Annotated in this window: 53 protein-coding genes and 1 riboswitch (1 of these 54 running past the window's edge); of the genes, 6 read left to right on the top strand and 47 right to left on the bottom strand. The window is 55.4% G+C overall.

The genetic code is table 11. The features are described 5' to 3' along the window. The 11 genes from rsgA to citC all read right to left on the bottom strand — a co-directional run. Positions 1 to 433, bottom strand: the 5' end (the start) of a protein-coding gene (gene rsgA / locus ACR0QW_RS01825; RefSeq protein ID WP_432642021.1) for a ribosome small subunit-dependent GTPase A. Its footprint begins 455 nt before the window's first position; only the first 433 of its 888 coding nucleotides appear in the window; the start codon lies at positions 431 to 433; its stop codon lies off the left edge, out of view. After that, on the bottom strand, positions 430 to 2,373 hold the full coding sequence (gene pknB, locus ACR0QW_RS01820; protein ID WP_432642020.1) for a Stk1 family PASTA domain-containing Ser/Thr kinase: 1,944 nt from the start codon (positions 2,371 to 2,373) through the stop codon (positions 430 to 432). Before pknB ends, rsgA begins: the two co-directional genes overlap by 4 nt. Beyond that, positions 2,358 to 3,089 carry a Stp1/IreP family PP2C-type Ser/Thr phosphatase gene (locus ACR0QW_RS01815; RefSeq protein WP_432642019.1) on the bottom strand — a complete coding sequence of 244 codons (732 nt, stop codon included), beginning with the start codon at positions 3,087 to 3,089 and terminating at the stop codon, positions 2,358 to 2,360. The genes pknB and ACR0QW_RS01815 overlap by 16 nt, the downstream gene beginning before the upstream one ends. Next, complete coding sequence (gene rlmN / locus ACR0QW_RS01810) at positions 3,086 to 4,144, bottom strand: 23S rRNA (adenine(2503)-C(2))-methyltransferase RlmN (protein WP_432642018.1); 1,059 nt, start codon at positions 4,142 to 4,144, stop codon at positions 3,086 to 3,088. The genes ACR0QW_RS01815 and rlmN overlap by 4 nt, the downstream gene beginning before the upstream one ends. Beyond that, positions 4,141 to 5,493: a 16S rRNA (cytosine(967)-C(5))-methyltransferase RsmB gene (gene rsmB, locus ACR0QW_RS01805; protein ID WP_432642017.1), complete on the bottom strand. Its 1,353-nt coding sequence runs from the start codon at positions 5,491 to 5,493 to the stop codon at positions 4,141 to 4,143. Before rsmB ends, rlmN begins: the two co-directional genes overlap by 4 nt. A 9-nt stretch (positions 5,494 to 5,502) precedes the next feature. Next, positions 5,503 to 6,264: a DUF116 domain-containing protein gene (locus ACR0QW_RS01800; RefSeq protein WP_432642032.1), complete on the bottom strand. Its 762-nt coding sequence runs from the start codon at positions 6,262 to 6,264 to the stop codon at positions 5,503 to 5,505. A gap of 3 nt (positions 6,265 to 6,267) precedes the next feature. Then, positions 6,268 to 7,206: a methionyl-tRNA formyltransferase gene (fmt, locus tag ACR0QW_RS01795; protein WP_432642016.1), complete on the bottom strand. Its 939-nt coding sequence runs from the start codon at positions 7,204 to 7,206 to the stop codon at positions 6,268 to 6,270. After that, positions 7,203 to 7,679, bottom strand: coding sequence for a peptide deformylase (def, locus tag ACR0QW_RS01790; RefSeq protein WP_432642015.1), 477 nt, complete (start codon positions 7,677 to 7,679; stop codon positions 7,203 to 7,205). The genes fmt and def overlap by 4 nt, the downstream gene beginning before the upstream one ends. 242 nt (positions 7,680 to 7,921) lie before the next feature. Beyond that, complete coding sequence (gene priA, locus ACR0QW_RS01785; protein WP_432642014.1) at positions 7,922 to 10,318, bottom strand: primosomal protein N'; 2,397 nt, start codon at positions 10,316 to 10,318, stop codon at positions 7,922 to 7,924. A gap of 1 nt (position 10,319) precedes the next feature. Beyond that, complete coding sequence (metK, locus tag ACR0QW_RS01780; protein ID WP_432642013.1) at positions 10,320 to 11,498, bottom strand: methionine adenosyltransferase; 1,179 nt, start codon at positions 11,496 to 11,498, stop codon at positions 10,320 to 10,322. 51 nt (positions 11,499 to 11,549) lie between these two features. Continuing rightward, positions 11,550 to 11,659, bottom strand: a riboswitch (SAM riboswitch). A 61-nt stretch (positions 11,660 to 11,720) separates the two neighbouring features. After that, positions 11,721 to 12,767: a [citrate (pro-3S)-lyase] ligase gene (gene citC, locus ACR0QW_RS01775; protein ID WP_432642012.1), complete on the bottom strand. Its 1,047-nt coding sequence runs from the start codon at positions 12,765 to 12,767 to the stop codon at positions 11,721 to 11,723. A 241-nt stretch (positions 12,768 to 13,008) separates the two neighbouring features. Between citC and ACR0QW_RS01770 the strand changes: the two genes are divergently transcribed. After that, positions 13,009 to 15,408, top strand: a complete 2,400-nt coding sequence (locus tag ACR0QW_RS01770; RefSeq protein ID WP_432642011.1) for an autotransporter outer membrane beta-barrel domain-containing protein — start codon at positions 13,009 to 13,011, stop codon at positions 15,406 to 15,408. 110 nt (positions 15,409 to 15,518) lie between these two features. On the opposite strand, the gene ACR0QW_RS01765 is transcribed toward ACR0QW_RS01770, so the two are convergent. The 3 genes from ACR0QW_RS01765 to ACR0QW_RS01755 form a co-directional block, all read right to left on the bottom strand. Beyond that, positions 15,519 to 16,292, bottom strand: coding sequence for a NifB/NifX family molybdenum-iron cluster-binding protein (locus ACR0QW_RS01765; protein WP_432642031.1), 774 nt, complete (start codon positions 16,290 to 16,292; stop codon positions 15,519 to 15,521). Positions 16,293 to 16,419: 127 nt separating this feature from the next. After that, positions 16,420 to 17,742 carry a sodium:glutamate symporter gene (locus tag ACR0QW_RS01760; protein ID WP_432642010.1) on the bottom strand — a complete coding sequence of 441 codons (1,323 nt, stop codon included), beginning with the start codon at positions 17,740 to 17,742 and terminating at the stop codon, positions 16,420 to 16,422. A gap of 148 nt (positions 17,743 to 17,890) precedes the next feature. Then, positions 17,891 to 18,592: an RraA family protein gene (locus ACR0QW_RS01755; RefSeq protein WP_432642009.1), complete on the bottom strand. Its 702-nt coding sequence runs from the start codon at positions 18,590 to 18,592 to the stop codon at positions 17,891 to 17,893. 184 nt (positions 18,593 to 18,776) lie between these two features. Between ACR0QW_RS01755 and ACR0QW_RS01750 the strand changes: the two genes are divergently transcribed. Next, positions 18,777 to 19,754 carry a LysR family transcriptional regulator gene (locus ACR0QW_RS01750; RefSeq protein WP_432642008.1) on the top strand — a complete coding sequence of 326 codons (978 nt, stop codon included), beginning with the start codon at positions 18,777 to 18,779 and terminating at the stop codon, positions 19,752 to 19,754. 54 nt (positions 19,755 to 19,808) lie between these two features. Here the strand turns inward: ACR0QW_RS01750 and ACR0QW_RS01745 are convergent, their stop codons facing one another. The 8 genes from ACR0QW_RS01745 to ACR0QW_RS01710 form a co-directional block, all read right to left on the bottom strand. Further along, a complete protein-coding gene (locus ACR0QW_RS01745) occupies positions 19,809 to 20,696 on the bottom strand; it encodes a DUF1932 domain-containing protein (RefSeq protein WP_432642007.1) in 888 nt (295 codons plus the stop codon). A gap of 178 nt (positions 20,697 to 20,874) precedes the next feature. Further along, entirely contained in the window at positions 20,875 to 21,912 is a 1,038-nt protein-coding gene (locus tag ACR0QW_RS01740) for a threonine aldolase family protein (protein ID WP_432642006.1), read from the bottom strand. Between the two features lie 22 nt (positions 21,913 to 21,934). Next, a complete protein-coding gene (locus ACR0QW_RS01735; protein WP_432642005.1) occupies positions 21,935 to 22,564 on the bottom strand; it encodes a lactate utilization protein in 630 nt (209 codons plus the stop codon). A gap of 100 nt (positions 22,565 to 22,664) precedes the next feature. Then, the gene (locus tag ACR0QW_RS01730) at positions 22,665 to 23,213 is read right to left on the bottom strand and encodes a ferritin family protein (RefSeq protein ID WP_432642004.1); all 549 of its coding nucleotides are present in this window, start codon (positions 23,211 to 23,213) and stop codon (positions 22,665 to 22,667) included. Between the two features lie 187 nt (positions 23,214 to 23,400). Continuing rightward, complete coding sequence (locus ACR0QW_RS01725; RefSeq protein ID WP_432642003.1) at positions 23,401 to 23,979, bottom strand: precorrin-2 dehydrogenase/sirohydrochlorin ferrochelatase family protein; 579 nt, start codon at positions 23,977 to 23,979, stop codon at positions 23,401 to 23,403. Further along, on the bottom strand, positions 23,976 to 25,427 hold the full coding sequence (gene cobA, locus ACR0QW_RS01720) for a uroporphyrinogen-III C-methyltransferase (protein WP_432642002.1): 1,452 nt from the start codon (positions 25,425 to 25,427) through the stop codon (positions 23,976 to 23,978). The genes ACR0QW_RS01725 and cobA overlap by 4 nt, the downstream gene beginning before the upstream one ends. Further along, positions 25,417 to 26,283 carry a hydroxymethylbilane synthase gene (hemC, locus tag ACR0QW_RS01715; RefSeq protein ID WP_432642001.1) on the bottom strand — a complete coding sequence of 289 codons (867 nt, stop codon included), beginning with the start codon at positions 26,281 to 26,283 and terminating at the stop codon, positions 25,417 to 25,419. The genes cobA and hemC overlap by 11 nt, the downstream gene beginning before the upstream one ends. A 1-nt stretch (position 26,284) precedes the next feature. Beyond that, on the bottom strand, positions 26,285 to 26,845 hold the full coding sequence (locus tag ACR0QW_RS01710) for a biotin transporter BioY (RefSeq protein ID WP_432642000.1): 561 nt from the start codon (positions 26,843 to 26,845) through the stop codon (positions 26,285 to 26,287). Between the two features lie 249 nt (positions 26,846 to 27,094). Between ACR0QW_RS01710 and ACR0QW_RS01705 the strand changes: the two genes are divergently transcribed. Next, positions 27,095 to 27,970, top strand: a complete 876-nt coding sequence (locus ACR0QW_RS01705; RefSeq protein ID WP_432641999.1) for a LysR family transcriptional regulator — start codon at positions 27,095 to 27,097, stop codon at positions 27,968 to 27,970. Positions 27,971 to 28,146: 176 nt separating this feature from the next. Here the strand turns inward: ACR0QW_RS01705 and ACR0QW_RS01700 are convergent, their stop codons facing one another. Beyond that, positions 28,147 to 28,638, bottom strand: coding sequence for a hypothetical protein (locus ACR0QW_RS01700; RefSeq protein WP_432641998.1), 492 nt, complete (start codon positions 28,636 to 28,638; stop codon positions 28,147 to 28,149). A gap of 1 nt (position 28,639) precedes the next feature. Beyond that, positions 28,640 to 30,280, bottom strand: coding sequence for an ArnT family glycosyltransferase (locus ACR0QW_RS01695; protein WP_432641997.1), 1,641 nt, complete (start codon positions 30,278 to 30,280; stop codon positions 28,640 to 28,642). 179 nt (positions 30,281 to 30,459) lie between these two features. On the opposite strand from ACR0QW_RS01695, the gene aroD reads away from it, so the two are divergent. Further along, a complete protein-coding gene (aroD, locus tag ACR0QW_RS01690; RefSeq protein ID WP_432641996.1) occupies positions 30,460 to 31,200 on the top strand; it encodes a type I 3-dehydroquinate dehydratase in 741 nt (246 codons plus the stop codon). A 105-nt stretch (positions 31,201 to 31,305) separates the two neighbouring features. Here aroD and ACR0QW_RS01685 read toward each other — a convergent pair whose 3' ends face one another. The 18 genes from ACR0QW_RS01685 to ACR0QW_RS01600 all read right to left on the bottom strand — a co-directional run bounded on the left by ACR0QW_RS01685 (position 31,306) and on the right by ACR0QW_RS01600 (position 51,800). Continuing rightward, positions 31,306 to 32,376, bottom strand: coding sequence for a TRAP transporter substrate-binding protein (locus ACR0QW_RS01685; protein WP_432641995.1), 1,071 nt, complete (start codon positions 32,374 to 32,376; stop codon positions 31,306 to 31,308). Between the two features lie 27 nt (positions 32,377 to 32,403). Then, positions 32,404 to 33,699 (bottom strand): TRAP transporter large permease, encoded by a 1,296-nt coding sequence (locus ACR0QW_RS01680; RefSeq protein ID WP_432641994.1) that lies wholly within the window; start codon positions 33,697 to 33,699, stop codon positions 32,404 to 32,406. Beyond that, the gene (locus tag ACR0QW_RS01675; protein ID WP_432641993.1) at positions 33,699 to 34,301 is read right to left on the bottom strand and encodes a TRAP transporter small permease; all 603 of its coding nucleotides are present in this window, start codon (positions 34,299 to 34,301) and stop codon (positions 33,699 to 33,701) included. The genes ACR0QW_RS01680 and ACR0QW_RS01675 overlap by 1 nt, the downstream gene beginning before the upstream one ends. Before the next feature lie 15 nt (positions 34,302 to 34,316). Further along, positions 34,317 to 35,180, bottom strand: a complete 864-nt coding sequence (locus tag ACR0QW_RS01670) for a shikimate dehydrogenase family protein (protein ID WP_432641992.1) — start codon at positions 35,178 to 35,180, stop codon at positions 34,317 to 34,319. A gap of 501 nt (positions 35,181 to 35,681) precedes the next feature. Beyond that, on the bottom strand, positions 35,682 to 37,061 hold the full coding sequence (locus ACR0QW_RS01665) for an LCP family protein (RefSeq protein WP_432641991.1): 1,380 nt from the start codon (positions 37,059 to 37,061) through the stop codon (positions 35,682 to 35,684). A gap of 108 nt (positions 37,062 to 37,169) precedes the next feature. Continuing rightward, positions 37,170 to 37,955, bottom strand: a complete 786-nt coding sequence (gene trpA, locus ACR0QW_RS01660) for a tryptophan synthase subunit alpha (protein WP_432641990.1) — start codon at positions 37,953 to 37,955, stop codon at positions 37,170 to 37,172. Continuing rightward, on the bottom strand, positions 37,948 to 39,132 hold the full coding sequence (gene trpB, locus ACR0QW_RS01655; protein ID WP_432641989.1) for a tryptophan synthase subunit beta: 1,185 nt from the start codon (positions 39,130 to 39,132) through the stop codon (positions 37,948 to 37,950). Before trpB ends, trpA begins: the two co-directional genes overlap by 8 nt. Beyond that, positions 39,129 to 39,755: a phosphoribosylanthranilate isomerase gene (locus tag ACR0QW_RS01650; RefSeq protein WP_432641988.1), complete on the bottom strand. Its 627-nt coding sequence runs from the start codon at positions 39,753 to 39,755 to the stop codon at positions 39,129 to 39,131. Before ACR0QW_RS01650 ends, trpB begins: the two co-directional genes overlap by 4 nt. Beyond that, the gene (gene trpC, locus ACR0QW_RS01645; RefSeq protein WP_432641987.1) at positions 39,752 to 40,537 is read right to left on the bottom strand and encodes an indole-3-glycerol phosphate synthase TrpC; all 786 of its coding nucleotides are present in this window, start codon (positions 40,535 to 40,537) and stop codon (positions 39,752 to 39,754) included. Before trpC ends, ACR0QW_RS01650 begins: the two co-directional genes overlap by 4 nt. A gap of 14 nt (positions 40,538 to 40,551) precedes the next feature. Continuing rightward, positions 40,552 to 41,574, bottom strand: a complete 1,023-nt coding sequence (gene trpD, locus ACR0QW_RS01640) for an anthranilate phosphoribosyltransferase (protein ID WP_432641986.1) — start codon at positions 41,572 to 41,574, stop codon at positions 40,552 to 40,554. A gap of 33 nt (positions 41,575 to 41,607) precedes the next feature. Continuing rightward, positions 41,608 to 42,174, bottom strand: a complete 567-nt coding sequence (locus ACR0QW_RS01635) for an anthranilate synthase component II (RefSeq protein ID WP_432641985.1) — start codon at positions 42,172 to 42,174, stop codon at positions 41,608 to 41,610. A gap of 1 nt (position 42,175) precedes the next feature. Further along, positions 42,176 to 43,639 (bottom strand): anthranilate synthase component I, encoded by a 1,464-nt coding sequence (gene trpE, locus ACR0QW_RS01630; RefSeq protein ID WP_432641984.1) that lies wholly within the window; start codon positions 43,637 to 43,639, stop codon positions 42,176 to 42,178. A 434-nt stretch (positions 43,640 to 44,073) separates the two neighbouring features. Beyond that, on the bottom strand, positions 44,074 to 45,189 hold the full coding sequence (locus tag ACR0QW_RS01625) for a M20/M25/M40 family metallo-hydrolase (protein ID WP_432641983.1): 1,116 nt from the start codon (positions 45,187 to 45,189) through the stop codon (positions 44,074 to 44,076). 79 nt (positions 45,190 to 45,268) lie between these two features. After that, positions 45,269 to 46,384, bottom strand: a complete 1,116-nt coding sequence (locus ACR0QW_RS01620; protein WP_432641982.1) for an ABC transporter permease — start codon at positions 46,382 to 46,384, stop codon at positions 45,269 to 45,271. After that, entirely contained in the window at positions 46,385 to 47,494 is a 1,110-nt protein-coding gene (locus ACR0QW_RS01615) for an ABC transporter permease (RefSeq protein WP_432641981.1), read from the bottom strand. Then, positions 47,491 to 49,236: an ATP-binding cassette domain-containing protein gene (locus tag ACR0QW_RS01610; RefSeq protein ID WP_432641980.1), complete on the bottom strand. Its 1,746-nt coding sequence runs from the start codon at positions 49,234 to 49,236 to the stop codon at positions 47,491 to 47,493. Before ACR0QW_RS01610 ends, ACR0QW_RS01615 begins: the two co-directional genes overlap by 4 nt. After that, entirely contained in the window at positions 49,229 to 50,269 is a 1,041-nt protein-coding gene (locus tag ACR0QW_RS01605; protein ID WP_432641979.1) for an HlyD family efflux transporter periplasmic adaptor subunit, read from the bottom strand. Before ACR0QW_RS01605 ends, ACR0QW_RS01610 begins: the two co-directional genes overlap by 8 nt. Before the next feature lies 1 nt (position 50,270). After that, positions 50,271 to 51,800: an efflux transporter outer membrane subunit gene (locus ACR0QW_RS01600; protein ID WP_432641978.1), complete on the bottom strand. Its 1,530-nt coding sequence runs from the start codon at positions 51,798 to 51,800 to the stop codon at positions 50,271 to 50,273. Positions 51,801 to 52,045: 245 nt separating this feature from the next. Here ACR0QW_RS01600 and ACR0QW_RS01595 point away from each other — a divergent pair, with 245 nt between their 5' ends. Both ACR0QW_RS01595 and ACR0QW_RS01590 read left to right on the top strand, forming a co-directional pair. Then, positions 52,046 to 52,609, top strand: coding sequence for a DUF3793 family protein (locus ACR0QW_RS01595; protein WP_432641977.1), 564 nt, complete (start codon positions 52,046 to 52,048; stop codon positions 52,607 to 52,609). 49 nt (positions 52,610 to 52,658) lie between these two features. Next, entirely contained in the window at positions 52,659 to 53,081 is a 423-nt protein-coding gene (locus ACR0QW_RS01590) for a flavodoxin (protein ID WP_432641976.1), read from the top strand. Between the two features lie 64 nt (positions 53,082 to 53,145). On the opposite strand, the gene ACR0QW_RS01585 is transcribed toward ACR0QW_RS01590, so the two are convergent. The 5 genes from ACR0QW_RS01585 to ACR0QW_RS01565 all read right to left on the bottom strand — a co-directional run bounded on the left by ACR0QW_RS01585 (position 53,146) and on the right by ACR0QW_RS01565 (position 57,509). Further along, a complete protein-coding gene (locus ACR0QW_RS01585; RefSeq protein ID WP_432641975.1) occupies positions 53,146 to 53,601 on the bottom strand; it encodes a DUF441 domain-containing protein in 456 nt (151 codons plus the stop codon). 105 nt (positions 53,602 to 53,706) lie between these two features. Beyond that, on the bottom strand, positions 53,707 to 54,882 hold the full coding sequence (locus tag ACR0QW_RS01580) for a M20 metallopeptidase family protein (protein ID WP_432641974.1): 1,176 nt from the start codon (positions 54,880 to 54,882) through the stop codon (positions 53,707 to 53,709). Positions 54,883 to 54,954: 72 nt separating this feature from the next. Continuing rightward, a complete protein-coding gene (locus tag ACR0QW_RS01575) occupies positions 54,955 to 55,806 on the bottom strand; it encodes a MetQ/NlpA family ABC transporter substrate-binding protein (RefSeq protein ID WP_432641973.1) in 852 nt (283 codons plus the stop codon). A gap of 18 nt (positions 55,807 to 55,824) precedes the next feature. Then, a complete protein-coding gene (locus ACR0QW_RS01570; RefSeq protein WP_432641972.1) occupies positions 55,825 to 56,487 on the bottom strand; it encodes a methionine ABC transporter permease in 663 nt (220 codons plus the stop codon). Then, entirely contained in the window at positions 56,484 to 57,509 is a 1,026-nt protein-coding gene (locus tag ACR0QW_RS01565) for a methionine ABC transporter ATP-binding protein (RefSeq protein ID WP_432641971.1), read from the bottom strand. Before ACR0QW_RS01565 ends, ACR0QW_RS01570 begins: the two co-directional genes overlap by 4 nt. Positions 57,510 to 57,671: the final 162 nt, after the last annotated feature.

The following is a 57,671-nucleotide window of genomic DNA, read 5'->3' as shown; positions in this document are numbered from 1 at the left end:
CCCGGGCCTCGATGGGGATGACCGGATAACCCAGGGGCTCATAGATGCTGCGAAATCGGTCGATAAGCCCCTGGGCGGCCAGGTCCCGCTTGTTCAGCACCAGCACTGCCGGGATACCCCCTGCTTCCGCCAGAGCCAGCAGTTTGTCCACCAGCAGGAAGCTGGGATCCGGGTCAGCACAGGCAAACACCGCCATTAGACAGTCCAGGTTGGCCACTAGGGGACGCTGGAGCAGGTTCTGCCGGGGCAGGACCTGACGAATCATGCCTTCCCTGCCCTGTGCTTCCAATTCTACCCGGTCGCCGGCAGCCATGACGAACCGGCGCTGTTTCATCCGGCCCTTCACCTTGCAGGTGTACACCTGCCCGTCTTCCGCTGCCACATAGTAATAACCGTTGTATGTCTTCAAGATACGGCCTGTTACAGTACTCACAGTGTCTTATCCTCCGCCAGTTCTCCATTCAGATAAATCTGGACCCTGGCTCCGGACCCGGCACTCACCGACCGGCTGATCCGGGTACCAGGGGACACCGAATCGGAGAACACAGTCCGGCTGCCGCTGTCATCGGTTACAATGATCCGCACATCCTTGGCACTGCCGCTGCCCGGTACCGTATAGCTGATGGTCCGGTAGCTGCCGCCGGAAGAGCTGCTGCTCTTCTTTTCCTCTTTCTTGCCGGCAGAGACTACCAGGGTCACAGCAGAACCCTTATCCAGCACGGACCCGGAGCCCGGATCACTGGACAGGACCGTATTCTTGGCCTTGTCACTGCTGGTGGCCGAAACGCTGCCCACCGACAGTCCGGCACTGTTCAGGGCGGACTGGGCTTCTGACAGGCTCATACCTTCCAGGCTGGGCACCACGGTCTGGTTGTCGCTGATGTTCACCACCAGATCCACACTGGTGCCTTCGCTGACCTTGCTGTTGGGTGCGATGCTCTGAGAAATCACCGTGCCCTTGGGCGCCCCGGCCTCATACTTCACGGTGACCGTGCCTACTTTCAGTTTGGCCTTCTCCAGCATCACGGTGGCATCATTGAGTTTCTTCTTCTTCAAATCCGGCACCACACCCGGTTCCGGTCCCTTGCTGACCACCAGGGTGATCTTCCTTCCCGCCTTCACCCGGGTATGGGCGCCGGGGGTCTGTTTGACGACCACGCCAGGGGTCACCTTGGCGTCATAGGCTTCCGTGAGGGTATAGCCCAGTTTCTCCTTGGTCAGGATGGCTTCGGCTTCCACAATGGTCTTGCCTTTCACATCGGGCACAGTCACATCCCCGCTGGTATAGCCCAAAATGGCATAGATGATGCCGCTGAGCACCACCAGAGCCGCCAGGAAGAAGGCCAGCAGTTTTTTCTTGCCGTATTTTTCCACCAGGCTGTCCCCTTTGCCCGGCTCCTTCTTGCCCGGAGCCTTGGGTGCCGGTTTCGGCTCCTGAGGTTTCTGCAGGCCGTCCAGCATATCGCTCTTGCTGATGACCATGGTTTCATCGCTGACCGGACTCTTCCGGGGGTTGTCCCATTCATCGTCCGCCATCCCGGCATCTCCCAGCAGATGGGTCTGGGCATGCTTCAGATCCGTCAGGAAATCATCGGCGGTAGCATAGCGCAGCCGGGGATTCTTGGCCAGAGCCTTGGTGATGATGTTATCCAGGTAATAGGGAATGTCCGGATCGTACCGCCTGGCCGAAGGAGTGGAAGATTCCAGATGCATCCGGGCCACCTCCAGAGGCGTATCTCCGTCGTACGGCAGCTTGCCGGTGAGCATTTCGAACAGCACCACGCCCAGGGAATACAGATCCGACTGGGGCGTTACCGGCTGGCCCGCCGCCTGTTCCGGCGACAGATAATACACCGAACCGATCACATTCTTGTCCGGCCCGTTGCTGGGCTGACCAAAGGCCCTGGCAATGCCGAAATCCGTGATCTTGGGCACCCCTTTGGTGTCGATCAGGATGTTCTGGCTCTTTACGTCACAGTGGACAATGGAGTGATCATGGGCCTGTTTCAGTGCCGAAGCAATACCAATGGCATAACGCACCGCTGTCTTGTAGTCCAGGGCCCCGTTCTCCTCGATGACTTCCTTCAGGGAACGGCCCACCACATATTCCATGACGATGTAGTAGATATCATGTTCGTTGCCGCTGTCGTAGATATTGACGATGTTCGGGTGGCTCAGGCAGGCCGCATTGCAGGCTTCCTGCCGGAAACGGGCCACGAACTGCTTGTCCTGGATGAACTGGTCACGCAGGATCTTGATGCCCACATCCCGGTGCAGCACCGTGTCATAGCCGTGGAACACCTCAGCCATTCCGCCGCCGCCGATCTTGTCAATGATTTCGTAGCGGCCATTGAGCGTTATTCTTCCTTCCATTCTTTAGCCTCCAGATCAATGACGATGAAGGAGATGTTGTCGTCTCCCCCGGCGGTCATGGCCCCATTCATCAGGCCATCGGCCAGCCGTTCCAGGTTTTTGTCTCCCATGATGCGTTCGATTTCTGCCTCCGTGATCATATTGGTAAGCCCGTCCGAACATACCAGCAGTTTCTGGGCCCCGTCCAGCAGCACCTCGAAGGTATCCACCTGAACCTGGGGTTCCACCCCGATGGCCCGGGTGATCATATGCTTCTGGTCAGAGGTTTCTGCCTCTTCCTGGGTCATCTGCTTCTGCCGCACCATTTCAGCTACATAGCTGTGGTCACTGGTCACCTGCCGCAGCACCCCGTCCTGCCAGACGTAGATCCGGCTGTCGCCCACATGGGCTACGAAAGCGCTGTGGGGATTGGGCAGATAGACTGTTGTAAGGGTGGTTCCCATCCCTGTAAAATTCTCTTTTTCCTGGGACAGCTCCCATATTTTCTTGTTGATATTTTGGATACTCCGCTTTAAAAACGGTAATATCTCTTTGTGGGAGAGTCCGCTCAAATCCAGCCGGCTCAGCTGCTGCACTGCTTCGTAGCTGGCCACTTCGCCGGCATCGGCACCTCCCATCCCATCGGCGATGGCATACAGATCCGGTTCCCGCACCAGGATGCTGTCCTCATTGTTGGGACGCACCATCCCGCGATTGGTCCGACTCACTGCGATCATCTCTGCGCCTCCTTTAATGCGCTGGCCCGCAGCTGCCCGCAGGCCGCATTGATGTCCTTGCCCATCTCTTTCCGGACAGTCACATTCAGATGGCGTTTCTTCAGCATCTGGAAGAAGCGGTCCACCGCCTGGTCACTGGGGCGGGCAAATCCCTTTTCCGGCACCGGGTTGGCCGGGATCAGATTGATCACGCATTCTTTATGTTCCAGGGCATCAGCCAGGTTCCGGGCATCTTCCGGCCGGTCGTTGATACCGGCCAGCAGGATGTACTCGTACATGACCTGGCGCCCGTTGCTCTTTTCATAGGCATCCGCTGCCCGGATCACATCCGCAAAAGGGTACCGATGGTTGATGGGCATCAGCCTATCCCGCAGAGCCATGGAAGCCGCATGGAGGGAAATGGCCAGGTTGATGTTCCGGCCCAGGACCGTCATTTTCTCGATACCCGGAACCACCCCGCAGGTGGACACAGTCATGTTCCGGTAGCCGATGCACTGGCCCCGGTCGCTGTGGAGAATATCCAGTGCCTTCAGCACATTATCCAGGTTCAGCATGGGCTCTCCACTGCCCATGACCACGATCCGGCTCACCCGCTGCCCTCTGGGTCCCAGCTGGCTCTGGAAAAAATACAGCTGGGCCAGGATTTCGGCCGGGGTCAGGTTCCGCACGAACCCGTGGAGACCGCTGGCGCAGAAAGCGCAGTTCATGGCACATCCCACCTGTGAGGACAGGCACACACTGTAGCCGTAATCGTGGTGCATGAGCACCGTCTCCACAGTGGCGCCGTCCGTCAGTTCCAGCAGCACCTTATGGGTCAGGCCGTCCTGGGACTTGTACTCCTTCAGCACCTTCACCTGACTGGTGGCAATGGTGTAATGCTCCGCCAGGAGCTGACGGGTCTCCTTGCCCAGATTGCTCATCTGTTCAAAATCCACGGCGGCTTTTTCATACAGCCAGCGGAACACCTGCTCCGCCCGGAATTTCTTCAGGCCCAGTCCCATGAGTTCCGTCTGGAGTTCTTCCAAGGTCAGGCCCATGATCTCTTTTTTCGTCATTCCTTACTCTCTTTCGTCTTTTCAAACAGGCACAGATAGAATCCGTTGATGCCATCCCGCTGAGGCAGCAGCTGGAGTTCGTCCAGGCTTTCTCCCGTCAATGGATGGGCAAAAGGGACGGATCGGAATTCCGGATGCTGCTCCAGGAACCATTTCCGTACCCGGGGATTTTCGTCCTGTTCCAGGGTGCAGGTGCTGTACAACAGCCGACCCCCCAGCTTCACATACCGGGCCCCGTTGGCCAGGATTTTCTTCTGCAGGGGCGGGAACTGGCTCAGGCCCCGTTCCTCCTTGGTCCAGCGAGCCTCAGTCCGGCGGTTCAGTACCCCCAGGCCGCTGCAGGGTGCATCCACCAGCACTTTGTCCGCGGTATTCTCCCATTCAGGCACAAACATGGTACCGTCCTGTTTCCGGGTCTCGATGCAGTGGATACCCATCCGTTCGGCATTCTGCCGCACCAGGGCCAGTTTGTGGTCATACAGGTCCAGGGCCAGGATGCTCCCCTTATCCTGCATCTTCTGAGCCAGATGGGTGGTCTTGCCGCCCGGGGCGCTGCACAGGTCAATGACCCTGTCCCCGGGGGCAGGAGCCAGTACCGCCGCATCCAGCATGGAGCTTTCATCCTGGATGTAGATGTCCCGGCCGAAATCCTGCACCAGTTCCTCCAGAGAAGGTAAGGTGTCACACAAAAGTCCGTCCGGGGACCACTTCGAAGCATGGGTCTCGATGCCCTTTTCCGCCAGCTGCTGCCGGAGTTCTTCCCGGCTGAGGGCCAGGGTATTCACCCGCAGGGAAAAGGCCGGCCGGGCATTGTCGAATTCGCACAGCCTGATGGCCTCGTCCAGCCCATAGCGGTATTTCCAGCGGCGCACCAGCCATTCCGGATGGCAGTATTCCAGGGCAATCCGTTCCAGTTCGTGGTCCGGCCCCTGGGGGAATTTCCACTGGTCCCTGGTCCTGGCCAGCTGCCGCAGGGCACCGTTCACCAGTTTCCCGGCCCCTTCATGGACGTATTTCTTCGTCAGTTTTACGCTTTCGTTACAGGCCGCCGAATCCGGAATCCGATCCAGATACAGGATCTGATAGGCCCCCAGACGCAGGATCACCAGGACCAGCGGATCCAGTTTCCGCAGGGCCCGTTTCACCACCCGGCTCAAGTACCAGTCCAAAGTACCCATGGCCTTCACCGTACCGTATACCAGCCCTGTAGCCAGTTTCCGGTCCAGCGCAGACAAAGGAGCCCCACGCAGCCCCTGGGCCAGTGCCAGGTTTGCGTAAGCCCCCTTGAGAAAGATTTGTTGTAAAATCAAAAGTGCCGCTTCCCGCGGATTTTTCGTGCTAACGTTCATTGATTTTCCTCATTCCAGAATCAGCGACCGCACCGCCGCCTCGATTTGCCCCATATTGGCACAGGTGTTGAAACAGGGTCCGTTGGGCCGCTCATTCAGCACTCCGATCACCGGCAGCGGGAACACGTCCTGGATGCCGCTGGTCAAGTCCCGTTCGCAGGCCACCGCCAGGATGGCTTTGGGACGGGCTTTCTTCACAGCCTGTCGGGCCAGAGTACCTCCGGTAACAATGGCTACATGGACGTGGTATTTCTGCGAAATGGCCAGCAGCTGCCCTACCCCGCACCGGCCGCATTGCCGACAGTTATGGATATCCCTCGTCACCTTGAAAGGACAGGTATCCAGCTGGATGCAGTGAGGCGTCAGGATCAGCAGCCGGTCCGCCGGCACCTTGATGTGCTGACGCCGTACCAGATGATTGCTCACTTCAATAAAAGACTGTTCCACCCGCCGCTTGGACACACCCATGAGCTTACCCAGGGACACGGCGATGGGATACAGCAGGTTAATCACATGCCAGGCCCAGAAATAAAAGAAACGCATGGTAGGAAATCCCAGGATAGCCAGAACGATGCCCACTACTCCGGTCACCAGGGCCAGACTTGCCAGGAGAGCGGCCCACCCCACCACATGGGGCAGCCAAGGATGGATCTGGCTGAGACCCGGCACCATGATCTCCCACAGCCCGTAAGCCGTTCCGGCAGCTACCAAGGCCGCCAGGGAGACCAGGGCGATAAAAAGCCGCTTTCTCGGCTGAAATCCCCTGTTCATCATTTACGCCAGTCTGTCCCCCGCTTTCACGTGCTTGCCGTTCACAAAAGGTGCCGCCAGCATCCGTTTCTTGCCTTCGGGCTGACATTCCACCACTTCCAGGCTGCCCGTTCCGCAAGCAATGACAAACCCGCGGGAATCGGCCTGGAGTACTTCGCCCGGCGCTCCCTGGGTGCCGTCCGCTTTCTGCACCCGGCTCTTCCACAGCTTCAGCCGCTTGCCGTCGGGCAGCAGGGTAAAGGAACCCGGCCAGGGATCGAAGGCCCGGATCTGGTTGTGGAGTTCCGTAACCGGTTTGGTCCAATCCAGTTTCTCCATATCCCGGGTGATCAGAGAGGCATAGGTTGCCTCCGTTTCCGGCTGGGGCACCGCTTTGAGGGAACCGTCCACGAGTTTGGGGATGGTTTCCAGCAGCAGCCGGGCACCCTTTTCCTTTAAAATATCGTGAAGATCGCCCTGACACATTTCCGGCCCGATGGGAACGGATACCCTGCTGAGCATGGCACCGGTGTCCATACCCACATCCATCTGCATGATGGTGACACCCGCTTCTTTTTCACCCTTTAAAATGGCATAGTGGATGGGCGCTGCTCCCCGGTATTTGGGCAGCAGGGAAGCATGGACGTTGATGCAGCCATATTGCGGCAGATCCAGCAGGCACTTTGGCAGGAACTGGCCGAATGCGGCCACTACAATCAGTTCAGGCTGTATTTTTTCCATTTCCGCCTGGAATTCCGGTTCTTTCACCCGCTGCGGCTGCAGTACGGGAAGATCCTGGCTCAGGGCATATTCTTTCACAGCGCTCATCTGTACCTTGTGGCCCCGGCCTTTGGGACGGTCCGGCTGGGTCACCACCGCAGCGATTTCATACTGACCGGATTCCTCCAGGGCCTTTAGGCTGGCCGCGGCGAATTCCGGAGTTCCCATGAATACGATTTTCATTTTTCATCATCCTTCGGTTTGGCAGTGAGGCTGATGGCCTTGTCGATGAACAGGACCCCCTCCAGGTGATCACATTCATGCTGCAGAGCCCGGGCCAGCAGGCCATCGGCAGTCAGCTTGTAGTGGTCGCCTTTCTTGTCCTGGAAATGGACGGTAATCTGGGCGGCCCGCTTCACTTCCCCTTCATAATCAGGAACGCTGAGACAGCCTTCCGAATCCACGGATTCACCCACCGGATCGGTGAGCACCGGGTTCACGAATTCCCGGATCCCGGCACCATCCCCGGCATCGATGACCACCAGCCGCTGGCTCAGACCGATCTGGGGCGCAGCCAGACCACAGCCATTGGCAGCATACATGGTTTCTGCCATATCTTTCAGTAATTTACTCAGTTTTTTATCGAAACGTTTGATCGGAGCAGCCTTTTCCCGCAGGATGGGGGCCCCCACTTTTACAATGTCATAGATTGCCATGATATATCGACTCCTATCGCAATTTTACCCTTTATTATAAAGCCAATAACCGCCTGTTGTCCACTATTGCCCTCTTTCTCTTTTTTCCTGTCATGAAAAAACGGGGGTGTGAAAAAATGCTTTTCACACCCTCGTCACTAATCACCAGTCACTGGTCACTCACTGATGGAAATCGGCTAATGCTGGCAAAATAATGGAGCTGTGGAGATGATTTCATAGCCCCCGCGGAGTTTTACAGCTTTTTATACTACACTCATCGGATCCACATCGAACAAGACATTGGGCAGAGCCCGGAAATCGGACTGGCGCAGCCAGTCTTTCACCGGCTTCAGATGAGGACTCTTCAGGAGCACATTGATCCGGTAAATCTGGTTCACACGGGCTACAATGGCCGGAAAGGGACCCATGATCTCCAACGGATACCGTTTCTCCATCTGCCAGGCCTCCAGGGCATTCACCAGCTTCTGGGCCGTAGCCAGGGCTTCTTCCTGGTTCTTGTGCAGCACTGTCACCTTCAGCATCCGGGTAAAGGGCGGATATCCCAGTTCCTTTCGCTGGGCCAGTTCCAGTTTGGCGAACCCTTCATAATCCTGTTTCGCTGCCAGCTGCAGAATCGGGTTTTCCGCATCGTAGACTTGAAAGATCACATGGCCCGGCTTATCCCCCCGTCCAGCCCGTCCGGCTGCCTGGGTCAGCAGAGCGAAGCACCGCTCGCCGCTGCGAAAATCCGGCAGGTTCAGCTGGGAGTCGGCGCTCAGCACCCCCACCAAAGTCACATTGGGGATGTCGTGGCCCTTGGCTACCATCTGGGTCCCCAGCAATACATTATAGGCTCCGCTGCGGAATTCCGACAGAATCCGCTCATGGGCGAACTTCCGGCTGGTGGAATCCTGGTCCATGCGCAGGGGATTCACCCCGGGACACAGGCCCTGGATCTCTGTCTCCGCTTTTTCCGTTCCTGTGCCGAAGAACTTGATCCGCCTGCTGCCGCAGTGAGGACAGACTTTGGGCACCGGTTCCGTATGGCCACAGTAATGGCATTCCAGCAGCTGCTCCCTGGCGTGGTATACCAGGGATACGGCACAGTTGGGACAGCTGATGGATTCCCCGCAGTCCCGGCACATGACAAAAGTGGAATAGCCCCGCCGGTTCAGCAGGATGATGGCCTGTTCCCCGTGCTGCACCGTTTCTTCCAGCCGGCTGCGCAGGGCATCGGACAACACGGTCCGGTTCCCCTTCTGCAGCTCTTCCCGCATGTCCACAATGGATACCTGGGGCAGATGGGCGCCCTCCCGGGCCCGATGCTTCAGGTACAGATGGGTATAGACCCCTGTTTCCGCCAGGTAGTAAGATTCCAGGTCCGGAGTAGCTGACCCCAGCACCACCGGCAGCTTCCGGTAATAGGCCCGGTACTGGGCCACCAGCCGGGCATGGTAACTGGGCCGCTCCTCCTGCTTATAACTGCCCTCATGTTCCTCGTCCAGGATGATCAGGGACAGATTGGAAAAAGGGCAGAACACCGCTGACCGGACTCCGATCAATACCCTGGCCTGGCCGGAACGCATCTTCTGCCACACATCCGCCCGTTCGCTGGCGGAAAGCCGACTGTGGGCCACGGCTACAGCACTTCCGAACCAGGCCTTGAACCGTTTGACCGTCTGCCCCGTCAGGGCGATTTCCGGTACCAGCACCAATACCTGGCCCCCATCGGCCAGGGCCCGGTCCGTAAGCCGCAGGTACACCTCCGTCTTGCCGCTGCCGGTGATGCCCTGCAGCAAAAAAGTACGGGATTCATGGGCCTTCCGGGCCGCATCCACTGCCTGGATGGCAGCCTGCTGCTCTGCGGTCAGCTCCAGCGTCTCCTTCCGGGCCTCCAGATTCTCATAACTGTCCCGCAGGACCCTGCGCCGTCCTTCCAGCAGCCAGCCCCGCAGCACCATGGTCCGCAGCACTTCTGTGGAAATGCCGTGTGACTTCATTTCGGAGCCGCCCAGTACGTTTCCGGACGACAAAAGGCCCAGGGCAGCCTGCTGGCTCTTGCCCCGGACCTTTCCATCCTTATATGCCGCCAATCCTTCCGGTGTGGCCTGGAACGTCCGTTCCGACTTCTGCCGCAGCCTGTATTTCACATCGTAAGAAAGTACCACCGCCTGCCGGGTAATGAGCCCCTTCAGGGCATTTTCCCCTCCGGGCAGCTTCCGGATGGCCTTCCGGGGCAGCGGCCCCTTCCGGCACAGGAAGTCGTACAGCTCCTGTTCCCGGGGCGGCAGCGGCTTCGTCCAGTCCGGCACCGGTACATAGGTTCCGGTGGCAGCCAGGCTCTTCCTGCCGGGGATGAACAGCCGCAGGGCCTCGGCCAGGCTGCAGAGATAGTACTGGCTCAGCCAGTAGGCCGTAGCCAGCATTTCGCTGTCGAACCAGGGTTCCGTGCCCACCACGTCCACAATATCCTTCAGTTCCCGGCTCAGGTCCGGCGCCGTATCTTCCTCGACGATGAAACCTTCCACCAGCTGCGTTCCGAAAGGCACCACCACCCGCCAGCCCTGGGCCAGGAAATCCAGGCTCTCAGGCACATGGTAGGTGAACTGCCGGAACAGGTTCTTGACCGGCAGGTTGATGGCAACCTTGGCGTATTCCATATTATTGCAGTGCCTTTTTCAGCACATCCACTTTATCCAGCCGTTCCCAAGGCAGATCCACATCCGTCCGGCCGAAATGGCCATAGGCTGCCGTCTGCTTGTAGATGGGGCGCCGCAGATCCAGGCTCTTGATGATGCCGGCCGGGGTCAGGGAGAAGTTCTTTTCGATCAGTTTGACGATTTCCTCTTCGGGAATGGCATTGGTCCCATAGGTATTCACACTGATGGAAACCGGCCGTGCCACGCCGATGGCATAGGCCAGCTGGATTTCACATTTCTTGGCCAGACCGGCAGCCACCACGTTCTTGGCTACATACCGGGCTGCATAGGCTGCGCTCCGGTCCACCTTGGTGGGATCCTTGCCGGAGAAAGCGCCGCCCCCATGACGGGCCATACCGCCATAGGTATCCACGATGATTTTCCGCCCGGTCAGGCCGGAATCCCCCTGCGGACCGCCAATGACGAACCGGCCGGTGGGGTTGATGTGGTAGATGGTGTTTTCGTCCAGCAGTCCAGCCGGGACCACCGGTTTGATCACGTATTCCAGGATATCCTTGCGCAGCTGTTCCATGGAAACTTCCGGAGCATGCTGGGTAGAAACCACAATGGTGTTGACCCGCACCGGTTTGTCGTCTTCATATTCCACAGAAACCTGGGTCTTGCCATCGGGACGCAGGTACGGCAGGGTACCGTCCTTGCGGACCTGGGCCAGCCGGCGGGCCAGCTTGTGAGCCAGGGAAATGGGCAGAGGCATGTATTCCGGGGTTTCGTCAGTGGCGTATCCAAACATCATGCCCTGGTCACCGGCACCGATCTTTTCATCGTCATCATGGTCGCCGGCCTTGGCTTCATCGGATTCATCCACACCCTGGGCAATGTCCGGAGACTGTTCGTCAAGGGAAATCAGCACCCCGCAGGTAGCGCCGTCGAAACCGTATTTGGCACGGTCGTAGCCGATATCGATGACCGTCTGCCGGGCGATCTTGGCGATGTCCACATAGCAGCTGGTGGAAATTTCCCCTACAATATGGATTTGGCCCGTAGCTACCAGGGTTTCGCAGGCCACCCGGGCATCCGGGTCTTTTGCCAGGATGGCATCCAGCACCGCATCAGAAATCTGATCAGCGATTTTATCAGGATGCCCTTCCGTCACAGATTCAGACGTAAAGACTTTTCTCATTTTCTCCTCCTTACAAAAAAATACTCTCAAAATATGAGAGTACGTATAGGACTCTCATCTCACAATCGAATAACACATTGCAGGACTTAGCACCGTTTGGCCCAAAGGCCATGGTTGCTGTGGTTTCACAGGGCCATTCCCTCCACCACTCTTGATGAGCTATATGTAATTGCGCTAGCGTAATTATATCAGATACAGTATTATTGTCAAGGGTGGCCCTCTTCAGTAATGGACCACATTCTTTTCTCCCTTGATCCTGGCAATGATGGGCTTTGCCGTATCGCTGTGCAGGAATTCCCAGGTAGTGGAAGGCACCTGCTGCCGCACCAGTTCCCAGTGATCCTCCTGGATGGCCTTGCGCACCGTGGAAGCGCTGACTACCTGGCCGTCTTCCTCCCGCCGGGGCACTACGATGCACTGGATACCGGCCTCAGGCAGTTTCTGCCGCATTACCCGGTTGTACAGGCCGGTGACCACACTGGTAGGTTCCTCCCCCACATACCGGGCTGTAATGCCCAGCCGATGGGCGATTTTGGTGAAGATGGCCAGGTCCAGGTTGGCGTGGCTGGCAATGACCGCTTCTGCATCCTTCTGGAAATAGCTGGGGAACGTGGCCTGGCTGATGATGTACGGACCACTGTCATGGTACCGCAGATTCTTCAGGTGGGCAGTACCGGCCTGAATCAGCTGTTTGCGCACAACATAGGGGAACAGGCTGGCATCCTCACTGACCATGAACAGATGCACCACATCGTTTTCTGCTGCCGCTTTTTCCACCAGGTACTGATGCCCCAAGGTGAAGGGATTGGCGTTCATGACGACGGCACCCACTTTGGGAGCGTCCACCCTGGTTTGGGCCAGCCGATCCAGATAGCTGGAAAATCCGTCCTTCCGGTTCTCCATGAACACGATCTGGTCCTCGATCCGGGCGATTTCGTAGAAACCCAGATCACCGAAAAACTTGGCAGAACTGCATTTGGTGTACAGGAACAGATGCAGGTTCCCCCGTTCGTACTGGTACTGCACCAGATGGGAAACGATCTCGTTCATCAGCCCCTCGCCCTGGTGGCGGTGATCCACGGCCATGCAGCGCAGGGTGTTGCCGAAGCAGCTGCCTGTAGCAATGGCATGGTAGTCGTCGTCGAACATCACGCAGGTATAATCCAGGTTGGCATCCCGCCGGATGCCCTCCTGCTGCAGCAGGGCATCCACCTGGGCATTGGTCCGGGCGTCCGAAGGGTAAACCTGGGAAATGAAATAATCAGACATGGTTGTCTCCTTATGTTCTTGAAAATTGCTTCCATTATATCATAAAAGGAATGTATGGTGTTTATGACAAGTGCCATACATTTTTATATAAGAAAAATAAATGTTATTTATTGACGAAAATTATATATAGTACTACAATCTAGGCGGTGTTCCTCTTTTATAAAGATCATCTGGAAGAACACCTGGCATTTACGCATCAAATCCTGCTGCTTGAATGCCAAGATTGAGGGGGCTGTGTGTGATGATGGATTGGAAAAAGAAAAGTCTGATCATGCTGGCGATTGCCAGCATGGGGATTCATGGGCAGACGGTTTTTGCCGCTGACCATACAGATCATCTATTAGAATTGTCTCATGAGGAATATCTTAACCAGGCAATGACTCAAACCGGTGAAGGTGAAAAAGAATTCAAGATTGACAGTTATGACCATATCAAATGGAATGATCATGGAACCAGTTCGAATTGTGTAGGTATCATTAACGCAACGGGTGCGAATACATACACTGTACTGACGAAAACACTGGAAATGGATTCAGATGCACTGTACGGCAACGCAATCCGCATGTGTGATCCACATCCTGAAGGCGATACTGTAATCAACCTGGGACAGAAGAACAATGAAATCGGGGATTTGGATATCACATGTGCAAGCAGGGAGACTTTTATCGGAAAAGTACAATTGGATGGGACAGACCAAAAATTAAATGTCTATGCAGGAAATTTTTCCTTTAAAATGCGCCCTACCAAGGATGAATTTTGGAACTACACGGCCCTGATTGCTCACGGCGTGGGAAATACTGTCAATATAAATGCCAGTTCTAAGATGGATTTGGAAGGGGATATTGGCTGTGCCTATGTCTATAGCCGTTATTGTACACGCTCTTTTGAAAATGCCCAAAAAAATTCCATACAGATCAACCAAGATCTCCCTGCAGATGCCACGCCTGCACTGACAATTCAGGGGAATATCTATAGCTTCAATAAAATGGCCGGATTGTCTGATAAATCTCCGGATAGCAACAATATCATCAAAATTAATTTTGATGGGCAAAATTCTTCTTTTACAGGGAAAGTAACCGACTACTATGGTAATCAAAACGGCAATCCGGTCAATGGAGCCATTGTCCCATTATGTGCTGACGCCAGTTCAACAATTGATCCTCTGAAGAATGCAGAAACAATCGCACAATATTTGAATTTGAAAAATCATGCTGAGCAGCAGGGCACTCACTTGACTTTTACCAAGGGAGCCTCCTGGAGGATGACCGATGATTCCAAGCTGGTCGATTTGAATGCCCACAGCGGAGCCCTGATCGATTTGAGATATAGCAACATTTCTGCTCCCCAAGCAGGGAAAACCGATCCCCATTTTCAAAAGTTGGAAGTATACCACGATTTTCATGGAGATGGCGCTGTCGTTCAAATGAATATCCAAGGCAATGTAGAGCCGGATGAAAATAAAAGCAATCACAATAACAGCGATCGGCTGGTCGTCTATGGAACCCATGATGGAACAACCCTGGTCGATGTAAGTCCCTTGGGAGAAGATATTTCTAAAGCAAAGGGCACGGTATTGGCACAAGTTGCCAGGGAAAAGGGTTCTTTTCAGGCAGATGAAACGGAAGATGCACTTTTCTGGTCAAAGTATGATTTGGATAAGGTGGTTACCCAAAACTTCACAAACTGGCAGATTGGCGATCGGAAAATTATTCCAAAGCCAACAAATACGGTCTCTGTGAACACCCTTCTTTCTACCGTATCTGCCAGTTATGATACCTGGCGCAATGATGCAGATACACTGATGAAGCGTATGGGAGAACTCCGTTTAAACGGCAAAGAAGAAAACGGTATCTGGGCCCGTACGAAAGGTACCGAATTTGGCCGTCACGGCGGCAATGGAGTGTATACGAATCGCCAGCATACCTATCAGATCGGCTATGACCACGTAACAAAGCAAAATGAAAAAGAAACGGTCTATACCGGCATGGCCGCTCAGTATGGAAAGGGTTCTTTGGATTTTGAGCACGGAACCGGTACCATAAAGAGCAGCGGTGTAAGCGCCTATCAGACCCATGAAGGAAAGAGCGGCCATTACCTGGACCTGGTGTATCAGTACAATCGGTACACCAATGATTTCCATGTCAAAGACAACGCCGGCAAAGCCATCAACGGAAAATATGGAAACAATGCGATGGCGCTCAGTGCGGAGTATGGCAAAAAGAACCAGCTGAAACATGGCTGGTATGTAGAACCGCAGAGCGAACTGACCCTGGGATACATGTGGGGCCACGATTTCACAACATCGAACCGGGTCCAGGTAAAGCAGAAGAATATGACCGCCCTGATCGGCCGCCTGGGATTCCATATCGGTCGGGAAATCCATAACAAAGCTACTTTTTACCTGAAAGCCAGCATCAATCACGATTTCTTAGGCAATTACGATATCCATATGACCGATCTGGTCAATAAAGATACGTTCCATGCCCATGATGATTTCAGCAGCAGCTGGTTTGAGTATGGTGCCGGCTGCAATGTGAAGTTCAGTAAAAACAGCTACCTGTATTTCGACATGGAAAGAGCAGTTGGCGGAGAATATAAAAAGAACTGGGATTGGAACGCCGGCATCCGCTGGAACTTCTGATTTTCTGTGACAGTGGCTCATGCCCCAAAATAAGATAATCATCCTGACAAAATCCCCCTGGAACCAAAATGCAGATTCCAGAGGGATTTTGTTGTCGATTCCAGCCGTTCTCAGTGGTGACAGCCGTGGTGCCCGCAGCCGCCTTCACCGGGATTGCGATGCTCATGGTGGGCACACTGGATATCTTCCTGATAGGCCAATTTACCAGCCAGGAAGTCCGCCACTGCCTGGTCAGCCTGACCGCTGCAGCCGCCGTAGAAGCGGATGCCCTGAACCTTGAGAGCCTGCTGGGCACCGCCGCCGATGCCGCCGCAGATCAGGGCTTCCACGCCCAGATTTTTCAATACAACGGCCAGTGCACCGTGTCCCTGCCCGTTGGTGCTTTCCACATGGGCTTCCTTCACCTGTCCGTCTTCCACCTCATAGACCTTGAAATTTTCAGTCCGGCCAAAATGCTGGAAGATTTCACCCGTCTGTGCGTCATAGGTCACTGCAATTTTCATATCCTGTTCCTCCTTCGGAAAATCCGGAAGACCGCCTGTCCGGGGAACTGACTGCAGGATGAACTGGCAGCAGCCCCATTCCGGATCCCGGGCGAACTCCACGCTGCCTTCCTCGATCCGCAGATCTTTTCCATAGATCAGGACCTCTGCCAGCTTTTTCCGGGCCTGGTTCAGGATGTTCTGAAAGGTAGAACGGGCTACTTCCAGCCGTTTCGCGGCTTCGCCCTGTTCCAGCCCCACATAGTCGCAGAGCCGCACCGCCTCGAATTCATCCAAAGTCAGCACCACTTCGCCGTGGGAGGGCTGATTCCCTGTGAAACAGAAACTTCCCGGCTGCTGGTAGACCCTGCGTTTCCGTACCGGTCTGGGCAATCTTCTCACCTCATTTATTATTGGCATATGCCATTTATTATCATTATAAGGTTGAGGTGAAAGGAAATCAAGGAACTTATCAAATTATTAGTGGTAGGTATCCCACAAAAAAAGTAAAATCATCCTTGAAAAATATTTAGTTTAAAGTTCTCTTCGTGTTGAAGAAAATGAATCCAATGGCCATAAAGACTACGAAGATTGCAGCGCCCACACCCGCTGTCAGACCAACACCTGTACTCAGCCAGATGGGTGTCAATCCAACAAAGATATCCTTCCAGGACATCAGGGTCGAATAAATCCCGTGACTGTCACCAGCATGAGATTCGGAATTCGGATCAATGGAACGGACCAGAGCCAATCCTGTAGAAGTATTACCAGTAGCAGCGCCGAAACACATGCAGGCTTTTTCGAACCATTCTTCCTTGGCGAACTTCCGGGCACAGAACAATACCAGAGGTACGGTCAATGCCGTCATTACCAAACAGTAGATAGCCAGAGGTGCCGCATAAGTAGATACGAATTTCAGGTTCAGGGTTGCCATGGCCGTAAATACTACCAGTTCCAGGAAGAACCCGGACAGCAGTTTTACCGTTTTCAGATCCACGAATTTTTCCAGATGGAACAATTCAATGAGCCGCCACATCACAGCACCGCCGACCACGCCATGGAGTACACTGGGCAGATGGAGTGCCTTGAAAGCCGGAAATGTATTCAGGCCGGCAAAAATCTGCTGTCCAATGAACAGGGCACCCATCAGCCAGGCAAACTGCAGAGCCAGATGGTTGATGCTGATGGAAGTGGTCACCGTAGTCCCCACGGATTTTCTCTGGTCTGCAGGCAGGGCACCGCCATAGAAATAATCCGGCTGTTTGGTGGGTTCTTTCACGTACGTCCCCCAGCCTTTCCGGACTCCATAGTTGACCAGAGCCATCCCGACAGTCATGGCCATAATCAGTCCCACCGTGGAAAGTACCATGGCAATGGCCATATGTCCTTCATAGCCCAGCTTTTCAAAGGAAGCAGCAGCCGCAGCAGCTGTTCCATGCCCACCATGGAAAGAAAATACACCCAGAATGCCCCAGCCGACAGGCAGGCCGGGCCAGGCTCCCCGCAGAAAAGCTCCCAGCAGAGTCCCGACACACATCTGCATACCATAGGCCGGCATGGGAAGGCAGACATAATCCAGATAAGAATGCAGCTGTTTTCTGTTGAAGCTGACCCCAAAGACCAGTGAAACCATTACGATATCAATCAGGACACCAGGGACACTGCCCAGCACTTTGGGAACAGTGATCAGACCTACACCCTGCTGTCCCAGGGCAAGCATCACCAACCCACCTATCAGGGAAGCCGGCAGGAATAATTTCTGCAGGGGTTTGACGAAATCTCTCACAAAGAAGCCTAAAAGGATGAACATGCTTACAGCTGTCATCATATTCATTAATGCACGGATAGTCATGATTCACCTCGGAATAATATAAAGATTCTTAATTTTCTGTTGAAGAGCTGGGACAGAATACCGGATTGTCCGGCTTCTGTCCTGCTTCTGGAGGGGTAAAGCATTAGGGGTAAAACATTATGGTAATAAAAGATGTTTGTAAAGGGATTTATTCGTTCCAGGCCTTGTCCAGGATTTCCACTTCTTTTTTCTCAATCAAGGCATCGACCCATTCCCGTTTGGCTCTGCCTTCCTGAGCTGCCAGCAGTTTGGCTTCATCCTTTTCCTGGAAAGCACGGGCGTTTTTCAGTACGGTTTCGGCTTCCTGCAGAGGAATCACGATGACACCGTCTTCATCCATGACGATGATATCGCCAGGGTTCACGCTGATGCCGCCGCAGGAGATGGGCACGTTGATCTCGCCCGGGCCTTCTTTATAAGGGCCGGCCGGGTTCGTCCCCGTTGCATAAATGGGCATTTCCATCTTCCGTACTGCATCGATATCCCGAATGGGTCCATCGATGATGATACCGGCAGCTCCTCTGGAGGCCAGATAGGTGAACATGATTTCCCCAATCAGGGACCGATAGCTTTCGCCGCCGTCGTTGGAAAGCAGGATCACATCGCCCGGTTTGGCCATATTCAGGGCCTTGTGCAGCATCAGGTTATCACCGCTGCGGGTCTTGATGGTCAGGGCACGGCCTACATTGATGGGATTCTTGGGCGCACTCTGCAGTTTGATGCGGGGATGCATTCCCACCAGACGGCCCATGGTATCAGAGATGTTGGCAGCCGGGATGGTGCTGAAGGCTTTCAGCAATTCTTCCGGTGCTTCCGGTTTTTTCAAAAAGATTCGGTTTCCAATAGACATGTTTCATTCCTCCTCAGAGATAAGTGTTATAAAGTTCTGAATAACAGCAACTTTTTGTCTTTTCTGTTATTCCATGTTTGCAAGTACATGATAAGGCCTTGAAGTGACAAAGTAAAACAGTTATAATTTGAGTATATAACAAATTATTTTTGTCGCTTGTTTGCTAGAACAAGGAGGTATTTTTATGGATTTGGACAGTCTCAATTATTTTACGGAGCTTACCAAGGATTTGAACATGACCAAGACGGCCAAGCGTCTTTTTCTATCCCAGCAGACCCTTTCCAATCATATTGCACGGCTGGAACGGTATTGCGGGACCCCTCTGTTCTACCGAAAGCCCCATCTTATCCTGACTCCTGCCGGTCAAGCCCTGCTTCAATTTTCCCAAGGGCTTCTTTCGGAGGAACGGGAATTCAAAAAAATGCTTTCTGATATTATCGATGAATCTCGAGGCACCATCCGTTTTGGTGCCAGTTTCGTCCGTTACAACTACATGCTGCCCAGTATCCTGCCCACTTTTTCTGCCAAATATCCGCAGGTTTCCGTGCAGCTTACCGATGATACCTCCGGCCATCTGATGGCAAAATTGAATCAGGGAGAACTGGATGTCGTCCTCTCTGTACGAAATGAAAATCTGCCAGGACTTTCCAGCACCCTAGTCTTGTCCAATCAGTTATATCTGCTGGTTTCTGACCGTTTGCTCCAGCAATTTTACGGAGAGGCGGCTGCTTCCATCAAAGAACATGCCCATCATGGGGCCCAGTTGGAAGATTTCGCCAGACTTCCTTTTTTTCTGATTACCTCACCCAATCAGCTGGGCACCATAATTGCCAATTGCTTTAAAGAAGCCAGGATCACTCCGAAAGTCTATCTTTCCTCCAGTTCCATGCGGATGAGCGATTCTTTAGCTTCTTCAGATCTCTGTGCTACTTTTTCCACGACCATGCCTCTGCACAAACTCCAGCAAAATCTGGCCCCTGATGTGAATATCTTCCCCGTCCTTTATAAATCGAATCCGGTCAGCCATGACTTATATCTGGCCTACTATGATAACAAATACCACCCCAAATACATACAGTATTTCATCCAGCTGATCAGGGAATATTACAGCCAGATCGAGGCCCTGGATTTGACCCGCATCACAGAGACTGATTCCCGATAAGCTGCATAAAAAAGGCTATCGCGTGCGTGCGATAGCCTTTTGTCTTTCTATATGCTACTTGTTTTTCTTTCCTTCCAGCAACGGATCCACAATCTGCTCCCATGTGGTCGGAGCTGCATCCACAAACTTTTCGGCAAAGTTATAGGGAACCAGCATCTCATGGCTCTTCTTGGCTGCTTCTGCCATGTATGGTTCCACCCCTGCATCTTTCAGTAGATCGATGGAGCCTTCCAATTCATGTCCTCTCCGTTTCGCATGGATCCCGGTACCAGTGACCAAACGGTTCAAATGGGATTCAAAGGGCGTACCATCAAGGCTCTTACCCAAAGAGGCAATCACCTCTTTGCTCACCCCATAGAAATGGGCGCCTTCCAGCATTTCAATCATCAAGCTGGCAATCCCCTTCATAAAGATGCTGCGGACCAGTTTGATGGCTGAAGCAGAACCGGCTTTTTCTCCGGCAAGAGTGATATCCATATGGTATGGTGCCATGGTTTCCTGAAATGCCTTGGCCCCATTGCCGCTGGCCGTGATAGGAACCTGATGTTTCTTTTTGGGCAGAGAACCCAGCATGGCCGCATCAGCGAACAATACACCGGACTCTTTAATCCGGTCCCAGATTGCCACTTTCGTTGCCGGCGTAGAAGCGCTTACATCCACATACAGCTGATTCTTTTTCAGATGACCTTTGATTTCATCACAAACTCCAAGGGTAAAAGTGGAAGGAACGGCGGCAAATACTACATCTGCCCAGTCCACCAGATCTTTTGAATCTTCCACCAGGGTCACATGGGATTCTTCTGCCCGTTTGTGGACCAGCTTCCCCATGACTTCATGATCCTGCATGGCATCATGAGCCTTAATACCCCGCACTCCTTCTCCATACAAGCCTTGTGCAATATTGAACGCTGCTTCACCAAAACCAATAAATCCGATATTCATACTGATTGCCTCCTTTTATAGTGATCTGTTACTTGTATGATACAGATTCTATATGACAAAGTAAATCAGTTAATATTTTAATATCCTACAATATTTTTTTGTTGTTCAATAAAGGCAATCATCATTGCTTTGCAAAGCAACCTGTGAGCGGGCCGATCAACTTGATTGATTCCTGCCACTAAAGGATTTTCAGCAATTTCTCCACATTCTCTTCCCTTGTGGCCCAGCTGGTACAGATGCGCATAAGCAGCCTTCCGTCGGGCCACTCTGTGCCGAAGCACAGCACTACCTGCTTTGCCAGTTCGTCGGCTTTTTCCCTGTCCAGCAGCAGAAACAGCTGGTTCGTCGGTGCCGGATAGGGCAGCTCGTAGCCTTTTTCCAGCAAAGCGCTGCGGATTTTCCGGGCCATCTGGATACCGTGGCGACCCAGTTTTTCGTACAGTCCATCGGTGAACAGGGTCTCGAACTGAAGGCCAGTGATGCGGCCCTTGGCCAGCAATGCCCCGTGCTGCTTCACCATGGTAAAGAAATGGGGCACGAATCCGGGTTCGGGAAACACCACAGCTTCTCCGAACAGAGCGCCGCATTTGGTGCCGCCGATGTAGAACACATCGCAGAACCGGGCCAGGTCGGGCAGGGTCACGTCATTTTCCGGGCAGCCCAGGGCATAGGCCAGCCGGGCCCCATCCACAAAAAGGGGCAGCTGATACGCCGTGCACACCGTCTTGATGGCTTCCAGTTCGGCCAGGGTATACAGGGTCCCCATTTCCGTGGGCTGGGACAGATACACCATGCCGGGCATTACCATATGCTCCCGGTTGGCGTCGTCCCAGTAATTCTTCACAAAGGCTTCCAGGGCAACTGCTGTCAGCTTGCCGTTTTCCTCCGGCACTGCCAGCACCTTATGGCCCCCGTATTCGATGGCTCCGGCCTCATGCACATTCACATGGCCAGTGGTCGCCGCTACTACACCCTGGTAAGGCCGCAGCACCGTATCGATGACAGCAGCGTTGGTCTGGGTACCGCCCACCAGGAAATGGATTTCGGCATCGGGTGCCTTGCAGGCTTCCCGAATCTTGTTCCGGGCACTTTCCGAATATTCGTCTTCTCCATAACCGGCCGTCTGGTCCCAGTTGGTTTCCTGGAGCCGGGCCAGGATCTCCGGAGCTGCCCCTTCCTGGTAATCACTGGCAAACTGGATCTTTTTCGGTTCCATGGTCGTTTCCTCTCTTTTCATTTCACAGACCCATGGGTTCATTGACCAAAATCACATGAGCCCGGTCCGGCAGGCGGGAAAACCGGGTAATCAGGATCTGGCAGCAGCGGGTATCGATGGCCTTGCAGTGGGAGCACAGACCAGTAATCGTGCAGGGCGTATGGACTTTGTATTTGATGGCCACCGTGGATGCCACCCGGTTCTCCGCCCGGTCCAGAGCCGCTTCCAGCCCCTTGCACACCTTGTTCAGGCTCACCATGTACAGCACATGCTTCGGACCGTAGGCCATGGCCGACACCCGGTTGCCGTTCCCGTCGATATTCACCATGACTCCGTCATCGGTCATGGCGTTGCAACTGGTCAGGTACCAGTCCGCCGTATAGGCTTTGCGATGTGCCTCTTCCTGGTCAGCGAAATCTTCCCGGTCGATGAAAGTGTACTCTCCCTGTTTCAGTGCTTCCACCAGACCGCTTTCCCGTACAGAAAGGCTGCCGCCCATGGTCACTACGCTGCCTTCCGGGATCAGGGCCAGCGCCTGCTTCACTCCGTCTGCCACCGTTTCCGCATAATAGGCGTGCATATTCCGGGATTCCAGTCCCCGGATCACCTTCTGTGCCAATACCGCGTTCCGTTTTTTCTGTGCCTCTTCCAATGCGATCTCCTCCTGGTTTCATAATGGTTTATTATACCATACAAAAAAGGTGCCGCCGCAGCGACACCTTTTTTCGTTGGGATTCAGGAAAATCCCAAAATTATTTTGCGAAGTAACGAGCCAGCAGGCCATCGAATACACGGCCATGACGGGCTTCGTCCTTGGCCATTTCATGAACAGTATCATGGATGGCATCATAGCCCAGCTGTTTGGCCAGGGTAGCGATTTCCTTCTTGCCGGCGCAGGCACCCTGTTCAGCAGCAGCCCGCATTTCCAGGTTCTTTTTGGTGCTGTCGGTTACCACTTCACCCAGCAGTTCAGCGAATTTGGCAGCATGTTCTGCTTCTTCAAAAGCAATCCGTTTGTAAGCTTCAGCCACTTCCGGATATCCTTCGCGGTCAGCGACACGGCTCATAGCCAGGTACATACCGACTTCGGAGCATTCGCCGGTGAAGTTTTGATGCAGACCTTCCAGGACTCTTTCATCTACACCTTTGGCAACACCTACAACGTGTTCGTCAGCGTATTCCTTGACGCCTTCCTTCAGTTCATCGAATTTGTCTTTCGGTGCGCCACATTGAGGGCATTTTTCCGGGGCTTCTTCCCCTTCATAGACATAACCGCAAACTCTGCAAATGAATTTTTTCATGATATTTCCTCCCCTTGGAACCTGCAAATCCGAATTATATTTTTCGGATTTGATATTTATTGATATTTATTATCTCTTACGGTTATTATTATATCAGAGTCTGGAAATAATGCAAGCCTTTTTATGGAGTTTTTATAAAAAAAGATTATGGAGTGTAAAAAACTGTTTTTCCACACCCCATCACCAGTCACTGGCTGAAAGGAGAGACCGTTTCCAGCAGTTCCGCCAGTTTCATTCTTAACTTTTTCCGCCGCTTCGCTGCATCCGGTTCCTGCTGCAGGCTTTTGCGATACCGGCCCATGATTGCGTTGACGGTACCCAGATTCTCCGGCAATACCTGCCGCAGCTGCTGTTTCACCCACTGGGCCACCAGAGGGCTGCGGCCGCCGCTGCTGACGGCGCACACCACGTCCTGCTGCTTCACGATGGCCGGAAAGATGAATGTACACAGCTCCGGATCATCCACCACGTTGACCGGTATGCTCCGTTTCCGGCATCCTTCGCTGATGGCCCGGTTCACAGCCCAGTCGTCGGTGGCTGCCACCACCAGACGCCAGGACTGCCGTTCCAAATCGTCTTCGGCAAAAATCCTCTGGTGCAAAAAGGCCCCCAGGGCCTGGATTTCCGGGGCGATGACCGGAGCTACCACGTCCACCGAAGCACCGAACTCTTTCAATATGGACGCCTTGCGCCGGGCCGTCTTTCCACCGCCCACCAGCAGCACCGGTGCCTGTTCCAGCTGGATCATCAAGGGAAAATAACTCATGGTTCCTTTTCCTCCTGCAGGGCCTGTACCAGCCCAGCCACCGAATGGACCATGGCACAGGCAGGTGCAGCGACGCCTTCTTCCCGGGCCGCCTTTGCCGTAATGGGCCCGATGCACAGGACCTTCGTGCCTGGAGCCAGGATATACTGCCCAAAGAAAGTATGCACTCCTCTGGCACTGCCGAAAATCAATGTTCCGGGAGCCAGCTCCGTTTTTTCGATAGCCGCCGGACGGACGGTCCGGGTCCGGTAGAGAGGAACATCTTCATAGACAACGCCTGCTTTCTCCAGTACCCGTGGCAGATCGGGCGAACCTTCCTCCGCCCGCAGCAGCAGACACCGCTCTCCGGGAACCACGTTCTTTGCCAAAACCTTCCCCAACGCTTCTGCCGTGTACGTCTCCGGTACCAGATCCGCTGCAAAACCCAGCTGAGCCAGTTCATCCGCTGTACCTTCCCCGATGGCCGCCAGCCGGCTGCCGGCCAGTTTCCGGTGGTCGATGCGATGCAGCTGCAGCCATTGCCCGAACAGCCGCACCCCGTTCCGGCTGGTGAACACCAGCCAGGAAGCTCTCATTATGGAAGGAGACACCGTCTGGATAAGCGGTTCCACTTCCAGGACCGGCAGCGGCCTCACCGGACATTCCAGGGGTTCCAGGGCCCGGACCACCTGCCTGCAGAAACTGCGGCTTCCGGTGACCATGACCGGCTCCTTTTCCCCCGCTTCCAGGTGCAGAGCCGCTGCGGGACCCACTACGATGATAGCCGGAGCAAAGGCCTTCCCAGCCGCTTTTTCCGCCATGGTAGCCAGGTTGCCGTCCAGGCGCAGCTGCCGGTAACTGTACCCGCCGCACAGCACGCTCACCGGCGTCTCCGGATTTTTGCCGTGCTGCAGCAGGGATCCGCAGATATGCGGCAGCTGGCCCAATCCCATAAGGAACACCAGGGTCCCTTCCAGGTCTGCCAGAGCCTGCCAGTCTTCCAGGTCTCCGTTCCGGGTATGGCCGGTAACCACGGTAAACGACCGGGAAAGGCCCCGATGAGTCACCGGAATGCCCAGATGCTCCGGTACCGCCACCGCCGAAGTGACTCCGGGCACGATGCCATAAGGGATGCCGGCGGCCTGCAGCGCGATGACTTCTTCCCCGCCCCGACCCAGTACAAAGCTGTCGCCGCCCTTGAGCCGCACCACCCGTTTCCCTTCCCGGGCTTTTTCCACCAGCAGAGTATTGATGTCCGCCTGCTTCAGGCTGTGGCGGCCGCAGCGTTTTCCCACCGGGATGATTTCCGCTTCGGCGGGGATTTCCGCCAAAATGGCCGGATCCAGCAGGGCATCATACAGGACCACCTGGGCCTGCCGCAGCCGTGCCAGCCCTTCCAGGGTCAACAGGCCTGCACTGCAGCCGGCTCCCACCAGCCACACCTTTCCCACGCACTTGTTATTTTCCATTATACAGCTCCTTTTTCAGGGAAGCCGCCAACAGGGCATGGTCTTTTTCCCTTCCCTGCCGGAAGGCTTTTTTACCGTCCACCATGGCCCCCAGTCGCACCTCTCCCTTCCGGAGGAGATCGGCATGGATGCCCACGGGCATGGCGCAGTCCACCTTCATGCCGCAGAACAGTTCCCGTTCCAGCAAAAACCGCCGCCAGGTCATCTGATGGCTGATTTTCTGCAGCAGAGCAATCAGGTCCCGGTCCCGGCTGCGGCACTCTACAGCGATGATGCCCTGGCACCCGGCCGGTATGACATTCTCCACATTGAAGGGATGGATGTCATAAGCGGAAGGATCTACCTCCATCCGTTCCAAACCGGCCATAGCCAATACGATGGCACTGTATTCCCCCCGTTCCAGTTTGTGGAGCCTGGTGGTCACGTTGCCCCGGATATCCCGGAACACCGCCTCCGGGAACAGAGGCCGGATTTCAACGATCCGCCGGGGACTCCCCGTACCGATGACCAGCGGCCCGGTGAGGGACTTCCCCTTCAGGGTCACTAACGCATCCCGGGGGTCCGCTGCTTCGGGCGTACCGGCGATCACCAGCCCCGATGCCAGCTCATAGGGCAGATCCTTGGCGCTGTGCACAGCCAGGTCTGCTTCCCCACTGAGCAGTTCCCGTTCGATTTCCCGCACGAAGACCCCCCGGCCTCCTATTTTCACCAGAGCATGGATCCGATCCCGATCCCCGGCCGTAGTGATGGTATGGATTTCCGTTTCCACTTGTTCCCGCTGCAGCAATCGGCGGACGATTTCCGTCTGGGCCAGAGCCAGCTTGCTGCCCCGGGTAGCAATAATCAGTTTCTTCATCTTATCTCCTTACCAAAGGTCCCAATTTCCGATACACCAGCACGGCCAGCACACAGAGGATGGAATCCGGAATCACCGTACTGAAAAGCCACACTTCCAGCAGCCGGACAACCCCCATGCCCGCCGCATTCTGCAGCACAAAATTGAACATCACATAATAGTAGACCAGGCCAGCGGCATAATAACCCATTTCCCCGCCGAAAGCCGCCAACAGCTGCTGCTTCAGCCCGGCCTGCCGGGCACTGCCTCCCGGCATTCCGGATGCCCAGGCCGCACAGAGAAACCCCAGCAAAAAGCCGAAGGTGGGTTTCAGTACATAGCCCAGACCACCCCCTCGGGCAAAGACGGGTACGCCGGCCAGACCCAGCACCAGATAGGCCAGTACGCTGAGAAAGCCATGTTTCGGTCCCAGAAACAGCCCGGCCAGGATGGCAAAGAAAATCTGTAATGATATTGTCACCTGAAAAGGCCCTATGGGCAGCATGATGTGGAGGAACGCCCCCACCGCCATGAGAGCCGCAAAAAGCCCGCACAGTACCAGGTTTCCTGTTTTTTGTTCCATAAATGATTCTCCCCGGAAAGGCACTTTTCTGCCGCAGGCAGCCGCCTTTCGTGAAATAACACCATTATACCAGAAATTCACCGGGAAGATGGATGCCCTGCAAACTTTTCAGCCGTGAATACATTGATATTAGTTATGCTATTCATAAGTAAGCATGTTGTTATTTTCTATGACTATTTTGTATATAATATGTTTAAGACAAGACAATAAACAAACCGGGAGAACCCCCAGGTTTTGGGAGGAGAGCATATGAAATTACATCAACTGCACTATTTTCAGGAAGTCTGCCGACAGCAGAGCATCACCAAGGCTGCCGAAAATCTCCATATCTCCCAACCTGCGGTGTCGGCAGCCATCCGCGAGCTGGAAGAGGAATTCGAGCTGAAACTGTTCAAACGGACCCACAAGAAACTGACTCTGACCACGGAGGGGTCCTATTTCCTGCTGGAAGTGGAAGAACTGCTGGACAAGGCCAAACAGATCAGCGATGACATGACCCGGCTGCAAAAGAAGAACACCTGTATCCATATTGGGCTGCCGACCATGATCGAGGCACTGGAAGTCCCTCTGCTGGCCCAGTTCCATAAAGAATACCCGGAAATCCGGCTGGAGCTCCACCACGGCAATTCCCTGAGCCTGCGGAAGGCCCTGCAGGAAGAACGGATCGACATCGCCCTGGTCAGCGGACTGGGCTCCGATCAGGCCAATACGGAAACCTGCACCATGCGCCAGAGCGAAATTGTGTACTGCGTGAACCGGGAACATCCCTACGCCAAAGAAAGCACCATTTCCATGGCCCAGGTATCCCAGATGGCCCTGGTGGAAATCGAGGGCAGCCAGCATTTCCGGGAAACCATCCTGGCCCGATTCCATGAAGACCACTGCGCACCCAAAATCCTCTGGTCTACCAGCCAGCTGTATACCAAAATCCAGCTGATCAAGAACGGTGCAGCCAGCGGATTCCTGTATCGGCCGGTGGCAGAACGGGAACCGGACCTGGTGTCCATTTCCCTGGATCCGCCTCTGTATTACGACATCGAAATGCTGTGGCTGAAAAATTCCACCAGTTTCGAAAACATCCACACATTCCTGGAGTTTGCCAGGAAACATGGAGTGGCACGCTAACGGAAAAAGCCTTCTGCTGGGGAAGCAGAAGGCTTTTTCCTTGAAAGGAAGTTGTTTATGATGATTTGATGGGGAAGATGTAACAAGGAGGGGTAATCCCTGTTACGGTTATTAGTATATCCACATCTTGTGTCAAAGGAAGGGCAAAGTCTTGAATCATTTGTGAATTTGACTGCTCAGTCAGTCAATCCGAAATATTCATAGACCCCCTGCATCAAACTTTGGGCATTTTCCGGGCTCAGCCCTGTTTTTTCACTCATGAGCAGCAGCCCTTTCAGCTGCTGTTTCAGGTAAGCATTGAATTTGTCCCTGTCCAGGGACAGGTTCTCCCCCTCCAGTTTGTCGCTGCGGCAGGTGAGCATCACCAGCAGTTTCAGGGTCTCCCCTTCCTTCTCTGCCAGGTAGAACAAAAACGGGAACGCCTGCCCCAGCTTTTTTACGAAATCCACTGCCCCCTGGTTCTCCCACAGGTATTTCCCGCAATCCTCATGGAAGGAAAGCCCCCAGCGGCTGCAGAATTTTTTGGCCCACCGGGGATGGCGGCCCACATAGTCCAGCAGCTGGAAATACCGCACCGTCCCCTCCGGTTCTTCCAGTTCCCTCTCATGGACCTGGAACCCGATGAAATCCTGTTTTTCCAGATACGCCTGCAGTTGTTCTTCTTCCATATTACCGTTCCTTGATCATGACCGTCCACTGCCCGGGCAGCTTGATCCGCTTCCAGGTAGCCGGCCAGTCTTCCTCCAGTTTTGTAGTCAGTTTCTTCGTATGGGTATCCACCAGCACCACAGCCTTGCCCGTCTGTTCCCTCACCTTGCCATAGGTGGTCCAGGGCATGATGTTCTTGGCGGACCAGCTGTCCTGCCGGGGCTGGAAGGCGTCGGATTCTTCATCGGGCACCAGCATCACCATCTCCCGGCCTGTATAGAACACGGCCGAAGTAGGATAGCCGCCGCCCCGGATGTAAATGGGCACGTCCGCCGGCACCATGGCGTTGACGAACCGGGCCGCCATCTTGCCTGTTACATCATACATAAGGGGCTGGGCCAACAGATTCAGGCTGCAGCAGTGGAAAGCGATGGTCAGCAGCACCACTGTAGAAAGCACTTCCTGGTTGCTCTTGCCCTTGTATTTGTGCAGACCCAGTACACACATGCACAGGGTGTAAATCAACATGAAGTAGAATACATTCATGGGATGGGCAAACACCTTGGGTGCCAGTTTGGGCAGCTTCCAGGCCGCCACGGTCAGAGCCCCATAGAACAGGATATTCCCCAAAAGCATCCATTTCAGTTCCAGCTTCTGGCCTTTCTTCCAGATGTAATCCGCCGTCAGTACGCACAGGGGCAGCAGCAGCGGGTAGGTATAGGTGATATACTTGGTCGCCATGCACTGGAAAAACACGAAGATAGCTGCTGTCCACAGCAGCAGGAAAGCTTCCCGTGGAGCCGGGTACTTCCACCGGCCGTTCTTCCGCACCAGGTTCCACAGCATGGGCGGCACAAACCCTACCCAGGCATAGGCGTTCAGCAGGTTCACCGCCGTATAGTACCAGATCACATTATCCCGGGGGTGTTCTGAAACCGTGGCCCGCAATACGTTCTGGGTGCCCAGGAAGCTGCCCAGGAAGTCCGGATGGACCTTCGCCATGGCGATGTACCAGGGCAGGGCCACCAGCAGAAACAGCGGGATCCCCGTGGCCAGATGGGCACTCTTCAGGCATTTCCAGTCCTTCTGGTACAGCAGGAACAGGGTAATGATGAACCCGGGCATCAGGAAGCCGATAGGCCCCTTGGTCAGTGTAGCCAGCCCGGCCAGGAGATACAGCCCATAGTACCAGTTCTTTTTCTTCGTGCTGTAGCCCAGGTAGAAGCACAGCAGCGCCCCGTCCATGAACAGGAACAGCATGCCGTCTGTGAGCACGCTCTTACTGATGGTGAAGAACTGGATCGTCATGAGCAACAGCACACCGCTGAGGAAGCCCACTTCCTCTCCGTACAGTTTCCTGCCGGCCTTCACCGTAAGCCACAGACCTCCCAGCCCGAACAGGGAAGGAAAGAACCGGGCGCCGAATTCGCTGAAACCAAACAGTTTGAAGCCCAGGGCAATCATCCAGTAGGCAAAGACCGGTTTATCGTACCAGTAACGGCCATAGATCTGGGGCGACAGCCAGTCACCGCTCAGGACCATTTCCTTGGCCGTCAGGGCATAGTTCCCTTCCACGCTGTCCGTCAGGGGCAGGGAAGAGTTCATAAAGAACAGCAAAAAAATGGCAGCGGCCCAAAAGCCCAGCCAATACTTCTTTTTCATCTGTTTTCCTCCATATCGTAGTTGCAATACCATATCTAAATTATTTTACACTAGATTGGGGAAAGAAGAAAGGAGATGCAAAAAAAATCACACCTCCTGTTTCTGGGAAAAGTCCTGTCATTGACACTTTGATTCCGCTTGCCGTATACTTTTTGCTAGAAGAGAAAAGGAGTCGTACCATGTCCCAAATTGCTACCGTTAAAAATGTGACCTTCGGCGAAGGTCATCCCAAAATTGCCGTTCCCCTCACCGCACCGGATCTGTCCGGACTGAACCAGGCCCTGGAAGCTCTGCAGGAGGGGCCCTGCGACCTGATTGAATGGCGTGCCGACTGTTGGCAGGCAGGATCCTTACAGGCGCCTCTGGCCCTGTTCCGGGAAGCAGTACCCCAGCTGCCCCTCCTGTTCACCATCCGTACTTCTGCGGAAGGAGGCAATCTGGAGATTGCCACAAAAGACTATGTGCGGCTGCTGGAAGATGTCATCCAGAGCCATGCCATCGACCTGGTGGATGTGGAACTGTCACGGGGTCACAACGTCATGGAGGAACTGGTGGCCTGTGCCCGTGAAAACGAAGTCAAAGTGGTGGGTTCCTGCCATGATTTCCACAAGACCCCGCCCAGAGAAGATATCATCGCCACCCTGTGTACCATGCAGCGGCTGGGCTGTGACCTGGCCAAATATGCAGTAATGCCGCAGAAAGAGGAAGATGTACTAACCCTGCTGGAAGCTACGCTCATCATGAAACGGGAACATCCGGAAACGCCGGTGATCACCATGAGCATGGGGCCCATGGGTGCCATCAGTCGGATCTGCGGCGAGCGATTCGGCAGTGCTGTCAGCTTTGGTACCGCCGGCCCGGCCTCGGCGCCGGGACAATTGCCGGCAACGCTGCTGAAACAGGTATTTCCGCTGGTATAATCAAAAAGGAGTGTGAAAAAATGCTTTTTCACACTCCCAAACCAGCTGACACTGGCCAAAAGAGGGGGAAGCTGTGAAGGATTATTTCACAGCCCCCCCTCTTTTTTATACCCCTTTTTCCAATTCCTGCATCAGCAGCGAACCCAATCCGTTGGTCTGCTGGTCGATCTGCTGGTACAGATGCACCACGCCGGGCTGGTTCCGCACTTCGCTGTAGAATTCCGGCGGGTAAGTGATGAGGGTCATGCCCTTTTTCTGCAGCTGGGCCTTGCTGTCCTTATCCACCTGTACCAGAGTGGGTGCCAGCTCGCTCAGTGCTTCCCTCACCGATTCCTCCAGTGCTTTCTGGTAGGCCTCGGGCAGAGCATCGAAGGCTTTTTTGTTCACCACCAGTTCGTTGGCGTACAAAATCACATTGGTTTCAGCCACGTATTTCTGTACTTCGTTGAAATGGGCGGAAACGATACTGTCCGCCGCATTCTCTTCGGCCTCTACGATCCCACTCTGAAGGGAGAAATACAGCTCCGGCCAGGCCAAAGGCGTGGGACTGGCTCCCATAGCTGACCAGAAAGCCATATGGTTTTTATTGCTCATGGTACGGATTTTGGTGCCCTTGAAATCTTCCAGGGTCCGCACAGGTTTGTTGGAAGTCATGAGCCGATAAGTACCATTCTGCAGTGTACCCATATAATGGAGTCCTGCCCGGTCGTAGGCATCAGCCAGTTTCTTCCGGAAAGGACCATCCCCGTTGAGCACCCGGTCGATGGTTTTGCTGTCATAGGGAGCAAACACCATGGGCAGATCGAACACGGCGCCCTCCGGCACGAAAGCCGTCACCGGGGCCATCTGTCCCACTACCAGCTGGATGTCATTGGCCCGCAGCTGGCGCAGCAGGTCTTCATCTCCGCCCAGCTCTGCGTTGGGATGGTAATCGATCTTCAGGCGTCCGTCTGTTTTGGCCGCTGCTTTTTTGGCTACCAGCTCTCCGAACCGCTGTCCCACGGACCCTTTTCCGGAGGAATCGCCCCCCACCAGGGTCACCTTGGGCAGGTCGGCAAAGGCCCCCTTCCCCGCTTCCTTGGGCTGGGATTTTTCACTGCTGCAGCCGCTGAGGCCCAGCACCAGCAATCCCGCCAGACAGGCCATAATGATTTTCTTCATTCTTGTATGCATCATCCGATTCTCCTTCTCATGCCTTGATTGTTACCACAGGCTGGGCAGCCAGGTGGACAGCCAGGGAATGTAGGTAATCCCCAGCAGTGCTGCCAGAAACGCACACAGGAAGGGAACGGATTTTTTCGCCACGCTCATGGGCTGTTTTTCCGCAATGTTCCCGGCCACGAACAGGTCCAGGCCGAAGGGCGGCGTAGCCAGTCCAATGGACAGGCAGCTTACCAGCACCACGCCCAGGTGTACCGGGTCGATGCCCAGTTTTTTGCAGGCAGGCAGCAGCACCGGCACCAGGATGATGATGGCCGGCCCCGTATCCATGACCATGCCCAGCAGCAGGAATAATACCACCAGCACTGTCAGCACGGCGATGCCCGAAGTGAAGTTCCCCAGGATGAAGCTTTCCACCACCCGGGTGGCCCGGGTCATGGACAGTACCCGCCCGAAGGCGGTGGCAAAAGCCAGGACGAAGGCCAGACCTCCATAGGTATGGACGGATTCCCGCAGAAGAGGCAGGATATCGTGGATGGTCATGGTACGGTACAGGAACAGGGACACCAGCAGCGCATAGAATACGGACACCGCCGCCGCTTCTGTAGGCGTAGTGAAACCGGTGTAGATACCCCCCAGCACGATGACCGGGCATACCAGCGCCCAGATGCTTTCTTTCAGCAGGTTCCAGAAACCCATTTGGGACAGCTCGTCCATCCGCTCCTGCACTTTGGCCTTATCTTCACCCCTGCGCAGGCAGTAGATCACTGCATAGGCCATCAGAGCCAGTCCTACCAGAATGCCCGGCAGGATCCCGGCCAAAAACAGTTTCCCCGTGGAAACCCCTGTGGCCAGGGAATAGAGTACAAAGGGAATGGACGGCGGGATGATGACCCCCAGGCCGCCGGCTACAGCTACCAATCCGGCGCTCCAGGTCTTGTCATAGCCCAGTTCCGTCAGGAAAGGGACACACATGGCCCCCACTGCCGCCGTAGTGGCCGGACCTGAACCGGAAATGGCCCCGTAGAACAGGCAGGTCAGAATCACTGCACAGGGCAGACCCCCAGTGAACCGGCCTGCAAAAAACGCAAAGAAATTGAACAGTTTCCGGGAAATACCGCCCTTGGCCATGATGACCCCGCCCAGGATGAACAGAGGTACAGCCAGGATCGGGGTAGAATTGGCTCCCGAAAATGCATTGTTCAGCAGCTGGCCCATGGTGCCCCCCTGATGCAGCAGGGCAATGGGCGCCGTAGCTCCCAGGATCATGCTGATACCGATAGGAAGGCTCAGGGCGATGGCCAGCAGAAAGACGGAAAAGATCAGTACCGCAGACATCAGTCATCCCCTCCCCGTGCCAGAGCTGCTTCCGTTTCCGCATCCTGGAGCGTTTGTTCCAGGGTGGACAGTTCTCTTTCCTGCAGATGCTGCACATGGAACCACAGCTGCTGTACGGCCCGCAGGGCGGCCAGGAAGAAACCCAGGACCATGAATCCATACACAAACGCCATGGACCACTGCATGGCCGGCGAAATTTCATGGCTTTCCGCAATGGTACCCACAACCTCCCAGGCGAACAGTCCCAGTACCGTCATACAGCCCAAGGTAACTGCATCCACCGCCAGGTTCAGCGCCTTCCGCAGGCCGCCCGGCAGCAAATCTTTCAGTACTCCCACCCGCAGCATGCTGTCCGTGCGGATGGTATAGGGCAGAGAAAGAAAAACGCTCCAGATCCACAGGAACCGGCACAGTTCTTCTGCCCAGGTCAGAGACGCCACGCCGGGGATTTTCCGGACAATGACCTGAAGCATGGTGACGCAGGCAATGAGGACCAGCATCACCACCAGGAACGTCTCTTCCAGGTGCAGATCCAGCCAGTGGATCAGAGCGATGGATTTGTTGCTGTTTGCTACTTTACTGCTTTCCTTCTTGTTCTCCATGATTGTTCTCCTTTGCTACTTTGCTTCCTTTTCGGCCAGGATCTGGAGCAGTTCCTGCCGCATAACTTCTACAGGGGCCTTCTGCCCCGTCCACAATTCTACCTGGGCTGTACCCTGGTACAGGCTCATGGTGAGTCCGTTCAGTATCCGGCAGCCCGCCTGTTCTGCATTCCGGAGGAACTGTGTCCTGGCCGGATTGTAACAGGCATCGAAATAAAACTGACCTTCCCGGATGAACTCCGGCGGCAGGGGCGTCTCACCCACAGTCTTCCCCATGCCCACACCGCTGGCGTTCACCACCACCGTAGCTTCCCCCACTTTGGAAAAATCCTGGTAAGGAACCATTTCTGCCACCGGAGCGAAGTTCCTGTTGATGTCATCCACCAGGCTGCGGGCGCTTTCCGGGAACAGATCCGTGATATAGATCTTCGGCGCCCCATGGTAAGCCAGCACCGAACAGATGGCCCGGCCGGCACCGCCGCTGCCAAAGCAGAAGAACGTCTCTTTCGCCACGTCGATTCCTGCTTCCGTCAGAGCCGTGTAAAAGCCCACGCCGTCGGTATTGTACCCTTTCAGCCGGCCGTCCGGCAGTTTCACCACCGTGTTGCTGGAGCCCATCTTCTTACAAAGGGGATCCAGTTCATCCAGATATTCCAGTACTTTCACTTTGTTGGGCTTGGTAACGGCGAACCCGGCAAAGGGCATGTACCGCAGGCCGTTTACAATGTCGCCCAGATGTTCCTGGCCGGTGACGGTGTAGAAGTACACCAGGTTCAAACCGGCCGCTGCATATCCACGGTTCTGCATCCGGGCCGCAAAGGACTGGGCCAGCGGATCACCCAGCAGGGTAATGAACCGGGTATGGATATCGATTGCCATAACTACCATCCTACTTTCCTGCACCGCGAGACAAATCTCGCATTTTGTATACACTAAAGATAGTTTTTATTGTAAGCCTGTAAAGGGAGTTTGTCAACCAGGGAAGATGACGGTAATTCCTGGGTAAAGGTAAAAAAAAAGCCCTTGAAAAACAAGGGCCAAATGAGGGGCAACTTCAACTTACAGTTGCATTATAGCACTCTTGTATACAATGTGCAAGATATAATTCAGTTTTTTCTTTATTTTTTTATTACTCGATTTATTTTATAGAAATAAAGTAGGGATAGGATTCCTCCGGGAGGCCAGGGATGGGCTTACCGGGCGGGATCCCTTCGGGACCCTTGGTAAGCCCCTACGGATACACATCGTATAATGGTCAGGATTGCCGTAGGGGTTCACCAAGACCGGCGAAGCCGTGTCGCCCGGTGAACCCTTCCCGGCCCGCAAGCCATCATCCATAAAATTTACTAAAGGCAAATTTTTTCATTCACTAGCCACTACTCACTTACTGTAATCCTTCCCCACATAGATTACCGCATCGCCGCTGCCTGGATTCACGGCACCCCGGAGCAGGGCGTAATTGAAGGGCAGGCTGTTCACCCGCTCTTCCGCCCGGCTGCTGCCGGCGTTGATCAATACCTGGGTCTGGTCCATGGGATTGCCGGTGGTGATGCTCAGCACGATAAAGCCTGCATTCCGGGCATCCGCCGCTGCCTGAGCCCCGGCCTGTGAACTGCCGCTGCAGTTCACAATGGTAGCCTGGAGAGGCCGCTGTCTGGGAGTCGGCGGCAGAGAGGATGATTTTTCTTCTCCGCTCCCCATCTGGCTGACCGGCGGCATTCCCTTCCCCTTCAGATCCAGTTTCCGGGACTGTTCCACGGACTTTTTCAGCTGTTCGTCCTGGATCCTGATTTCCCGGACTTTGCTGGTATCCGCAGTGCTGTTCATGCCCAGCAATTTGTCATATTTCTCCTTGGCACGCCGGGCTGCCAGGGTATACCCGCTGCCCACTTGTACACCCTGCATCCGGGCCACCTGACGGCCCAGTGCCTCCATATCCGGAATCCAGTAGCTGATGTCATCCAGATACGCCGGACTGCCCTGGATCATTTCTGTCTCCAGTCGGGAATCCCCGGACACGTTTTTGGCAAAGGTCACGAGCAGGCTGGCCAGATCCGTCACTGAAAGGTCCGTATCGATGCTCTGGTACAGGGTGCGGGCGATTTCCGGTGCCCGGGTCAGCAAACTGGTAGTAGTCAGCTTCTGGAATACTGCCTTCATGAACTTCTGCTGCCGCTTCACCCGGCCGATATCCCCTTCCTCATCCCGATAGCGCACATACTGGATGGCTGTAGTGCCGTCCATATGCTGCCGTCCAGCGTGGAGGCTGATCACCAGACCTGTTTCCCCGTCATAGGGATCCGTGTACTGCATATCCTTTTCCACATCGATGTCCACACCCCCGATGGCATCCACCAGCTTCACGAAGCCCTGGAAGTCCACCAGCACATAGTTGTTGATCTGCAGCCCCAGGAAATTCTCCAGGGTCTTCTGGCTCAGGGTATGGCCCCCATAGGCATAGGCATGGTTCACCTTATCCCAGCCGTGGCCGGGAATGGACACAAGGGTATCCCGGGGCACTGAAAGCAGAGAGAGTTTCTCCTTGCCCGGGTCCGCCATGGCCACCATCAGTGTGTCCGAACGGCCCACATCACCGCTGCGTTTATCCACCCCCATGATCATGATATTCCGTTTGCCGTGGAGCTTGCCGCTGCCGTCCGCCACCGTCTGAGGCCTGGGCCGCAGGGCGAATGCCAGTCCCGCCACCACAGCCAGAAACACCACCATTCCGGCAATCCATCCCTTGTATTTCCGTACCATAGCCGTCTCCTTTTACAGAGTTACAGATTGAAGTGGAAAATATCTATATATTTTATTATACCGTAAAAAGAGGAAAAAAGCATGAAAATCAGTCTCGGTCCTGGCCTCTTACTCTTTTGCTTCCTTCACCGCATCCGCCATCTCCTTCACGTATTCCTTCACCGGTTCCACACAATCCTTGCCATACCGGGCGCAGATTTTCACAATGGCACTGCCTACGATGGCCCCGTCGCTGATTTCCGCCATCTCTCTGGCCTGTTCCGGTGTGGAGATGCCGAAGCCTACAGCAACGGGTTTGTCGGACACTTCCCGGATTTTCTTCACAATATCTGCCAGGTTGGTGGTGATTTCTTTCCGTACCCCGGTAACTCCCAGAGAAGAGACCAGATAGATATACCCCTGGGCCTCCCGGGCGATCATCTGGATCCGCTGGTGGGAAGTGGGTGCAATCATGGAAATGATCTCTACCCCATATTTTTCCGCATAGGGTGCAAGAGTATCTTTTTCTTCATAGGGCACATCTGGCACAATCACCCCATCCATCTTCACTTCCTGGCACTGTTTGAAGAACTTGTCCCGGCCGTAGGTAAAGATGGGATTCACATAGGTCAGGAACACCATGGGGATTTGGGTCTTCTGACGCACCCGGGACAGCATCTCGAAGATGCCCTTGATCCGGGTACCGGCGGACAGGGCCCGGGTATCCGCTTCCAGGATCACAGGCCCTTCGGCTGTAGGATCGGAGAAAGGAATGCCGATTTCGATCAGACCTGCGCCTGCTTCCTCCATGGCGCAGATCAGCTTTTCCGTGGTTTCCAGGTCGGGGTCTCCGGCCGTAATGAAAGGAATGAACACCTTTCCCTGTTTTTTGAACGCATCCGTGATTCTAGTCATGGAGATCAACCCCCTTATATCTGGCAATGGCCGCCACATCCTTGTCGCCCCGGCCGGACAGGTTCACTACGATGATCTTGTCCCTGGGCATGGTGGGCGCCAGTTTCATTGCATAGGCAACAGCGTGAGCGCTTTCGATGGCCGGGATGATGCCTTCCGTACGGGACAGGTATTCAAAGGCGGCCACGGATTCATCGTCGGTGATGGGTACGTACCGGGCACGGCCCGTATCGTACAAATTGGCATGTTCCGGCCCGATGCCCGGATAATCCAGCCCGGCGGAGATGGAGTACACAGGAGCGATCTGCCCGTCGTCATCCTGCAGGAAATAAGATTCCATGCCGTGGAAGATGCCGGGTTTGCCCCGGGCGATGGTAGCAGCAGTCTGGGCAGTGTTCACCCCCCGGCCGGCGGCTTCCACGCCGATCAGCTGTACCTCTTTATCCTTGATGAAATCGTAGAACAGGCCGATGGCATTGCTGCCGCCGCCTACGCAGGCCATGACCACATCGGGCAGCCGGCCTTCCTTTTCCAGCATCTGAGCCTTCACTTCTTCGCCGATGACCTTCTGGAAGTCACGGACGATGGTAGGATAGGGATGCGGTCCCATGCAGGAACCCAGCACATAGAACGTATCCTCCACGTTCGCAGCCCAATCTCTCATGGCTTCGCTGACGGCATCCTTCAGGGTACCGGTGCCGGTGGTCACAGGCACTACTTTGGCCCCCAGCAGTTCCATCCGGTATACGTTCAGGGCCTGGCGGATGGTATCCTCCTTGCCCATATATACTTCACATTCCATGCCCATGAGAGCTGCCACCGTAGCTGTTGCCACCCCGTGCTGGCCGGCGCCGGTTTCAGCGATGACCCGGTGCTTGCCCATCTTTTTCGCCAGCAGGCACTGGCCCAGGGCGTTGTTGATCTTGTGAGCACCGGTATGGTTCAAATCTTCCCGTTTCAGATAGATCTTGGCGCCCTCCAGATCCCTGGTCATCTTCTCTGCGTAGTACAACAGGCTGGGCCGGTTAGCATAATCATGGTACAGGGTTTTCAGTTCCTGTAGAAATTCCGGGTCGTCCTTGAATTTCTTATAGGCTTCGTCCAGCTGCAGGACTGCGTTCATCAACGTTTCCGATACATACTGGCCGCCGTGTCTGCCAAATCTTCCATTGCTCATGGTTCTTCCTCTTTTCTTACAGCACGCACAAAAGCGCGGATCTTTTCTTCATCTTTATAACCAGCCGTCTCGATGCCGCTGCTGATATCTACCCCATAGGGTGCACATTCCCGGATGGCTTCCGCCACGTTCTCCGGATCCAGACCTCCTGCCAGGAAAAAAGGTTTGGGAAACTTCACCTGCCGCAGCAGACTGTGGTCGAAGGTTTTCCCTCCCCCGCCGAACTGGCTGCCTGCAAAGGTATCCAGCAAGAAATACTCACAATCCCAGCGGTCCAGATCGGCCAGGCTTACCCGGTCTTTTACCCGGATTACTTTGATGATGGGGGCTTTCGTCCGCCATCGCAGTGTCCGGATGTAGTCACCATCTTCATCCCCATGGAGCTGGATACACTGGATGGTACCTTCATTTGCCAGGGCCGCCACCTTTTCGACAGGAGCCTTCACGAACACCCCCACTGCCCGGATTTTGGGATCCAGCTGCTTCCGCAGAGCACGGGCCGCTTCCAGGGTCACCTGCCGCCGTCCTTTTGCGAATACGAACCCGGCAAAATCGGGCATCTCCCGGTTCACCATAGCCACATCCTCAGGACGCCGCAGGCCACAGAGCTTGATCTTCGTCATTTGCCATCCCCCCGCAGCTGTGCCAGCATGGCTTTCAGATCCGGACTGCGCATCAAAGTCTCTCCGATGAGCACCCCGTTCACTCCGGCCTGTTCCAGTTCAGCAGTCTGTTCCCGGGTCTTGATGCCGCTTTCCGCCACGAAGGGGATGAAATCCGGTACCAGAGGCCGCAGCCGCAGGCTGTTGCCGATATCCACGGTGAAGTCCTTCAGATTCCGATTGTTCACACCCAGCACCCTGGCACCGCTCCTGAGAGCCCGTTCCACTTCCTCCTGGTCGTGTGCCTCCACCAGTGCATCCATCCCCAGGCTTTCTGCCGCCAGCCGGTATTCCTGCAGTTCACTGTCACTGAGCAGGGCGGCAATCAAAAGCACCGCATCGGCACCCAGGATCTTTGCCTGGTCGATCATATATTCATCTACCGTGAAGTCCTTCCGCAATAGCGGCGTCTGCACTGCCTTCCGGATTTCCGCCAGGTACCGGTCGCTGCCCAGGAACTTCGTGGGTTCCGTCAGTACTGAAATGGCGGCAGCTCCGGCTGCTTCATACTGTTTTGCGATCTCTGCATAGGGAAATTCCGGAGCAATCAGACCTTTGGAAGGAGAAGCCTTCTTCACTTCGCAGATGAAGTTCAGGCCCGGCCGGCTGAGACCCTTCCGGAAAATCCCCGCCCGGTTTCTGGGCAGAGTCTCCGCCTCTCTCCGCAGTTCCGGCAGCGATTTCTGTTTTTTTGCTTCCGCCACCCGCTTCCGGGCAGCATCTGCCAGGATATCCAGGATCATGATGGGTTCCTTTCTTACTGGTTGCTGACCTGGATGACCTTTTCCAGGCTCTCCGCAGCCTTGCCGCTGTCGATGAGTTCTGCTGCCAGCTTCACACCATCCGCAATGGAGTCCGCCCTGCCGCTCACGAACAGGCCGGCCCCGGCGTTCAGCAGCACCGCATTCCGTTTCGTTCCCTGCAGTTTGCCGCTGAGGATATCCCGGGTAATCCGGGCATTCACTTCCGGCGTGCCGCCCACCAGTTCCTCCCTGGTGCCCGGGGTCAGTCCGAAATCTTCCGTTCTGATTTCGCTGGTCCGGTAGTACCCGTTTTTCAGTTCGCAGATGGTGGTGGGACCATTGGGAGAGATTTCGTCCAGTTTTTCCTGCCCATAGGCCACCAGCCCCCTCTTCACTCCCAGGGAGCACAGCACCTTGGCCAGGGGTTCCACCAGGTACCCATCATAGACCCCCAGCAGGAACTGTTCAGGTTTGGCCGGGTTCGTCAGCGGACCCAGGATATTGAACACGGTGCGGAATCCCAGTTCCTTCCGGATAGGTCCCACGTACTTCATGGCGGCATGGTACTTCTGGGCGAACAGGAAGCAGAAGTTTGTTTCTTCCAGCATTTTCAGAGCCAGTTCCGGATCCTGCTGGATGTTCACTCCCAGGGCTTCCAGGCAGTCCGCCGTGCCGCACAGAGAAGAAGCTGCCCGGTTGCCGTGCTTGGCCACTTTCACGCCGCCAGCGGCCAGGACCATGGCCGATGTGGTGGAGATATTGAAGGAATGGGCTCCGTCTCCGCCGGTTCCTACGATTTCCATCACTTCCATACCCGGATGGGACACCGGTGTGGCCAGAGAACGCATGGCCTCTGCACAGCCGGAGATTTCATCGATGGTCTCCGCCTTGGTGCTCTTGGTGGACAAAGCCGCCAGGAACGCTGCATTCTGGGTGGGTGTGGTCCTGCCGCCCATGATCTCCAGCATGACTTCTTTGGCTTCTTCATAGGTCAGATCGCCTTTATTCACTACTTTGATGATGGCTTCTTTAATCATTTGTCGTTCCTCCTCTATCTCACAACACCTTTGTTACAGGCTCAGGAAATTCTTGATGATGGTCATGCCATCCGGGGTCAGGATGGATTCCGGATGGAACTGGACTCCGTAGATGGGGTAATCCCGGTGCTGCACCGCCATGATTTCGCCGTCCGCAGTGACAGCCGTGGCTTTCAGCACTTCCGGCAGGGTATCTGGATTGATGGCCAGGGAATGGTACCGCCCCACCAGGATCTGTTCCGGCAGCCCCTTGAACAGAGGGCAGGTCCGGTCCAGGGTGGACAGGGACTGTTTGCCGTGCATCAGCTGTTTGGCGTAAGTAACGGTACCGCCGAACACCTCACCTATGGCCTGATGCCCCAGGCACACCCCCAGAATGGGGAATTCACCCTGCAGTTCCCGCAGCGCCGGTTCACATACCCCTGCATCACAGGGCCGTCCGGGCCCCGGGGACAAAATCAGGTGATCCGGTGCCAGTTTCCGTATGCCGTCCACGGTGATGGCGTCATTCCGGATGACTTTCACATCCGGATCCAGGGTACCGATATACTGATACAGGTTGTAAGTAAAACTGTCGTAATTGTCGATGATCAGTTCCATGTTATGCCTCCGTGGTTGCAGCCAGAGCCTGCCGAACGGCCGCTGCCTTGTTGATGGTTTCCATGAATTCGTCCTCCACCTGGGAGTCGGCCACGATGCCGCTTCCGGTCTGGAAGGAAACTGTATCTCCCAGTTTCACCGCCGTACGGATCACGATGCAGATGTCCATGTTCCCTGCGAAGTCCAGATAGCCCATCCCGCCGCCGTAGGGGCCCCGGCGCTCCGGTTCCAGTCCATCCAGGATCTGGCAGGCCCGCACCTTGGGCGCTCCGGAAAGGGTCCCGGCCGGAAAAGCGGCACACAGGGCATCGACGGCGTCTTTTCCTTTCTTCAGGGTACCGGTCACCCGGGTAGTCATGTGCATCACATGGGAAAATTTCTTGATGAGCAGGTGATCATGGACTTTTACGGAACCGAACTCCGCTACCTTGCCCACATCGTTCCGGGCCAGGTCTACCAGCATGTCGTGTTCGGCCAGTTCCTTGGGATCCGTCTGCAGGTCTTTTTCCAGTGCCCGGTCTTCCTCTTCCGTGCGGCCTCTCCGGCGGGTCCCGGCGATGGGCATGGAAGTGATTTCCCGGTCCTGGACCTTGATCAGTGTTTCCGGACTGGACCCGGCGATTTCCAGGTCATCATTCTTCAGCAGCACCATATACTGGGAAGGATTCGTGGTCCGCAGCAGCCGGTACATGTTGAACAGGTCCTGGTCATAGGTGGCGGAGAACCGCTGGGAATATACGGCCTGGAAAATGTCTCCCTGCCGGATGTGTTCTTTGATTTTCTCCACATTCTCTGCGTAGGTTTCTTTGCGCTGGTTACTGGTGATCTCACCCAGCTTCGCAGGGGTGAAGGGCGGCGGTGCCACCGGCTGGCGCACCAGCTTTTCCATGGCATCCAGGTTTTTCTGTGCCTTAGCGTAATTCCCTTCCAGATCATCGGTCTTGATGTTCACGATCAGGTACATTTTCTGCAGCACCCGGTCGAAAACGATCACCTTGTCGAACAGCATCAGGTCGAAATCCGGAAAAGCAGTGGCTTTCTTCGGGTCGAAGTGGAGACTGGGTTCGCAGTACTGGAAGAAATCGTAGGAAAAGTATCCTACGAAACCGCCGGTAAAGGGCGGCAGGCCCGGAACCTTAGGAACCCGGTAGGCCTTCAGGATGGACCGGAGGGCCTCCAGTGGCTGTTTGGGATCCACCGGGATCTGGCTGCCGGCGAACTCCACCTGAGCATCCTGATCCTTGGCCCGCAGCCGGGCAACAGGATCGAAACCGATGAAAGAATACCGACCGGCCTGGTCGTTCTGTTCCAGGCTTTCCAGGAGGAAGTATCGGCCGCTGGCGCTGCGCACCAGGCTCATCAGCCCGATGGGAGTGGCAGTATCCGCCAGGATTTCCCTGGCCACCGGTACGGCGGCGTAGCCTTCCGCAATTTTTTGGATATCTTCCAGACTTTGCTGTTTCACTTGATTTTCCTCCTTACAAAAAAGAAACGGTACCCGGGCTGATCATTCCACCCGGGTACCGGAAAACACTTTGGGTAATAAAAAACACCTGTCCTTCTACAAGGACAGGTGTCATAACCTGCGGTACCACCCTGTAATGGAGCCTGCGCTCCACACCTCAGCAGAATGCCAACACATTCCTCACCGGTAACGTCGGTGCTGCGTCGCGGGATACTTTCCGAAGATTTCATCGCGCCCTCAGTGGTCCATTTGTCAGACTGCCACGATCCGGCTCTCAGCTTCCCGGACTCTCTGTACGCACATTTTCTGGCGTTATCTCCACCTCAAAGGTTTCTGGTTCTTATTGAATTGATGATTGTATCCTACCACCGGGGGATCAGGTTGTCAAATCTTTTTTCAAAAAGTCTTGATTCCCTGTTTTTCTGTAACGTACTTTACAGGTCCAGTACAAATGCTGCCAGCTGCTTCAAGCCCGGTTCCAGGCTGTCCAGTTCCAGTTCTTCCCGGACCGTGTGGATTTTTGTACCCTTGCTGATGCCAAAGGCCATAGCAGGGATGCCCCGGCTGAGGGGGACGTTGGCATCGGTGCTGCTGGCGCTGAACACCGTATCCTGCCCCTCCCGTTTCCGGATCCGGCGAATCCGGTCGTAGATTTCATGGTGCATTGCCCCGTCGCTGCAGGGCCGTTTGCCCAAAAGCAGAGTCTCCACCTTCACCTTGTCGCTGGTATGGGCCTGCAGGATCTGATGGAATGCCGCATCCAACTTCTCCAGTTCTGTAGCGGACACAGACCGCATATCCACGGTAAATTCCACCTCCGCCGCAATGGAATTGATGGTGGTGCCTCCCTGGATGGTCCCCACATTATAGGTAGTACGGGGATCTTTGGGTACTTTCAGGGCATAAAAATCCCGGATGATTGCCGCCGCCTCATTGATGGCGTTGGCATTGCCGAAAGCTGCATAGCTGTGTCCCCCGGCGGTGACTACATGGACCGCATACCGATGGGACCCCACCGCCAGATTCACGAACCGGTCGTTGTGGCCGTCCACAGCCACGAAATAGCTGAGCCTGTCGCCAAATGCGTCCGTCAGGGCCTTGCTGCCTTTCAGGTTTCCCAGTCCTTCTTCGCCTACGTTAAAAGCGAACACCGCCGGAGTCTTCTGTTTCAGATCCCGGAGCATCTGCAGAAGGAACAGCAGAGCGGCTACATCGCTGCTGTTGTCCCCGCAGGAAGGTGCCCGCAGGATGTTCCCCTCGATTTCCGGGGTGATGGCATCGATACCGGCAAACACCGTATCCATATGGGCCGTATATAACGGAAACTTCTCCACTCCGTCAATTGCATGGGGACAGATCACATTCCCCGCTTCATCCTGATAGGCTTCCTTTTCCCCCATGGCATGGAGCTGGTCCAGGATCCAGGCCGCCTTTTTCTGTTCCGACCCGGTGGGGGAAACGATGGAAATCACATCATACAAGGTCCGGAGATAATCCGGCATATGCTTTTCGATATAATCGTTCACAATCTGACGCATGATTTCATTCATTGGGGATGCCTCCTTTTTTAGGTCCATTATACCATGGAGCTGAAAAAAGAGTAACTGCCCCTGCAGATAAGGGAAAATTTTACGCCAGATTCTTCCGGAACAGCACCGCTGCCATCCACAACGTAAGCACTGCAACAATGCCCATGGGCACCAGGTCCCAGGCAATCGCCGTCAAGCCTGCCCCTTCGAAATAGATCCGCCGGATGGCATCCAGGGCGAACCGCAGAGGGTCGGCATAGGTGAGGATCTGCAGGAACTGGGGCATATTCCGCACGGGAGTAGCCACCCCGGACAGCAGGCAGTTGGGGATCAGGTACACATAGGCGTACACCTGTACCTGCTGCATGGAGCTGCACAGGGACGAAATGCTGAGCCCGATGCCCGTGGAGCTGAGCAGATAAATGAACAGTACCAGATACAGGGTCAGCAGGGAGCCTTCAAAGGGCACCTGGAACCAGAACAGATCCAGCAGCAGAAGAATGGTCCCCTGGATCAAGCCCACCAGAACAGGCGGGAATGCCTTGCCGATCAGGAGGACCAGGGGCGGCGCCGGGGTCACCAGCAGCTGCTCAAAGGTGCCCTCCTCCCGTTCCCGGGCCACGCTCATGCCCGCCAGTATGATTACCTGGGAAAATACCATCATGCCCAAGATGCCCGGAGCAAAGTACCACAGGGTCAGCTGGTTGGGATTGAACCAAGTGCGAGTCTCCACAGAAAGAGGCGGATGCTTTCCCGTACGGGCCGCCTGCCACTGCTGCACCACCCGTCCGGTATAGGCACTGGCCAGGCTGGCCGTCATGGTGTTCCGTCCGTCAGTGATGATCTGCAGAGGCACCCGTTCCCCCTGCTGCAGCTTCGTGGCGAAATCCGGCGGGATGGACAGTACCACCATGGCTTCCTCCCGGTCGATGGGTTCCTGAATCTGGTTGCTGTTTTGCAGATCCGCCACCCGGCGGAAAAAACGGGTGCCGTCCAGTGTAGCCAGTAGAGACGTGGATGCCTCCGAATGGCTCTGGTCCAGCACGGCGTACGTCACATTCTCTACGTTGAAGGTGGCTGTATAGCCGAACACTACACCCAGTACCAGCACCGGGATCACCAGGATCTGTCGGAAAGCCTTATCCTTCCAGATGGCTAACAATTCCTTGCGGCAGATGCAGCGTACCTGCTGACAGAAAAGATTCCAACCGGTCACTTACTCCACCTTCTTTCGGATGATTCTCAATGCCAGGCCCAGAAACAGTGCCATGAATACCGCCATGGCCCCGGCCTGAGGCAGGATCACCGGCCACAGGTTCCCGGCCAGAAAGAGGGTCTTCAGGGACACCAGATAATGTTTGAAAGGCAAAACTCCTGCAATCCACTGTACCCAGGAAGGCGTACTCCGCAGGTCGAACAGAAAGCCGGACAGCATGATACTGGGCAGGAAGCTCACCAGGAGGGCCACCTGGGTAGCCATGAACTGGGCCTTGGTCATCACGGAAATCACCAGGCCGATGCCCAGAGCGGTGAGCAGATAGATGATGGACAAAAACAGCAGCAGTGCCAGGGATCCCACCAAGGGTACCTGGAACAAAAACCGGGACAATACCAGACAGATAAACACTCCCAATAAAGCAATGCAGAAATAGGGGATCACCTTGGCCACGATTACTTCGCCCTTCTTCACCGGGGTCACGAACAGGGATTCAAAGGTACCCCGTTCGTATTCCCGGGCCATGACCCCGGCGGTCAGCAGCACCCCCACCAGGGTCACCACCATGAGGATCAGGCCGGGGATGAAGTACCAGGTACTCTCGTGAGCGTCGTTGAACCACAGCCTGGTTTCCAGATCGATGGTACCCACACCCTGGTCCGCCAGTCGTTTGGCCGACCACTGGGCTGCCGCCGTTTCCACGTAGCTCTGGATGCTCATGGCCGTAGTGGTGTCCGTGCCGTAGAGCAGAAGCTGCAGACGGCCGTTTCCCTGGTGGAGCTGTCGGCTGAAATCAGGGGGCACGCGCAGGATGGCATCGATTTTCCGCTGTTCCAGAGCCTTTGTTGCCTGGGACATATTCGTCAGATACGTGGGCTGAAAATATTCCGATCCATCCACGAACTCTACCACCCGCTGGGCTTCGGGAGAAGTATCTTCCAGCACCACACCCATGGGTACATGCTTCACGTCCAGGGTAATCCCGTAGCCGATGACCAGGATCAGGATGATGGGCAGCAGAATCCCCATGGCCAGACTGGAATTGTCCCGCAGGACTTCCCGGAATTCCTTCACTGTCAGGGCCCGGATCCGCCGCAGACTGTCTTTCATGATGCAGCCTCCTTATTCCGCCCCCGATGGACGATTTCGATGAACACGTCATCCATATCGGCATCGGGCATACCCAATTCCTGCCGGATCTGGGCAGGACTCCCCAGCACCAGGCACCTGCCCCGGTCCTGGATCATGATCCGGTCGCAGTATTCCGCCTCTTCCATGAAATGGGTGGTGATGATGATGGTCACGCCCTTCACGGCCAGATCCGTAATCTGCCGCCAGAACAGCCGCCGGGCCAGCGGATCGATACCGCTGGTGGGTTCGTCCAGAAACAGGATCTCCGGTTCCTGGAGCAGAGCGCAGGCCATGGAAAGACGCTGCTTGTAGCCCCCGGGCAGGTCCCCGGCGTTGTGTTTCTCCGTGCCCAGCAGCTGGAATTCCTCCATCACATCGCAGATGCGCTGTTTCAATTTCTTCGGCGGCAGGCCATAGATACCCCCGTAGAACTGCAAGTTCTCCAGCACGCTGAGTTTGCTGTACAAGGAGAATTTCTGGGATACATAGCCGATTTTGGCCCGTGCCTGGGTCCGGGCGGTGCGCAGATTCTCCCCGGCCACGCTCAAAACGCCGCTGGTAGCAGGCAGCAGGCCGCACAGCATCCGAAAGGTAGTGGTCTTGCCGGCGCCGTTGGGCCCCAGAAGACCGAACACCTCGCCCCTGTGCACCTGGAAGGATGTATGGCTCACGGCCGTGAAATCCCCGAACTTCTTCACCAGGTCCTGGACAATGATGCTCACCGGGTTCTGCAAGGGATCTTCGGGTGCCTGGGTAAGCGGCGCCAGAGGCAGCTTTCTTTCGCTGGAGTCCGCCGCCCGGTGCAGCAGGATCATGAAACCGTCCTCCACCCTGGGCGGAACCGCTTTGGGCTGCAGATCCCAGCGCTGCAGAGCCGGCAGGGGATGTCCGGGATGGGCAGCAATGAACCGTACCGTCCCGCTCTGAGGTACTGCATCGATGATGGCTTCCTGGTCATCCAGCAGCGCCCCCTGGAGCACCCGGTAGGGCAGTCCGGCAGGCGGATCGACCTCAAAGCACCTGTCCGCCGCAATCTGGCTCAGGCCGTCCGGCGTGCCATAGAACAGGATTTTTCCCTGGTGCAGCACATATACCTCATCACACATGGCCGCTTCGTTCATGTAAGCCGTACACACGATCACGCTCAAGTTCTCTTCCTGCACCATCTGGTTGATGATGATCCACAGGTCCTTCCGGGAAAGGGGATCCACCCCCACTGTGGGTTCATCCAGCAGCAGCAGATCCGGGGACCGTACCAGAGTACAGGCCAGGCCCAGCTTCTGCTTCATGCCGCCCGACAGCTTCCCGGCCAGCCGGTCTGTAAAGGGAGCCAGCCCGGTCATATCCAGCAATTTTGCAAACCGGATCTTCCGCACATCCGCAGGCACCCCGTGGAGATCAGCGTACAAGTCCATGTTCTCCTGAATGGTCAGATCTTCGTACAGGCCGAATTTTTGAGGCATGTAGCTGATCCGGCTCTGGATCTCCGATGCATCCTTCACCGAATCCAGCCCCAGCACCTGCAGACTGCCCCCGGTGGGGTCCATGAGTCCGCAGATCAGCCGCATGGTGGTAGTCTTTCCCGCCCCGTCCGGCCCGATCAGCGCCGTCATCCTGCCCTTTTTGGCCCGGAAGTCAATGCCTTTCAGGGCATGGGCAATTCCCTGCTTATCGTTGAACAGCTTGTCCAGACCCTGGGCCTGGACCACCCATTCAGTCATGACTCTGCTCCGTATCGATCTTTACGGTGGCAGGCATGCCCATGCGCAGCACGTTGTCCGGATCGGTCACATAGACACGGACTTCATACAGCAGGGAAGTACGCAGTTCCGTGGTCTGTACCGTCTTGGGCGTGAATTCCGCCGTAGAGGAAATGTAGCCAATCTGACCGGTGATCGGATTCCCGGGATGGCTGTCGGTATAGATCCGGGCCTTCATCCCTTCGTAGATCCGCCCCAGATCTTTTTCGCTCACATACGCCCGCACCCATTTCTTATCGTTCAAAGACAACTTGAACACAGGCTTCTGGGGAGAGGCCATATCGCCCGCTTCCAGCAGCCGGGACCGGATGACCCCGTCGGCCGGTGCTTTCAGCTCCGACTGGCCCAGCAGGTAATCCACGTGCCTGGCATCTTCCTGCAGGGCTTTCAGCTGGGCTTCGCCGCCGGCCACGTCCTCTTCCCGGGGACCGGCCTGGGCTTTTTCATATTCCTGCTGGGCAGCTTCCGCCTTGGCTGCCGTCACATCCACCCTGGTCCGGGCCGCATCCCGGTCCTGCCTGCTCACGGACCGGCCGTTGGAACTGCTGTAGGCATTCTCCACCCGGTCCAGATCCTGCCGGGCCTGATCTGCCTGGGCAGCCGCCTCATCGGCTTTGGCCCGGGCCGCTTCCAGATCTTCCGTCCGGGTGCCGTTGTGGAGCTTGTCCACCACGCTCTGCTGGGCCGCAATCTGGGCCTGGAGCTTGCTCTTCTTAATCTTTAGTTCATCGGTATCCAGCCGTGCCAGCACCTGGCCCTTGGTCACCTTATCCCCTTCCTCCACCAGCTCTTCTGCAATACGGTCGCTCTGGCGGAAAGCCACAGCCACTTCCCGCACATCCACATTGCCGTACAGGGTCAGCTGCCGGGCTGCCTTCCGGGCCTGGTACTTCTGGTACCCGTAGCCGCCCAGGCCGCAGAGCAGCACGATACCCCCGATCAGGGCCGCCAGTTTCTTCTTATCCTCCAGGAAGTTCTTCCAAAAAGTTCCCATATCATCTCTTCCCTTCTTTGCTTTGATGCAGTTCCGCCTGTTCCTGATCGCTGAGAGGCTGCCAGCCCCCTCCCAGAGCCTTGTACAGATGGATCAGATCTGCCAGTTCCTGGCCCCGGCTGTAGTTCTCCTGCCGTTTCATGTTCAGCAGAGTCCGCTCGCTGTCCAGCACCGGCAGGTAATCGCTGAGCCCGGCCTGATACCGGTTTGCCGCCAGATCATACGCCTCCTGGGCATTTTCCCGTCCCCGGATCAGGTTCTCTTTGCGATCCTTTTCCTGGACGATGCTGACCATGGTGTCCTGCACTTCACCAGCCGCTTTCAGCACGGTATTCTCATACCGGGCCTGTAATTCCCTGGCCAGGGAATCCTGCAGTTTCACGTTCTGCTTCAGGGTGCCGCCGTGGAACAGAGGAAAGGCCACTGAAGGTGCCAGGGCAAAGGCATGGGCCCCTGCGCCGAACAGATTGCCTCCGCCCAGAGTCAGCAGGCCCAGGAACCCGGCCAGATTGAACCGGGGCTTCAGTGCTGCCCGTGCTTCCTTCGTCCGGGCAATCTGGGCTTCCAGCTGCTGCTCCGCCGCCATAATGTCCGGACGCTGACGCAGCTGGCTGGCAGGGATGGCGTGATACAGAACCGGATCTACCTGAGGCAGTCCGGAAGTGGTCAGAAGATCGTTCAGCTGGCCCGGTTCCATCCCTGTCAGGATGGACAGCCGGGTCAGGGTTTCCTGGATACCCTGCTGCACCCTGGGGATTTCCGCCCGGGTGCTCTCTTCCTGGGTCTTCATGGCTTCCAGGGGATAGGCGTTGATGAGCCCCGCCTGGAAATTATCCTGCAGCAGCTCTGTCTTTTCCCCTTCCAGGGCCGCATGGCGCTGGAGCAGGGCCAGGTCGCTTTGGAGAGTGCGCAGAGAAACATAGTTAAGAGCTGTTTCCGCACTCACTGTCACCCAGGTACTGTACAGGGCCGCATGCTGGGCTGCCAGGTTATGGGCTGCTGACTGCTTTTTGGCCTTCAGTCGGCCGAAAAAATCTGGTTCCCAGGAAGCGTCGATGCCCAGTCCGGCCACAGAAGAATTCCGGTCGGGCAGTTCCAGCACCCCGGGCACCCGACTCATATCGCCGGCTTTGTCCATGATTCCCTGGGGTACTTCGTACCGGGCATAGCTGCCGCCCACATTCAGCCAGGGCAGAGCTTCTCCCTTGCTGATGCCCAGCTGGGCACGGGCTTCCTCCACCCGTGCCTGGGCAGCCTTCAGATCCCGGTTGTTCTTCAGAGAAAGATCGATCAGGGCATCCAGCTGTGGATCCTGGAAAGTCTTCCACCAGGCCGCCAGGGTTCCCTCATCCATGGAAGCTTCCGGAGTGGACCGGTCATAGGCCGCCGGATGTTTCCGGGCCATATCCGTCCAGGCCGGCTGCCTCACTGCCTGGGGCTGGGGAGATTTTTCCCCGGCCAGGGCGGACTGCATGAGGCCGGGCATCAGAGTCAGGGAAAGCCCCCAAAAAACAGGTTTCCACCATTTCATGATCATCGCTCCAATCTGTACCAGCGGGGTTTAATTATTCGTTCGATTAATTATAATTTCATTATATCCCAAAATTTTTGGGATGACAAGCGGCTCCCAAAAACCTCTTGCATCTCCTGCCGAAATTTGCTATACTTCGTTTGTGGTTAGTTTTTGCTAACCATATTGGCCGAATGGATTTGTCCTGACGCCATTTTTATTTCAGATTAAGTTAGTATTTACTAACTTAAAAGGAGGCATATCCCATGACAATCACTCTTGAGACCGAGCTGGTCCGGCAATGTGCACCCACCCTGGCTGGATTGAAAGCGGCCAATCTGTTCCGCTTCCGGTTCGGCTGCAGTGAGGATCCATTCGCCCAGGTGGAAACCATCCGGCAATCCCTGGAACCCAAGGGCATCCAGGTGGAAATCCTGAGCTTCGATTGTCTCCATCGGTGTGCTCTCCTGTATGTATACCGCCCCCACCGGCTGTCCCATCTCCTGGCGGACCCTGAAAGCAGTTCCTTCCTGAAACGCCGGGGCTACCGGGGAACCACGGCCCGGGAAATTCTCCATGAGATATCCCTTCACCTGGCCAACCGTGATCCGTTTCCCCACGAAATCGGCATCCTGCTGGATTACCCGCTGGAAGATGTGAAAGCCTATATGGCCGCCCCCCGGAGCAAAGGTATTTGTTCCGGGTGCTGGAAGGCCTACCGGAATCGGGAGCAGGCCGAATGTTATTTTGCCAAATGCCAGAAATGCACACGGATCTACTGGCGCTGCTACTGCACTGGTACTCCCCTGAGCAAACTGGCTGTGGCTTAAAATATATACATTGGAGTGCCGCCTGGCGGCAGAAAGGATGGAAACAACAATGAGCAAAATCGCAGTGGTATTCTGGAGTGGTACGGGCAATACGGAAGCTATGGCCAAGGCCGTGGAAGACGGTGCCAAAGGCAAGGGTGCGGAGGTAACGGAATTCACCGCTTCCGACTTTTCTGCCGACAAAGTGGCTGGCTTCGACGCCGTTGCCTTCGGCTGCCCGGCTATGGGGTCCGAAGTGCTGGAAGAAGGCGAATTCCAGCCCATGTGGGATGACGTAAAAGGCAGCCTGAAGGGTAAAAAAATCGTCCTGTTCGGTTCCTACGGCTGGGGCACCGGCGAATGGATGGACAGCTGGAAAGCCGATGCCGAAGCAGAAGGCGTCGTGCTGGCCGCAGATCCGGTCATCGCCAACAATGCTCCGGATGATGATGCCCTTGCCCAATGCAAAGCCCTGGGCGAAGCGATTGCATAAAACAGCCCCATAAACAAAAAGAAGGTGTGAAGAAATGAATCCTCATTTCTTTACACCCTCTTTTTTAATGGAAAAACAGATGCAGCACTTTCATCAGGCAGTACAGCAGGCCGCTGGCAATCATGGGGCCTACGGGCACACCCTTGAACAGGACCACCCCGATGATGGTCCCGATGAGCATGGCCGCCACCACTTCCGGATCCGCCCCCATCAGGTCCACGCCCCAGCGACCCAGAAGTGCCACCAGAGCCCCAATCACCAGGGAAGCGATGCCGATAGGGTTCCTGAACACATCCAGTGTTTCGGAAAGACCGATTTTGCCTGTGGCAATGGGCACCATCAAGGCCGCCATCAAAAGCATGATTCCCCAGTTCACCCCATGGCTGCTGAAGTACAGCAGTTTTTCCTGGGGCAGAACCAGTTTCAAAATCACCAGGAGTCCGGCTGCATAGGATACAGTCAGATTATGGGCCAGATAGCCCAGCACAATCATAAATCCAAGGATCAGATACGGTTGCATGGATCCGCTTCCTTTCGTTCACAAAATGGAAATCAATGGACAGAGCAAAAGCCCTGATGATTCATTGTACCGTATTTTGGATTATGATTCAATGTCCGGCCGGCTTCACTTCTCCAATTCCTTCTCCCACTCCAGCACATACTGGACGAAGTATTCCACTCCCAGTCCCAGAGCCTTTTCGTCGATGTCGAAATAGGGGCTGTGCTGGGGATACCGGCGTTCTTCTTCCGGGAATCCGCCGCCCAGCAGCAGGAGGCATTTAGGATTGTAGTACTTGGCGAAATCCTCTCCGCCCATCTGCAGCTCCCAGTCCACCACCTTATCCTGATCAAAGACCCTGGCGCAGGCTTTCCGGCCCGTATCCACACATTCCTTATCGTTGATCATGGGCGGAGGACCGAAATGGTACACGGTGCGGATCTGGGCCCGGCTGGTGGTGCTGACACCTTTGGCCACCCGTTCCAGGATGCCCGGGTAAGCGTCCCGCAATTCCTTACTGAAGGTCCGGGCCGTACCGGACAGCTTCGCTTCCCCGGGAATCACGTTGCTGGTAGTACCGCTCTGGAATTGGGTCACGCTGAGCACTGCCGGTTCCAGAGGGTTCACTTCCCGGCTCACTACACTTTGCAGGGCTGTGACGAATTCCGCCCCGGCTACGATAGGATCGATGGTCTGATGGGGCAGGGCACCATGGCCCCCCTTGCCTTCCACCACCACATCAAAAGTATCGGCGGCACTCATGACGGGGCCGTACCGCAGGGAAGCCCAGCCTGCCGGGATCTTGCTCCAGATGTGCAGAGCGATCAGCCGGTCACATTCCTTTACCAGAGGTTCCTCCTTCATATAAGCAGCGCCGCTGTTGGCAATTTCCTCCTCTGCCGGCTGGAACAGCAGCCGCACCGTGACAGTCAGCTGTTCCTTCAGTGCCGCCAGCACCTTGGCTGTACCCAGCAGAATGGTAATGTGGGTGTCGTGGCCACAGGCGTGCATGGTGCCTTCGTTCTGGCTTTTGTAGTTCTCGTTCCCCAGCTCCTTGATAGGCAGGGCATCGATGTCCGCCCGGATGCCGATGATCTTATCGCTGGAATGGGGTCCTTTAAGGGTGGCGATCACCCCGGATTTACAGGATTCCACATAGGGAATGCCCAGGCCATCCAGGTACTTTTCGATGCTCTTCTGGGTTTCGAATTCCTCCCAGGACCGTTCCGGATGTTCATGGTAATGGCGGCGCAGCTGCACCAGTTCGGGCTGCAGAGCCGCAATGCGTTCTTTCAGATCCATTGTGCTCAGTCTCCTTTACAGACGGAAAACCCCAGCAGCCTGGGCTTCCGGGGTTTCCACTCGTTTCTTCACTTATTTCTTGGCAGCATTGGGGTCGAACCACAGACCCTTGTTGTTCTTCTTCATGTATTCCTGGAATTCAGCAGATTTGTAGGCAGCTGCCAGATCCTTAGCCCACTGGGCGTCCTTGTTCTTGTCGGCCACCACGACCTGCAGCAGCAGATGGGGCAGGATGTCTTCCTTCATCAGAGCCGTAGCCGGGTCGATCTTGGCGTTGTACACGATGGAACCAGTGATCACGATGAAGGCGAAATCGTTACGCACGGCCGGAATGTTCAGGGATTTCATTTCCACGAACTGCAGGTTATGCGGGTTCTCCACGATATCTTTCTGGGTTACCGTGGACAGATCCTTCTTGGGATCCAGTTTGATCCAGCCGGCTTTCTGCAGCAGGGCATAGGCACGGGCGGTGTTGGCAGCGTCGTTGGGAACGGCGATCTTATCCCCGTCGGCGACCTGATTCAGAGCGCTCTTGGAGCCGGCATAAATCCCGGCCGGTACGGTAGGGATGGCACCGATAGCAGCCAGATGGCCGCCCTGCTTCTTATTGAAGTTTTCCATGTAGGCCGTATGCTGTTCTACGTTGAAGTCCACTTCCCCTTCATTCAGAGCGATATCAGCCTGCAGCAGGTCGGACATATCCTTGCCCACGAACTTGTAGCCCTTCTTTTCCAGGATGGGTTTCACGCCCTTTTCGAACAGGTCGGAGTACGGTCCCTGGGATTTGCTGTACTTCAGTTCCTTCTTGGTAGAAGCCCCTTTGTCCGCACTCTTGCTGTCGCTGCCGCAGCCGGCCACCAGGGCGGTGGTCATCAGAGCAGCCAGACCGACGATCAGTAATTTCTTCCATTTTCCAGTATTCATGTTTTTTACCCCCTCAAATCAATGGTTTCTGGTTTTGTATGCAAAGTGGTTGCCCACTGTCTGGATAATTTGTACGAAGATGATCAGCACCACCACTGTAAACAGCATCAGCGGTGTGTTCATCCGTTCGTAGCCATAGGTCAGGGCCAGGTCGCCCACGCCGCCGGCCCCGATGGCACCGGCCATGGCCGTGGCGCCAATCAGCCCGATGGTACCGGTCGTAATGGACAGGATCAGGGATCCTTTCGCTTCCGGCAGCAGGAAGTAGCGGACGATTTCATAATAGGAGGCGCCCATGGCCTGGGCCGCTTCCACGATACCCTTGTTCACATCCAGGATGGAGTTTTCGAACAGCCGGGTCAGATACGGCGTGATGAAAACGATCAGCGGGATCAGGGCCGCTGTCGTCCCGATCCGGGTACCTACAATGGCTTTGGTCATCGGCATGATGAACACCATCAAGATAATGAACGGGATGCTTCGGATGATGTTGATGATGGTGTTCAGCACCACGTACACCGGCTTGTTTTTCAGGATGCCGTTGTCATTGGTAAGTACCAGGATCACGGCCAGCAGGATAGCCAGGAAGGATCCTACTACCAGAGAAATGAACACCATGTACAGAGTCTGCTCCGCAGCCAGCACCAGTTGTTCAGGCGGTACACCCAGTTTTTCGATCATGACAGGCTCACCTCCTTCCACAGAATGCCCTGCTGATTCAGATACTCTTCACTTCTGGCAATCTTGTCACCCTCATCCATACACTGGAGGATGAAGAGTCCCAGCGCTGTGGACTGCAGCTCTGTCACCGTGGCGAACACGATGTTGGTCTTCAGCCCGAATTTTTCGTTCAGTACGGAAATGGAACCATCGGAAGCCTGCCGGCCCAGGAATCGCAGCCGGATCAGCTTGAAAGGCCGTTTTTCCTTCTTCAGATCCTCCTGCACGCTTTCCGGAATGGAATCCGGGATGACCGTGCTGACGAACTTCTTTGTGATGGGCTGCTGGGGATTGCTGAACACTTCCAGCACACTGCCCTGTTCCACGACCTTGCCATGTTCCATGACGGCTACTTTGTTGCACAGCTGCTGGATGACCTGGATCTGGTGGGTCACGAACAGGATCGTGATCTTCAGTTCCCGGTTGATGCGGCGCAGCAGCTGCAGAATCTGTTCTGTCGTTTCCGGATCCAGCGCACTGGTAGCTTCATCGCACAGCAGGATGCTGGGATTGGTAGCCAGAGCCCGGGCGATGCCCACCCGCTGTTTCTGGCCCCCGGACAGCTGGAGAGGATAGGCATCTGCCTTGTCCTCCAGACCCACGAACCGAAGCAGCGTCTTCACCGTCTGATCCATCTGAACCTTTTCCGTATGGTTCAGTTTCAGGGGAATAGCCACATTCTCGTACACCGTGCTGGATTCCAGCAGGTTGAACTGCTGAAAGATCATACCGATATTCTTCCGCACCTTTCGGAGTTCGCTGTGAGGCAGCTGGTCGATAATCTTCCCCTCGATTTCCACATGGCCCTCTGTGGGTGTCTCCAGGGCGTTCACCATGCGCAGCAGAGTGCTTTTGCCGGCCCCGCTGAATCCGATGACCCCGAAGATATCCCCTTTCTCCACTTCCAGATTCACGTGCTGCAGCGCCTGTACGGCACCTCCGCCCACCTGGAAGGTCTTGCTGATATCCTGGAATTTGATCAATGTCAACACCTCTCAAAAGAATAAAAAAAAAGGTTCTATAATAAATGTTGGGGTCTTGTGGACTTCCTGTTCACAAGACCCCTATGTTTTATATAAAATAAGACATACCTAAACTGAATTTCAACTCAACCACCACGAAGAACTGAAAGGAGCATAGATATG

It is taken from the genome of Acidaminococcus sp. (genome assembly GCF_050873445.1).
GTDB lineage: Bacteria > Bacillota > Negativicutes > Acidaminococcales > Acidaminococcaceae > Acidaminococcus.
The sequence above is the reverse complement of the archived record's forward strand: the minus strand, read 5'-3'. Positions and strand labels throughout refer to the sequence as shown.

Bases quoted from the DNA above. Each gene is read 5' to 3' on its own strand.
- pknB (WP_432642020.1), bottom strand. From the start codon at position 2,373: ATGGAAGGAAGAATAACGCTCAATGGCCGCTACGAAATCATTGACAAG.
- ACR0QW_RS01815 (WP_432642019.1), bottom strand. From the start codon at position 3,089: ATGATCGCAGTGAGTCGGACCAATCGCGGGATGGTGCGTCCCAACAAT.
- rlmN (WP_432642018.1), bottom strand. From the start codon at position 4,144: ATGACGAAAAAAGAGATCATGGGCCTGACCTTGGAAGAACTCCAGACG.
- rsmB (WP_432642017.1), bottom strand. From the start codon at position 5,493: ATGAACGTTAGCACGAAAAATCCGCGGGAAGCGGCACTTTTGATTTTA.
- ACR0QW_RS01800 (WP_432642032.1), bottom strand. From the start codon at position 6,264: ATGAACAGGGGATTTCAGCCGAGAAAGCGGCTTTTTATCGCCCTGGTC.
- fmt (WP_432642016.1), bottom strand. From the start codon at position 7,206: ATGAAAATCGTATTCATGGGAACTCCGGAATTCGCCGCGGCCAGCCTA.
- def (WP_432642015.1), bottom strand. From the start codon at position 7,679: ATGGCAATCTATGACATTGTAAAAGTGGGGGCCCCCATCCTGCGGGAA.
- priA (WP_432642014.1), bottom strand. From the start codon at position 10,318: ATGGAATACGCCAAGGTTGCCATCAACCTGCCGGTCAAGAACCTGTTC.
- metK (WP_432642013.1), bottom strand. From the start codon at position 11,498: ATGAGAAAAGTCTTTACGTCTGAATCTGTGACGGAAGGGCATCCTGAT.
- citC (WP_432642012.1), bottom strand. From the start codon at position 12,767: ATGTCTGATTATTTCATTTCCCAGGTTTACCCTTCGGACGCCCGGACC.
- ACR0QW_RS01770 (WP_432642011.1), top strand. From the start codon at position 13,009: ATGATGGATTGGAAAAAGAAAAGTCTGATCATGCTGGCGATTGCCAGC.
- ACR0QW_RS01760 (WP_432642010.1), bottom strand. From the start codon at position 17,742: ATGACTATCCGTGCATTAATGAATATGATGACAGCTGTAAGCATGTTC.
- ACR0QW_RS01755 (WP_432642009.1), bottom strand. From the start codon at position 18,592: ATGTCTATTGGAAACCGAATCTTTTTGAAAAAACCGGAAGCACCGGAA.
- ACR0QW_RS01750 (WP_432642008.1), top strand. From the start codon at position 18,777: ATGGATTTGGACAGTCTCAATTATTTTACGGAGCTTACCAAGGATTTG.
- ACR0QW_RS01745 (WP_432642007.1), bottom strand. From the start codon at position 20,696: ATGAATATCGGATTTATTGGTTTTGGTGAAGCAGCGTTCAATATTGCA.
- ACR0QW_RS01740 (WP_432642006.1), bottom strand. From the start codon at position 21,912: ATGGAACCGAAAAAGATCCAGTTTGCCAGTGATTACCAGGAAGGGGCA.
- ACR0QW_RS01730 (WP_432642004.1), bottom strand. From the start codon at position 23,213: ATGAAAAAATTCATTTGCAGAGTTTGCGGTTATGTCTATGAAGGGGAA.
- ACR0QW_RS01725 (WP_432642003.1), bottom strand. From the start codon at position 23,979: ATGAGTTATTTTCCCTTGATGATCCAGCTGGAACAGGCACCGGTGCTG.
- cobA (WP_432642002.1), bottom strand. From the start codon at position 25,427: ATGGAAAATAACAAGTGCGTGGGAAAGGTGTGGCTGGTGGGAGCCGGC.
- hemC (WP_432642001.1), bottom strand. From the start codon at position 26,283: ATGAAGAAACTGATTATTGCTACCCGGGGCAGCAAGCTGGCTCTGGCC.
- ACR0QW_RS01710 (WP_432642000.1), bottom strand. From the start codon at position 26,845: ATGGAACAAAAAACAGGAAACCTGGTACTGTGCGGGCTTTTTGCGGCT.
- ACR0QW_RS01705 (WP_432641999.1), top strand. From the start codon at position 27,095: ATGAAATTACATCAACTGCACTATTTTCAGGAAGTCTGCCGACAGCAG.
- ACR0QW_RS01700 (WP_432641998.1), bottom strand. From the start codon at position 28,638: ATGGAAGAAGAACAACTGCAGGCGTATCTGGAAAAACAGGATTTCATC.
- ACR0QW_RS01695 (WP_432641997.1), bottom strand. From the start codon at position 30,280: ATGAAAAAGAAGTATTGGCTGGGCTTTTGGGCCGCTGCCATTTTTTTG.
- aroD (WP_432641996.1), top strand. From the start codon at position 30,460: ATGTCCCAAATTGCTACCGTTAAAAATGTGACCTTCGGCGAAGGTCAT.
- ACR0QW_RS01685 (WP_432641995.1), bottom strand. From the start codon at position 32,376: ATGATGCATACAAGAATGAAGAAAATCATTATGGCCTGTCTGGCGGGA.
- ACR0QW_RS01680 (WP_432641994.1), bottom strand. From the start codon at position 33,699: ATGTCTGCGGTACTGATCTTTTCCGTCTTTCTGCTGGCCATCGCCCTG.
- ACR0QW_RS01675 (WP_432641993.1), bottom strand. From the start codon at position 34,301: ATGGAGAACAAGAAGGAAAGCAGTAAAGTAGCAAACAGCAACAAATCC.
- ACR0QW_RS01670 (WP_432641992.1), bottom strand. From the start codon at position 35,180: ATGGCAATCGATATCCATACCCGGTTCATTACCCTGCTGGGTGATCCG.
- ACR0QW_RS01665 (WP_432641991.1), bottom strand. From the start codon at position 37,061: ATGGTACGGAAATACAAGGGATGGATTGCCGGAATGGTGGTGTTTCTG.
- trpA (WP_432641990.1), bottom strand. From the start codon at position 37,955: ATGACTAGAATCACGGATGCGTTCAAAAAACAGGGAAAGGTGTTCATT.
- trpB (WP_432641989.1), bottom strand. From the start codon at position 39,132: ATGAGCAATGGAAGATTTGGCAGACACGGCGGCCAGTATGTATCGGAA.
- ACR0QW_RS01650 (WP_432641988.1), bottom strand. From the start codon at position 39,755: ATGACGAAGATCAAGCTCTGTGGCCTGCGGCGTCCTGAGGATGTGGCT.
- trpC (WP_432641987.1), bottom strand. From the start codon at position 40,537: ATGATCCTGGATATCCTGGCAGATGCTGCCCGGAAGCGGGTGGCGGAA.
- trpD (WP_432641986.1), bottom strand. From the start codon at position 41,574: ATGATTAAAGAAGCCATCATCAAAGTAGTGAATAAAGGCGATCTGACC.
- ACR0QW_RS01635 (WP_432641985.1), bottom strand. From the start codon at position 42,174: ATGGAACTGATCATCGACAATTACGACAGTTTTACTTACAACCTGTAT.
- ACR0QW_RS01625 (WP_432641983.1), bottom strand. From the start codon at position 45,189: ATGAATGAAATCATGCGTCAGATTGTGAACGATTATATCGAAAAGCAT.
- ACR0QW_RS01615 (WP_432641981.1), bottom strand. From the start codon at position 47,494: ATGAAAGACAGTCTGCGGCGGATCCGGGCCCTGACAGTGAAGGAATTC.
- ACR0QW_RS01610 (WP_432641980.1), bottom strand. From the start codon at position 49,236: ATGACTGAATGGGTGGTCCAGGCCCAGGGTCTGGACAAGCTGTTCAAC.
- ACR0QW_RS01605 (WP_432641979.1), bottom strand. From the start codon at position 50,269: ATGGGAACTTTTTGGAAGAACTTCCTGGAGGATAAGAAGAAACTGGCG.
- ACR0QW_RS01600 (WP_432641978.1), bottom strand. From the start codon at position 51,800: ATGAAATGGTGGAAACCTGTTTTTTGGGGGCTTTCCCTGACTCTGATG.
- ACR0QW_RS01595 (WP_432641977.1), top strand. From the start codon at position 52,046: ATGACAATCACTCTTGAGACCGAGCTGGTCCGGCAATGTGCACCCACC.
- ACR0QW_RS01590 (WP_432641976.1), top strand. From the start codon at position 52,659: ATGAGCAAAATCGCAGTGGTATTCTGGAGTGGTACGGGCAATACGGAA.
- ACR0QW_RS01585 (WP_432641975.1), bottom strand. From the start codon at position 53,601: ATGCAACCGTATCTGATCCTTGGATTTATGATTGTGCTGGGCTATCTG.
- ACR0QW_RS01580 (WP_432641974.1), bottom strand. From the start codon at position 54,882: ATGGATCTGAAAGAACGCATTGCGGCTCTGCAGCCCGAACTGGTGCAG.
- ACR0QW_RS01575 (WP_432641973.1), bottom strand. From the start codon at position 55,806: ATGAATACTGGAAAATGGAAGAAATTACTGATCGTCGGTCTGGCTGCT.
- ACR0QW_RS01570 (WP_432641972.1), bottom strand. From the start codon at position 56,487: ATGATCGAAAAACTGGGTGTACCGCCTGAACAACTGGTGCTGGCTGCG.